Raw genomic sequence first — 55,759 nt, forward strand, 5'->3', positions numbered from 1 at the left:
GAAAATATCCGGCTGAACGGCCATGCGCTGCAGTGCCGCATCACGACCGAAGATCCCGAGCAGAACTTTATTCCCGACTACGGTCGTATCACCGCCTATCGCGGCGCCACCGGCTTTGGCATCCGTCTCGACGGCGGCACGGCCTATTCCGGCGCTGTGATCACCCGCTACTACGATCCGCTCTTGGAAAAGGTGACGGCCTGGGCGCCGAACCCGGATGAGGCGATCAAGCGGATGATCCGCGCGTTGAGAGAATTCCGCATCCGCGGTGTCGCGACCAACCTCACCTTCCTGGAAGCGATCATCAGCCATCCGAAATTCCAGGACAACAGCTACACGACACGCTTCATCGACACGACGCCGGAACTGTTCCAGCAGGTCAAGCGCCAGGACCGCGCCACCAAGTTGCTCACCTATCTCGCCGACGTCACCGTCAACGGCCATCCGGAAGCCAAGGGCCGGCCGCGGCCGTCCGACGACATTGCCGCGCCCGTGGTGCCGTTCATCGGCGGCGAGGTGCAGCCCGGGACCAAACAGCGTCTCGACGCGCTTGGACCGACGAAGTTCGCCGAATGGGTCAAGGCGCAGCCTCAGGCGCTGATCACCGACACGACGATGCGCGACGGCCATCAGTCGCTGCTTGCGACGCGCATGCGCACCTATGACATTGCGCGCATCGCCGGCACCTACGCGCGGGCGCTGCCGAATTTGTTTTCGCTCGAATGCTGGGGTGGCGCGACCTTCGACGTGTCGATGCGCTTCCTGACGGAAGACCCGTGGGAGCGGCTGGCAATGGTGCGCGAGGGCGCGCCGAACCTGCTTCTCCAGATGCTTCTGCGCGGCGCCAACGGCGTCGGCTACAAGAACTATCCCGACAACGTCGTCAAATACTTCGTCCGCCAGGCGGCAAAGGGCGGCATCGACGTCTTCCGCGTCTTCGATTGCCTGAACTGGGTGGAGAACATGCGCGTATCGATGGACGCGGTCGCCGAAGAGAACAGGATCTGCGAGGCGGCGATCTGCTATACCGGCGATATTCTCAAGTCCGCCCGGCCGAAATACGACCTGAAATACTATACCGCCTTGGCGGCGGAACTTCAGAAAGCCGGCGCTCACATCATCGCCGTCAAGGACATGGCGGGCCTTCTGAAGCCGGCGGCGGCGCGCGTGCTGTTCAAGGCGCTGAGCGAGGCAACCGACCTGCCGATCCATTTCCACACGCATGACACTTCGGGTATTGCTGCGGCGACCGTGCTTGCCGCCGTCGAATCCGGCGTCGACATCGTCGATGCGGCGATGGATGCGCTCTCCGGCAACACGTCGCAGCCCTGCCTCGGCTCGATCGTCGAGGCGCTTTCCGGCTCGGACCGCGATCCCGGCCTCGATCCGGAATGGATCCGCCGCATCTCCTTCTACTGGGAGGCGGTGCGCCACCAATACGCGGCCTTCGAAAGCGACCTCAAGGGGCCGGCCTCGGAAGTCTATCTGCACGAAATGCCGGGTGGACAGTTCACCAACCTCAAGGAGCAGGCCCGTTCGCTCGGGCTCGAAACCCGCTGGCACGAGGTCGCGCAGGCCTATGCAGACGCGAACCAGATGTTCGGCGACATCGTCAAGGTGACGCCGTCGTCCAAGGTGGTCGGCGACATGGCGCTGATGATGGTCTCCCAGGACCTGACGGTGGCGGACGTCGAAAACCCGGCAAAGGACATTGCCTTCCCGGAATCGGTCGTCTCGATGCTGAAGGGCGATCTCGGCCAGCCGCCGGGTGGCTGGCCGGAGGCGCTGCAGAAAAAGGCGCTGAAGGGCGACAAGCCCTATACCACCCGCCCCGGCTCGTTGCTTGCGGACGCCGATCTCGATCAGGAGCGTAAGGACATCGAAGAGAAGCTCGGCCGCGAACTCACAGACTTCGAGTTCGCCTCCTATCTCATGTACCCGAAGGTCTTCACCGATTACGCAATGGCTGCCGAGACCTATGGACCGGTCAGCGTGCTGCCGACGCCCGCCTATTTCTACGGCATGGCACCGGGCGAGGAACTCTTCGCCGACATCGAGAAGGGCAAGACGCTCGTCATCCTGAACCAGGCGCAGAGCGAGATCGACGAGAAGGGCATGGTCAAGATGTTCTTCGAAATGAACGGCCAGCCGCGTTCGATCAAGGTGCCGGACCGCAACCGCGGCGCCTCGAGCGCCATCCGGCGCAAGGCCGAGGCCGGCAACGCCGCCCATCTCGGCGCGCCGATGCCGGGCGTGGTCTCCACCGTCGCGGTTCACGCCGGCCAACCGGTCAAGGCCGGAGACGTGCTGCTCTCGATCGAGGCGATGAAGATGGAGACGGCGCTGCATGCCGAAAAGGACGGCGTGATCGCCGAGGTGTTGGTGCGCGCCGGCGATCAGATCGACGCCAAGGATTTGTTGATCGTGTTTGGTGCTTGAAGGCACCAGGCACTTGTCTCCAAGGCGGCCGGAGCGTTCCGGCCGTATTTTGGGAATTGAAGCTGTGGCAGACCAGAGATAGTAGCTAGGCCGGTCTCTTCTCCGCCGTCATCCTCGGGCTTTAGCGGAGAGAGAAGTGCTCGCCGCCTATTCGCAGCGTCGTGACAACTCGGCTCGTCCGACCGATCGCTTAGATATCGTAGCTCATCGGTGCACTCAGCGAGGCGATGAACTTCTTGGTGCGTTCCCGTTCCGGCGTCGAGAAGATCTTTCGCGGCGGCCCGCTTTCCACAACGACGCCGCCGTCGAGGAAGATCACGTGATCGGCGACGCGTGAGGCGAGGCGGAGGTCGTGGGTCGCCATGATCATCGTCGTGCCTTCGCGCGCTAAGCGGCTCAGGACTTCCACCACTTCCTCGGCGAGTTCCGGGTCGAGCGCGGAGGTCGGCTCGTCACAGAGGAGAACACGCGGCGAGGGAGCGAGCGCCCTCGCGATCGCCACGCGCTGCTGCTGGCCGCCGGAAAGGGTCGACGGCCAGGCATCCGCCTTATGCGCCATGCCGACCTTCTCCAGAAGTTCGAGCGCGCGGGCCCGGGCACGGTCCGCCGGCCATTTGAGGACAGTCACAAGACCCTCCATCACGTTGCCGAGCGCGGTCTGATGGGGAAAGAGCTGGAAATTCTGAAAGACCATGCCGGTTTGCCGGCGCAGCTTTTGGATCGCCCGCCAGCCGACCGTGCGGTGAGGCGCGAACTCCAGCCGTTCGTCGCCAAGCCGGATCGCGCCATGTGTCGGGATCTCCAGCAGGTTCACGCATCTGAGCAGCGTGCTCTTGCCGCCGCCGGATGGGCCGACGAGCGCCGTTACCGTGCCTTCGGCCATCGTCACACTGATTCCCTTGAGCACCAGGTTGGTGCCGAAGCGCTTTTCGATGTCGGTGAGTTCGATCATGCGCGTGCCTCCAGGAAGCCGCCGTAGCGGGCGAAGCGGCGCTCCAGCCTCACCTGCAGGGCCGACAATACGGAGCTCATGGCAAGATAGATCAGCGCCGCCTCGATATAAAGGATCAGCGGTTCATAGGTGGTCGCGACGATGCGCTGTGCCGTCTGGAAGAGTTCGGGTACCGTAATGGCCGCGGCGAGCGAGGTGTCCTTCACCAGCGAAATGAAAGTGTTCGAGAGGGGCGGGATTGCGACCCGGGTTGCCTGCGGCAGGATCGTCCGGCGCATCACCTGACTCCAGCTCATGCCGATCGAATAGGCTGCTTCCCACTGACCGCGCGGCACGGAGGAGATCGTGGCGCGGATGATTTCGGACGTATAGGCACCGATGTTGAGCGTGAAGCCGATCAGGGCAGCGGGGAAGGCATCGAGCAATATGTTCATGCTCGGCAGGCCGTAGAAAATGACGAAGAGCTGGACCAGGAGCGGCGTTCCGCGGATCACCCAGACATAGAACCGCGCCACGGCGACGAAAGGCGCTGGTGCAAAGAGCCGGACGAGCGCGGTGACGAGGCCCAACACCAGGCCGAGGGCGAAGGAAAGCAGGGTCAGCGGGATCGTGAAGATCAACCCGGCCCAAAGCAGGGTCGGCAACGATTCCGCCATCAGGGGAAGCCAATGAAGCCAGTTGGGCAAGGGAAAGCCTTTCAAAAAAGCGCGATCCGCTCCGGGGTCGGAACGGACCACGATTCATAAAGCAGGATGGGGAAGGGTGTGAAGCCCGCATTCCATGCAACTACCCGGTCGGACCCCTCCCGGCCCTGCGGGCTGCCCCTCACCCTAGCCCTCTCCCCCGCAGGCGGGGAGAGGGGACTAAGGCGACGCGGCATACACCTTCGCCCCGCTTACGGGGAGAAGGTGCCGGCAGGCGGACGAGGGGCCGATCCGGCGGCCTTCCACACGTTACTTCGAGACGTCGGCGCCGAAATATTTCTGCGAGATCTTGTCGTAGGTGCCGTCGGTCTTGATCTCGGCAAGCGCCTTGTTGATCGCCGCAAGCAGATCCGGCTCGTTCTTGCGGATGATGATGCCGGAATAGTCGGCGTCGGCCTGCTCGGCGGCGATCTTCACATTCGCGTCCGGCTTCTGTTTCTTGAAGTCGAGGAAGGACAGGCTGTCGTTGATGGTCGCATCGGCGCGGCCTGTCAGCACGAGCTGGATCGACTGATCGAAGCCGTCTGTTCCGACGAGCTCGGCGCCGGAGGCCTCGGCGAGCTTGCCGAAGTTGCTGGTCAGCGACTGCGCGGATTTCTTGCCTTTCAGATCGGCGAAGTCCTTGATCTCCTCATTGTCGCCTTTGACGATGAGGACCGCCTTGGAGGCGATATAGGGTTCCGAGAAATCGTATTTCTTCTTGCGCTCTTCGGTGATGCCGACCTGGTTGATGACCGCATCGTAGCGGTTGGCGTCGAGGCCGGCGATCAGGCCATCCCACTTGCCTTCGAGGAATTCGGCCTTGACGCCAAGACGCTTGGCGACCTCCTGGCCGATCTCGACATCAAAGCCCACCAGCGCGCCGCTGGCATCGTGATAGGTGAAGGGAGCGTAGGTGCCCTCGGTGCCGATTTTCAGAACGCCGGCAGACTTGATCTGCTCGAGGTTCGATTGCGCATGGGCCGGCACGAAGGCGGCTATTTGCAGAAGGGCGGCAGCGAAAAGCGTCGGAAAGAGTTTCATTGTCTTGTTTTCCATCTTTCTTGTTCTCCGGCCCGTCGTCCGGATTGTGGCGAGATTCGCATAAAACCCGGCGCATCTGAGCGCATAAAACACCAATTCATCCGGCTTTCGATGAAGATTTTTCCTTGAACCGGTCGAAATCTCACTGAAAACACTCCTGTCCGGAAAATGTGCTCGGCCAATCGAAGTTCCGCCGGCCCAAGGCAATTGAATTTTCTGCGAAAGGCTGGTACTCACGTTTCAACCGATTCATGCACGTTTATGCACGATGTGAGATATGGCGACGGACCTGCTGCTGCGCGAGAGAAAATGCCTGATCCAGGAACGGCTGAAAACAGATGGCCGTGTCCTTGCGGCCGATCTTGCGCGCGAGTTCGGGGTGTCGGAAGACACGATCCGTCGCGATCTGCGCGAGATGGCTGCGGCTGGCCTTTGCGAGCGCGTCTATGGGGGAGCTTTGCCGCTCGCTCCGATGACGGGGTCGCTTCGCCAGCGTGCCTCTTTCGCGCCGGAACGAAAGGCGGCGCTTGCCCGGGCTGCGGTCGGATTCATCCGGCCCCGCATGACGGTGTTCCTCGATGCAGGTTCGGCCAATCTGGCGATCGCCGAGGCGATCGAGCCGGATCTCTCGGTGACGATCGTCACCAATACGCCTCTCATTGCCGCCGCCTTGATGGAGAAGCCGGGCGTGGAACTTATTCTTGTCGGCGGGCCGCTCGACCGCGCCGTCGGTGCGGCGGTTGGCGCGCGGGCGCAACGGGATGCCGAGCTTCTCCGTCCGGACCTTTGCATTCTCGGTGCTTGCGGCGCCGACGCGGAGGCGGGACTGACAGCCTTCCATTTCGAGGACGCGGCATTCAAGCGTCTCATCGCGTCGAGGAGCCGATCGGTCCTCGCTGCCATAACGAGCGACAAGCTCGGAACCGCCGCGCCACACGCCGTCATCGGCATCGAGGCAGTGACGACGCTGGTTCTCGAGGCCGATGCGCCCGAGGCTCAAATCACGGCCCTCCGCGCGCGCGGAGCCGATATCGTCCTGGCGAAGGGGCCGGGCCGATGAATGTCGCGCATATCGCTCTCTGGACGACGGATATCGACCGGCTCGCGGACTTTTGGGCCGAACTCTTCGGCGCCGAGGCCGGCGAAATCTATGAAAGCCGCCGCCGTCCCGGTTTCCGCTCTCGTTTCCTGACGCTTCGGAGCGGGCCTTCGATCGAAGTGATGGAGGGGCCATGGCTTGCTCCCCATGACGCGGCGACGGTAGAGCGTGCAGGCTATGCGCATGTCGCTCTTTCGCTGGGCAGCGGCGAGGCAGTGGACGACATGGCGGAGCGAGCAGACGGGAAGGGCATGCTCGTCTCGAAAGCCCGATGGACGGGTGACGGCTTCTATGAGGCCGTGATTCGCGATCCCGACGGCAATCTCATCGAAATCACCATTTGAGCCGGACGGATCCGGCTGCGGGAAGGTTACTTATGGATCAGCGCACGCAAACTGCCTCTCAAGGCCTCGTCCGACAAGGTTACATGTCGAAAACCCGGCTCGCCGTGTCGCTCCTGTTCCTGATGAACGGCTTCGTCACCGGCAGCTGGGCCCCCAAGATTCCGGAATTCAAGGACCGGCTCGGGATTGGCGAGAGCGTGCTTGGCCTTCTGATCCTGGTGTTCGGCATCGGCTCGCTGGTGCTGATGCCGATTGCCGGCGGGTTCATTGCCCGCGTCGGTTCGCAGAAGGTGGTGAAGGTCACCGCAATCATTCTGTCGCCGCTGCTCCTGCTCTTGACGCTGGCCCCGAATGTCTGGACGGCGGCGATCGGCATGTTCCTGCTTGGCGGCTTCGTCGGCGCCATGGATGTGGCGATGAACGCCAATGCGGTCGAAGTCGAAAAGTCGATGCGCCGCGCGATCATGTCCTCCTGCCACGCCTATTGGAGTCTCGGCGGGTTGATCGGCGCCGGCATCGGCGGCTTCCTGATGGCGCGCTTCGGCATTCTGCCGCACGTGCTTGTCGTCACGGTCCTTAGCATTCTTGTTCTGGCTATCGCCTGGCCGATGATCCTTGCCGACCAGCCTCATCCGGCGGCGGCGAAGGAGAAGCTGCGCCTGCCGCTCACGCCCCTGCCCTGGCTGATCGGCATCATGGCCTTGTTCTCGATGGTGCCGGAAGGCACGGTGCTCGACTGGGGCGCGCTCTATTTGCGCAACGAACTCGGCGCCTCGGTCGAACTCTCCGGCTTCGGCTTTGCCGCCTTCTCCGCAACGATGGCCGCGATGCGGTTTGCCGGGGACCATGTCCGCGATCTGCTCGGCGCGAAGCGGACCTTGCGTATCTGCACGGTCACGGCGCTTGTCGGCATTGTGCTTGCGGGCCTCGCGCCAAATGCGTTGGTCGCAATTCTCGGCTTCGCGATCGCCGGCATCGGCATTTCCAACATGGTGCCCATCGCCTTTTCGGCCGCCGGCAACATGCCGGGGCTGCAGCCCGGCATCGGTCTCTCGGTCGCGACGTTCATGGGCTATTCCGGCATGCTCTTCGCCCCCTCGGTGATCGGCTTCGTGGCCGAGCATACCGGCTTCGCGATCATCTTCATGTCCGTTCCGGCTCTCTTCATCGTCGTGCTGCTTCTCTCGCACCACGCCGTCCATGCGGATCACGGGAAAGGACATTAGATCACGCGGGATGCCCGGAAAGCCGAGTGCGCTTTCCGGATGCTGAGGTGGCGGCCGTGCCATCAATTCGCCGTCAGCGCATGATGTTGCCGTTGACAAGCAAGCATTCCTTCGCCACCTGAAAGGCGAAAGCGGTGGAGCGGTTCTCCTCCGCATTCCGCCGCGACAAACGGACCCAAGAAGAGGCCTCCATGTCTTCTGCCTTCGATTTCGAGCCACAGCCGCGCCGCGCTTCCGTCGCCGTCGATGTCGGCGGCGTGATCGTCGGCGGCGGCGCGCCGGTCGTCGTCCAGTCGATGACGAACACGGATACGGCCGACGTCGATCAGACGGTGGCGCAGGTGGCAGCACTTCACAAGGCCGGTTCCGAACTGGTGCGCATCACGGTCGATCGTGACGAAAGTGCCGCGGCGGTGCCGAAGATCCGCGAGCGGCTGCTGCGCCTCGGCATCGATGTGCCGCTCGTCGGCGACTTCCATTACATCGGCCACAAGCTCTTGGCCGATCATCCGGCCTGCGCCGAGGCTCTCGCGAAATACCGCATCAATCCGGGCAATGTCGGTTTCAAGGACAAGAAAGACAAGCAGTTCGCCGAGATCATCGAGATGGCGATGCGCTACGACAAGCCGGTGCGCATCGGCGTCAACTGGGGGTCGCTCGATCAGGAGCTGCTGACGCGGCTGATGAACGAGAACCAGGCAAGGGGCTTTCCGCTGACGGCGCAGCAGGTGACGCGCGAGACGATCGTGCAGTCGGCACTGCTCTCGGCGGAGCTGGCCGAAGAGCTCGGCCTGCCGCGCAACCGCATCATCCTTTCCGCCAAGGTTTCGGGTGTTCAGGACCTGATTGCCGTCTATGCGATGCTCGCCGCCCGTTCGGACCACGCGCTCCATCTCGGACTTACCGAAGCCGGCATGGGAACGAAGGGCATCGTCGCTTCCTCCGCCTCGCTCGGCATCCTGATGCAGCAGGGCATCGGCGACACGATCCGAATTTCGCTGACCCCGGAACCGGGCGGCGACCGCACCCGCGAAGTACAAGTGGCTCAGGAACTCTTGCAGGTCATGGGCTTCCGCCAGTTCATTCCCGTGGTCGCCGCCTGTCCCGGATGCGGCCGCACCACCTCGACGGTATTCCAGGAGCTTGCCCAGAAGATCCAGGAGGATATCCGCGCAAGCATGCCAGTCTGGCGCGAGAAATATCCGGGCGTTGAGGCGCTGAAGGTCGCCGTCATGGGCTGTATCGTCAATGGCCCTGGCGAAAGCAAGCATGCCGATATCGGCATTTCGCTTCCGGGAACCGGCGAGACACCGGCGGCACCCGTCTTCATCGACGGCCAGAAGGCGATGACGCTGCGCGGACCGAAGATCGCCGAGGAATTCCAGCTTCTCGTCGCTGACTATATCGAAAAGCGCTACGGCCGCGGCCAGGCGGCCGCCGAATAATCCCGAACGATCAAAGCCGCGCCGTTAGCAGCTTAAGGCCGGCAAAGGCGAAGAAGCCTGCCATCAGGCTCTCGATCACGCGCCGCGATTTGAGATAGGCGCGGTGGACCGGCGAGAGCGAGAAGACGATCGCGAAGCCGCAGAAGGTCACGAGCCCGATCAGCATGCAGCCGCCGATGAAAGCGGCGGTAACGCCGACCGGCGCCCCTTCCGGCATGCCGAGCGAGACCAGCATGATCCAGGCAAAGATCGCCTTGGGATTGGTCAGGTGGATGCCGAGCCCCTTGAGATAGAGCTTCTTCAACGACATCCGCAGCGGAACGCGAAGCGCTGCCTGTGACTCGCCGCGCATCGCCGCCCTGAGGGCGTTGTAGGCGAGCCAGAAGAGGTAGCAGGCGCCGGCGATCTTCAGGACGATGATCGCCTGTCCATAGGTCCGGATAAGCGCCGAGAGGCCCGATGCTGTCAGCATCGCCCAGGTATAGCTGCCGCTCAGCACGCCGAAGGCAAGCGCGAGACCCGCCTTTCGCCCCTGGCTTACGGATGTCGCGATGATCGCGAGAACCGCTGGCCCCGGCGACGCGACCGCGATGATATAGGCGGTCCAGGCGACGAGAAGCTGCGGCAGATAGGGCGTGAGGTCGAGCATGGCGCGGCGTCCGTCTGTGGTTCGGGCGAACAGTACCCGAGGCTTCCGTGGATGCCAACTGGAGCGGGTCTCAAACCGCTTCGCCCTTGCCGCTCGGGCTGCGGGCGGGAAAAGGCGCGCTGTGCCATCCCCCTCATCCGGCCTGCCGGCCACCTTCTCCCCGCAAGCGGGGCGAAGGGGACTCGCGGCACCCGATCACCCGCTCTCGCCAACAGGCCCGTAAACGGGGGGTATGCCGCGCGACCAAGTCCCTTCCCGCGTGCAGGGGAGAGGGTCAGGCAAAACGAGCCGTTCGCCTGTTGGCGCTGTCCCGTCCGATCCAGTCTCAGTCTCAGTCTCAGTCTCAGAGAATCTCGTCGAGCGCCGCGACCAGCCTTGTGCATTCCGCGTCGGTGCCGATGGTGATGCGCAGGAAGTCCGCAATTCGCGGCTTGGCGAAATGGCGCACGATGACCGCTCGTTCGCGCAGCTTCGCGGCCAAGGTTCCCCCCGCTTGTTTCGGATGCCGGGCGAAAATGAAATTCGCCTGGGAGGGAAGGACCTCAAAGCCGCGCGCTTCGAGCTCGCCTGTCAGCTTCGCCCGCGACGCTACGATCTTGCGGCACGTCGCCTCGAACCATGCCTCGTCCCTGATCGCGGCGGTGGCGCCAGCCTGGGCCGCCCGACCGAGGGGGTAGGAATTGAAACTGTCCTTGACGCGTTCCAGCCCCTCGATCAGCGGCCGCTGGCCGATCGCGAAGCCGACCCGCAAGCCGGCAAGCGCCCTGGATTTGGAAAAGGTCTGTACGACGAGCAGGTTGTCGTATTTTGGCACGAGCGCGGCCGCGGATCCGCCGCCGAAATCGATATAGGCCTCGTCGATCACCACCGGCTGGTCAGGGTGGTCGGCGACCAAAGCTTCGATCTCGGCGAGTGGCAGGCCGATTCCCGTCGGTGCGTTCGGATTGGGAAGGATGATCGCCCCCGCGGGGCGGCGGTAGTCGGCGATGTCGATGCGGAAGGCGGCGTCGAGCGGCACCTCGATGGCGTCGATGCCGAAGAGGCCCGCATAGGTCGGATAGAAGCTGTAGGATATGTCCGGATAGAGAAGCGGTTTGTCGTGCTTCAGGAGTGCCGCGAAGGCGTGGGCCAGTACCTCGTCCGAGCCGTTGCCGACGAACACTTGCTCGGCTGCTATGCTATATCGTGCGGCAATCGCTTGCCTGAGGTCGAGCGCGAGCGGGTCCGGATACAGTCTGAGATCGGCGCTGGCGGCCCCCCGGATCGCTTCGATCACCTTTTCTGAAGGCGCATAAGGGTTTTCGTTGGTGTTAAGCTTGACGAGGTTCGCCATGCGCGGCTGTTCGCCCGGAACGTAGGGTTTCAGCGTGGAGACGATCGGCGACCAGTATTTGCTCACGGGGCTCAGCTCCTGCGGTTGGCGATGAAACGCGCGGTTTCGGCCAATATGGCAGAGCGCGCGCCATAGGGGGCAAGCAGATTTTCCGCCTGTGCCACCAGTTCCTCGAGTTCACGCTCGGCCCAGGCCTGGCCATGAAGGGCAACGAGCGTACCCTTGCCGCGCGCGGCGTCCTTGCCGGTAGCCTTCCCCATCGCCTCCGCATCCGCCGTCAGATCGAGCAGGTCGTCGGCGAGCTGGAAGGCGAGGCCGATCTTGTCGCCGAAGGCGCGCAGCCGCCGCCGATCCTCGTCTGACGCATCGGCGATGATCGCACCCGCCTCGCAGGCGAAACGGATGAGCGCCCCGGTCTTCATCGCCTGCAGCGTGACAATGCCGGCCTCGTCCGGCGCCTTCTTCTCGGCTGCGAGGTCAAGCGCCTGTCCGCCGGCCATGCCGCCGTGCCCGGAGGCACGCGCTAGCGCCAATATCAGCGCCGTCTTCTGCCGGTCGGAAAGCGGCGTTTCCGGCGCGGCGATGATGTCGAAGGCGAACGTCAGCAAGCTGTCGCCGGCCAGAATGGCGGTCGCCTCGTCGAAGGCGATGTGCACCGTCGGCTGCCCGCGTCTCAAGTCGTCATCATCCATCGCCGGCAGGTCGTCGTGGACGAGCGAGTAGCAATGCACGCATTCGAGTGCGGCGCCGATCCTGAGCGCCGCGTCGGCGTCGCCGCCGAGAAGCGCGGTGCATTCGCTCACGAGAAAAGGCCGCAGCCGTTTGCCGCCGTTGAGCACGCCGTGGCGCATGGCGGCAAGCAGGTTCGCGGGGCGCGCAATTTCATCGGCGCCGACGACCGGCCCCAGAAGCTTGGAAAGCAGCTCTTCCACCGCAAGCGCATTGGCCTTCAGGTGAGCGGAAAAGGATGATGTCTCTTTCATGCAGCGCTCTTTGGCATGCGCAAGAGCGGCTTTCAACGGGCATTCGCGTCGCAGGCTACTGCATGATTCCTTGAATCGGAATCGATTTAAGGACAAATCACCCAGCACTTCAAAGTGCTACTGCGACGTTAGCGTGTCCGATTGGACGCAGCGCTGTAGTGCTTTGCCTGGGATGAGTGTGCCAGCGACTTGCCTTTTGCCAGAAAGACCATTCAACTTTGCTTGCCCATGAAATAAGAGAGGCGGATGGACAAAGAGGTGGACAGTCAGGGCATGGACGTTGTTCCGGAAGCGTTGGAGGAGAGCGGGATGTCCACCAGTCGCTGGTCCGCCACATGGCGGACGAGGAGCCGCCGTCTCGTTCTTGCCGTCCTTTCCCTCTTCGTGTTGCCCTATGTGCTGATCGTCTTCTACCTGCTTGACTTCGTGCATCCGGTCTCGACGCTGATGCTGCGCGATCTTGTGCTTCTGCGCGGCTATGATCGGCAATGGGTAGAGTTCGACGACATCGCGCCGGTGCTCGTTCAGTCGGTGATGATGTCTGAGGATGGGCAGTTCTGCGCCCATGCCGGGATCGACTGGAACCAGATGCGCGGCGTCGTCGAGGATGCGCTGGACGGTGAGCAGACGCGCGGCGCCAGCACGATTCCGATGCAGACGGTCAAGAACCTGTTTCTCTGGAATGGCCGCTCCTTCGTCCGCAAGGCGATGGAACTGCCGCTCGCGATCGCGGCTGATTTCGTCTGGAGCAAGCGGCGCATGATGGAGATCTACCTGAACGTCGCCGAATGGGGCGACGGCATCTATGGCATCGAGGCCGCCGCGCGGCACCATTTCGGCGTTTCGGCGGCGAAGCTTTCGCGCCGCCAGGCCGCCTTGCTGGCGGTGTCGCTGCCCAACCCGATCGACCGCAATGCGGGAAAACCCGCACGGGGCCTACGGCGGCTTGCATCGGTCATCGAGCGGCGCGCCAGCCGCTCCGGCGGTTACATCACATGCCTTTATGACTGAGATGACAGCAATTCATTGGTCTCGCTGTCGCCGATGTGGCAAGCCTGCCACCTGAAAGCAGGTGGGAGACACGTAGATGGCCAAGCTCGTCCTTTATGTCGGCAACAAGAACTATTCCTCCTGGTCGCTTCGACCGTGGCTGGCGCTGGAAGCCTGCGGGGTTCCGTTCGAGGATGTCGTCATTCCCTTCGATTTTCCTGCCGGAAATCCGCGCTTCCGTGAGATTTCGCCGACCGGCCGTGTGCCGGTGCTCCATCATGGCGATGTCCGCGTGTGGGAATCGCTGTCGATCATCGAATACGTGGCGGAACTTTTCCCCGAAGCCGGTCTCTGGCCCGAGAACAGGGAAGATCGCGCCCGCGCTCGCAGCTATTCGATGGAAATGCTCTCCGGCTTCCGCGCTCTGCGCGGCGCTTGCCCGATGAACATCCGTCGCCCGCGAAAGGCGATTGCGCTGCCGGAGGGGGTCGCGGCCGACGTCGCCCGGATCGAGGAAATCTGGCGGGAAGCAATCGCCCGCTCCGGCGGACCGTTTCTCTTCGGTCGTTTTACCGCGGCGGACGCGATGTTTGCCCCGGTTGTCAACCGTTTCGACGTCTACGAACTGGTGACCGCGCCCGGCACTCTCGCCTATATGGACGCCGTCAAGACGCACCCGGCCTTCCGCAAATGGGAGGAAGCGGCGAGGGCCGAACCCTGGATCGTGCCGGAGGACGAAGCCTGACACTGACGAGGAGCGGGCGGGCGCTCCGTTCCCGTCTCGAATCGAAAATTTGTGTACGGGGACTGGTCAAACTGCGGTCGGCCATGTATAAGCGCGCGAAATTCCGAGATCGACATCTGTTTGACCCGGCCATTTTCGGCTGCTGAACAGTGTTTTGCCCGATAAGTGGAGAATGAAATGGCTGTACCGAAAAGAAAAACGAGCCCGTCCAAGCGTGGCATGCGCCGTTCCGCTGACGCCCTCAAGGCTCCGACCTACATCGAAGACAAGAACTCTGGCGAACTGCGCCGTCCGCACCACATCGACCTGAAGACCGGCATGTATCGCGGTCGCCAGGTTCTGACGCCGAAGGAAAGCGCATAAGCGCTGCCGTTCGCTGATGAAGTTCAAGGGCTGGCTTTGCCGGCCCTTTTCTTTGGCGCGCATCACCGCCCTTGGCGCACGCACGAAATCCGGAGGGAGCCCACCGGCCGCCGCCGTATTCCCGCTTCCCATCTCTTGGAAATCGCCCCGTTCGCGATTTTTGGACCGTTGATCCCGGCTCTTCGCGATCCGGGTGTAACGCTTCGATCGGGTGCCGGGAGGTCAGCCGAGATTGTCGAGCTTCGTCTGAAGGGCGCGCAACTGTTCCTTGAGCTCGTCGATATCCTTCGCCTCGGCCTTTTTCGTTTCCTTGGCCGGCGGGGCGGCCATGAAGGGCGAGAACATCTGCATGGCCTGGTGGAACATTTCGGTGTTCCGCCGCACCTGCTCCTCGACCAATTGCAGCGGCACCTGCAGGTTCTTGCCAAGCGGCGTGTCGCCGAACGCCTTGTTGATCTGCTCGCGCATCTGCGCCTGCTGTTCGGTGAAGGCCTGCATCGAGTGTTCGAGGTAGCTCGGCACCACCATCTGCATCTGGTCGCCGTAGAAGGAAATCAGCTGGCGGAGGAAGGAAATCGGCAGAAGCGTGTTGCCGGTCTTGGATTCCTGCTCGAAGATGATCTGCGTCAGCACGGAGTGGGTGATGTCTTCGCCGGACTTCGCGTCCTGCACCACGAATTCCTCACCCTTCTTCACCATCACGGCCAGGTCGTCGAGGGTTACATAGGTGCTGGTGCCGGTATTGTAGAGGCGCCGGTTCGCATATTTCTTGATAACGATCTGGCCTTCGTTCTTCGCCATCAGGGTCTCCTCTTACCCATCATCCCGTCTTTATTGTATTTTTCAGAGTATCCGCAAAATCGAGGCTCTGACAATCTCTTTGTGCAATGCGGCGACGCACGTGCGAAATATGGTGCTCGCGCGAAGCGTGAAGCTTTTGCGGCAGCGCATCAAGGCGTTTGACTTGCGCTCCAGGCTTTGCCAGTCTGCTTGCATCAGGCAAACGAAATATGAGGAAACGTCCCATGAGCAATCCCTCCGTCGTGATCGCCAGCGCGGCTCGCACCGCCGTCGGGTCCTTTAACGGTGCCTTCGGCAACACAACCGCGCACGAGTTGGGCGCCGGTGTCATCAAGGCGGTGCTCGAGCGGGCGGGCGTCGATGCGGCAGAGGTGGACGAGGTGATCCTCGGTCAGGTTCTTCCCGCCGGCGAAGGGCAGAACCCGGCGCGGCAGGCCGCGATGAAGGCTGGACTCCCGCAGGAAAAGACGGCTTGGGGCATGAACCAGCTTTGCGGTTCGGGCCTGCGGGCCGTCGCGCTCGGCATGCAGCAGATCGTGACCGGCGATGCGGATATCATCGTGGCCGGCGGCATGGAGTCGATGTCGATGGCGCCGCATTGCGCACACCTTCGCGGCGGCGTGAAAATGGGCGACTTCAAGATGATCGACACGATGATCAAGGACGGACTGACGGATGCCTTCTACGGCTACCACATGGGCATCACCGCCGAGAACGTCGCGCGCAAGTGGCAGCTTACCCGTGAAGAGCAGGACGAATTCGCGCTTGCTTCGCAGAACAAGGCCGAAGCCGCGCAGAAGGCCGGTCGTTTCTCCGACGAGATCGTGCCCTTCATCGTGAAGACTCGTAAGGGCGATGTGACGGTCGATCAGGACGAATACATCCGTCACGGCGCGACACTCGATTCGATGGCCAAGCTTCGCCCCGCCTTCGACAAGGAGGGAACGGTGACCGCCGGAAACGCGTCCGGCTTGAACGACGGCGCGGCCGCGACGCTCTTGATGACCGAAGCGCAGGCGGAAAAGCGCGGCATTCAGCCGCTTGCCCGCATCGTCTCCTGGGCAACGGCCGGTGTCGATCCGCAGGTCATGGGTACCGGGCCGATCCCCGCTTCCCGCAAGGCGCTGGAGAAGGCCGGCTGGTCGGTCGGCGACGTGCAACTCGTGGAGGCGAACGAAGCCTTCGCGGCACAGGCCTGTGCGGTCAACAAGGACCTCGGCTGGGATCCGTCGATCGTTAACGTCAATGGCGGTGCTATCGCGATCGGCCATCCGATCGGCGCTTCCGGTGCCCGCGTTCTCAACACGTTGCTCTTCGAGATGAAGCGGCGCGGCGTTTCCAAGGGCCTCGCCACCTTGTGCATCGGTGGCGGCATGGGCGTCGCCATGTGCGTCGAGCGCCTGTAACCGGCCGCAATAATATGCAGCGGGCCGGCCGAACAGTTTTCCGGTGCATTTGCCGGTCTTCCGGCCCGCTGTCCCTATGTGACATCCGCGAAATTGATCGAGCACATGTGGCCCGTCTATGCTGGGCCGCGTGCGGATTACCTATGCAAAATTGAAATCAACCTTGTGGGAGGCGAGCATGAGCAGGGTAGCGTTGGTTACGGGTGGATCCCGCGGCATCGGTGCAGCCATTTCGGTGGCTTTGAAAGCGGCGGGATACAAGGTGGCTGCGAACTATGCCGGCAACGACGAGAAGGCTCAGGCCTTCAAGCAGGAGACCGGCATCCCCGTCTACAAATGGGACGTCTCCAACTATCAGGCCTGCGCCGACGGTATCGCGCAGGTGGAGGCCGATCTCGGGCTGGTCGACGTTCTCGTCAACAATGCCGGCATCACGCGCGATGCGATGTTCCACAAGATGACGCCGGAACAATGGGGCGAAGTGATCAGCACCAATCTGACCGGCCTCTTCAACATGACGCATCCGCTCTGGTCAGGAATGCGCGACCGCGGTTTCGGACGCGTCATCAACATCTCCTCGATCAACGGCCAGAAAGGGCAGATGGGGCAGGCGAATTATTCCGCGGCGAAGGCGGGCGATCTCGGCTTCACCAAGGCGCTGGCGCAGGAAGGGGCGGCAAAGGGAATCACCGTCAACGCAATCTGCCCCGGCTATATCGGCACGGAGATGGTCAGGGCCGTACCGGAAAAGGTGCTCAACGAACGCATCATTCCGCAGATCCCCGTCGGGCGTCTCGGCGAACCGGAAGAAATCGCGCGCTGCGTCGTGTTCCTCGCATCGGACGACGCCGGTTTCATCACCGGCTCGACGATTTCGGCCAATGGTGGCCAGTTCTTCGTCTGACAAGGGCGACACAAAACACATCATCTCTCGCGGCGCCCTTTGGGGCGCCGCATTTGTTTTCTGACCGCAGGCAGGATCGCTCGACCAAATGTTAACAGCCCAGTTGAGCGGTGTTCGGATTCAAAAAATCGAGCCATGATTCTATTGTCCAGAAGGCACGTGAGCCCCTATATGTTGTGGTGAACAAAACGGGAAAGTGGCCGTGTCGGCGATTCGTCGCCGATTCGTTCCGGCTTTGGTCGAAAGGTTAAGGCGACGATTCTCATTCCTTGATTCGCCGAGTCCGCAGACGAATCCGGGTTAAAATTTTCTAAACTTTCCAGAGTCTTGGATTCGGAATCCTTGATGGCGATTAACGATCTGGAAGGAAACATTAACGCTGCCGACGGCGTCGGTTTGCACGATGTTCCAGCAGATTCAGCATGTGGTGCGACTCTTGCTCTGGCGAACTACATGTAGCCGTGAACATACAGTGAATCGGCGTGAGTCAGCGATTCGTCGCTGATTCGTTCCACCGCTGTTCCAAGTGTTAATGTGGAGGCACGAAATATGCCTCCCGGAGGAGGCCGTAAGTGGTTTTAATTGCCCGCGCCCCTTGCGTTTGCCCCGGAGCGTGGGCATGTGTTCCCCGCCGGCACGTGAAGGCGCGCCGGCTCGTTGAGAATGCCCGGGATCGATGAAGTGTCCTTTCAATCCATGATCCTGAGTGGTCGCGGCGTGACCGCGGTGCTCGGGCCAACCAACACCGGCAAGACACACTATGCGATCGAGCGCATGGTTGCGCATGACAGCGGCGTCATCGGTCTGCCGCTGCGTCTGCTCGCGCGCGAGGTCTATACGCGTCTCGTCGAAAAGGTCGGCCACCATAACGTCGCGCTGATCACCGGCGAGGAGAAGATCACGCCGCACCGCGCGCGCTATTCGGTCTGCACAGTCGAAGCCATGCCGCGCGAGACGACGGCGTCGTTCGTCGCAATCGACGAGGTGCAGCTTGCCGCCGACCTGGAGCGTGGCCACATCTTCACCGACCGCCTGCTGCATCTGCGCGGCCGTGGGGAAACGCTGCTGCTCGGTGCCGCGACTATGCGGCCGATTCTCCAGCAGCTGCTGCCGGGGATCACGATCATCGAGCGCCCGCGCCTGTCGCAGCTTCTCTATGCCGGGTCGAAAAAAATCACCCGACTCCCGCATCGTTCCGCAATCGTCGCTTTCTCGGCGGACGAGGTTTATGCGATCGCCGAGCTTATCCGGCGACAGCGCGGCGGCGCCGCCGTCGTGCTTGGGGCGCTGTCACCGCGCACTCGCAACGCCCAGGTCGCGCTCTATCAGGAGGGAGACGTCGAGTACTTGGTGGCGACCGATGCCATCGGCATGGGACTCAATCTCGACGTCGATCATGTCGCCTTCGCGCAGGACCGGAAGTTCGACGGTTATCAGTACCGGAATCTCAACCCGGCAGAACTCGCCCAGGTCGCGGGGCGCGCAGGCCGGCATGTGCGGGATGGAACCTTCGGCGTCACCGGACGCGTCGATCCTTTCGACAACGAACTCGTGCATCGCATGGAGTCGCACGAATTCGATACCGTCAAGGTCTTGCAATGGCGCTCCAAGGCGGTCGATTATTCCTCGCTGAAGGCGCTCAAGAAAAGCCTCGAGGCGGCGCCGGCTGTTGCCGGCCTGACGCGTGCGCTTCCGGCCGTCGATCAGCAGGCGCTGGAGCATCTGATGCGCTATCCCGAGATCGTTGACGTCGCGACCACGGCCGAGCGGGTCGAGACGCTCTGGGAAGCCTGTGCGCTGCCCGACTACCGGCGCATAACGCCGGCGCAGCACGCCGACCTGATTTCGACGATCTACGCCGATCTCATTCGCGAGGGCACGGTAAACGAAGACTTCATGGCCGAGCAGGTCCGCCGCGCGGATCACACCGACGGCGAGATTGACACACTTTCGGCGCGAATTGCGCAGATCAGGACCTGGACCTATGTGTCCAATCGGCCCGGATGGCTTGCCGATCCGACACACTGGCAAGAAAAGACGCGGGAAATTGAAGATCGATTGTCCGACGCGCTACATGAAAGGTTGACGAAACGCTTTGTTGATCGCAGGACATCTGTGCTCATGAAGCGCCTGAGAGAGAATGCGATGCTGGAAGCTGAAATCAGTGTGAATGGTGATGTCTTCGTCGAGGGACACCACGTAGGCCAATTGACCGGGTTCCGGTTCACGTTGGCGGCCGGTGGCGAGGGGTCGGATGCGAAGGCCGTCCAGGGCGCTGCCCAGAAGGCGCTTGCGCTCGAATTCGAGGCGCGGGCCGCCCGCCTGCACGCGGCCGGCAATGGTGATCTGGCGCTTTCGTCGGACGGCCTCGTGCGCTGGCTCGGCGATCCGGTTGCGCGGCTTACCGCCAGCGACCACGTCATGCGTCCCCGCGTCATTCTACTGGCGGACGAGCAGCTCCAGGCCAATGCCCGCGAGCATGTGCTGGCCCGGATCGAACGGTTCGTCAATCACCATATCGGCACGGTGTTGAAGCCGCTTGACGACATTTCCCGGGCTGAGGACCTCGAAGGTCTCGCGAAGGGCCTGGCCTTCCAGCTCGTCGAGAATCTCGGCGTCCTTTTCCGTCGCGACGTCGCCGAGGAGGTGAAGTCGCTGGACCAGGACGGCCGCGCGTCTATCCGCAAATATGGCGTTCGCTTCGGCGCCTATCATATCTTCCTGCCGGCTCTCTTGAAGCCGGCGCCGGCGGAGCTGATCACGCTGCTCTGGGCATTGAAGAATGATGGACTCGACAAGCCCGGCTACGGCGAACTCATTCCGATGCTTGCCGCCGGCCGTACCTCTGTCGTCACAGATCCGTCGTTCGAGCGGACATTCTACAAGCTCGCGGGCTTCCGGTTCCTCGGCAAACGGGCTGTGCGGATCGACATCCTCGAGCGGCTCGCCGATCTCATCCGCCCGTTGCTGCAATGGAAACCCGGCGTCGAGCCGCGTCCGGAAGGCGCCTATGATGGCCGCCGCTTCACGGCGACGACCTCGATGCTGTCCATTCTCGGCGCAACGCCGGACGACATGGAAGAGATCCTCAAGGGACTTGGCTATCGCGCCGACAGCGTGACCGCCGAAGAGGCGGCTGCGTTCCTAGCAAGCCAACGCGGCGAAGTGGCCTCTTCGGAGACTCCGGCCGAAAGCGTTGAGACCGAAAGCGCCGATGCGGACGCAAAGCCGGAGGGCGAACCGGCCGACGCGGAACAGGCGGACGCTCCGGCAGCGGAAGCAACCGGCGACGTACCGGCTGAAGCAAGTCAGGTGGAAGAGCCTGCCGAAGCCAAGCTCGTGCTCCTTTGGCGTCCCGGCACGCGCCAGGACAACCAGCGTCAGGGCGGTCGCCATCAGGGCGATCAACGCCGCGGCGGCCAGCGTCACGGCCAGGGCGAAGGCAGGGAAGGTGGCCGCAAGGGCGGAGCGCCCATGCGCGGCAAGGCACAGGAGAGCAGACCGGCTGGCGGCCAGCGCAAGGATCGGCCCGACCGGCATGATCGGGGCGGCAAGCCGGGCGGCCAGAAATTCGAGGGGCGCCCGCCGCGCAAGGAAAAGCCGCTGGATCCGGATTCGCCCTTTGCCAAGCTTGCCGCTCTCAAGGAGCAACTGAAAAAGTAGGAATGCAATGGAGAAACAGCCACCGTCCGCGCCCGCATCTCGTCAGCGGCTCGACAAGTGGCTGTTCTTTGCGCGGCTGATCAAATCGCGCTCGCTCGCCCAAAAGGCGATAGAGTCCGGTCATGTCGCGGTCAATGGCGCTCGGGTGACGCAATCCTCCGCTCAAATAAAGGCGGGCGATACGCTCGAATTGTCGCTGGAGCGGCGAGATATCGTCGTTCGCGTGCTCTTGCCTGGAACACGGCGGGGGCCTTACGAGGAAGCCCGCTTGCTTTATGAGGACCTGACGCCGCCGGTCTCATCCCCGAGACTCACGGCCTTCGAGCAGGCGACGCGCGAACGAGGCGCGGGGCGCCCGACGAAGCGGGAACGGCGCGAGACGGATCGCCTCAAGCCGGACCTCGGCGAGCAGGACGACTGAGCTCGCCAGCAGGCGGTTTCCGTGCCGTCGCGCCTGCGGAATCGACCGCATCCGCGGTTTTGGATCGAAGCAACCGGAAATCATCCCGCTCTAGAAAAACTCTGCCCGCTTCCCGGCAAATGGCGCATGGATTATTCTTGCAATGGCCATCCAAAGCCTTTACCTGACAAGCCACGTTGAGTGGCATTCGGGTCTCGTCCGGCAGCTATGCGCGCCGAACATTCCTAGCATGCATGGACGACGAGCATCACCATTGATTGCCGTCTGCCATCAAATGTGAGCATTGGCTGGAGTACCTCATGACGTATGTCGTGACCGACAATTGCATTCGCTGCAAGTATACGGACTGCGTGGAAGTCTGCCCGGTGGACTGCTTCTACGAAGGGGAGAATTTCCTCGTCATCCACCCCGATGAGTGCATCGATTGCGGCGTGTGCGAGCCGGAATGTCCCGCCAATGCGATCAAGCCGGACACCGAGCCGGGTCTCGACATGTGGTTGAAATTGAACGCTGATTTTTCCACGAAGTGGCCGAATATCACGGTGAAGCGGGATCCGCTGCCGGAGGCCAAGGAGATGGATGGCGTCGACGGGAAATACGAGAAGTATTTCTCCTCCGAGCCGGGAAAGGGCGACTGACGCTAGTTGCCCGTGCTCGGTTCGCCGACGCTGACGAACGGATATAAAGCGAGGGCCGAAATCTGGGGAAATCCGGCCTCAGCCTCACAAGCGCGAGCACGGCAGCTTGATCGCTGCCATGCAGCAAATTATTGATTTGCGCACTTTTTTGTGATAGCTTCCCTTTACTGATCCACCGAGGGTGTTTTTGCGCGCCCGAAAACCATCACGAAAGCAAACGATCTCCACGGCGCGGCTCTTCCCAAATACGCAACGTACCGTTGCTTGCGACCGCGATACATGAGGCCGTTTGCGTTCCGTTGGACGGACCAGGATTGACCCCACCCGGCGGTATCCCCGTCTATCCCGGGCCTGACCGACCCGGCCCCGGCCTTTGAGGCCGGGTGCGCAATAGGGAGTTTTTGAAACGAATGACGACCCAGCAGAAAAAATCTTCAACGCGCCAAGGCTTCAAGACCGGTGAATCGATCGTTTATCCGGCACACGGTGTTGGCCAGATCGTCGCGATTGAGGAGCAGGAAGTCGCTGGCATGAAGCTCGAGCTTTTTGTCATCGATTTCGAGAAGGACAAGATGCGTCTCAAGGTGCCGGTGGCGAAGGCCGTCACGATCGGCATGCGCAAGCTGTCCGAAACAGATTTCGTCGATCGTGCGCTGAAGGTCGTGCAGGGCAAGGCACGCGTTAAGCGGACCATGTGGTCCCGTCGTGCCCAGGAATACGATGCCAAGATCAATTCCGGCGATCTCATCTCCATCGCGGAAGTGGTGCGCGACCTCTACCGCGCGGAAAACCAGCCGGAACAGTCCTATTCCGAACGCCAGCTTTATGAAGCCGCCCTTGATCGCATGGCGCGCGAAATCGCTGCCGTGAACAAGATGTCGGAAACGGAGGCAGTACGTCTCGTCGAGGCAAACCTGAACAAGGGGCCGAAGCGCGGCAAGGCCATCGACGACGAGGACACCCAGGACGAGGCCGCTTAAGCCACTGTCCCACCACGCTGCATGTCTTAAAATCGGCGACGATTTAAGAAAACTGCGGCAAGACACGACCAAAAGCCCGGCCCTTGCGCCGGGCTTTTTCTTTCCGCTCGGCTCGCGGCGCTATAGCCGGCGATCGGATCTCTGCAGAAACAATCATCCCGAAATCATCGCAAGCGAGGGAACTTTTTGCGCTGGCACGCGTTTAGGAGGGCCGGTGCGAAGGTGTTCACCTTTGCTGCCCGGACGGCCTTGGTTCTGTGATGTTTCACCGTTTCAGGTTCGTATCTTCGATTTAGGGCGCCGCATCGGTTCTTCAAGCACGACCATAGCGCTCGCCGTTCCTGTCGCCGGATGCTCCGACAAGCGTTTGGCCCTTCGAGTTCAATCGTTAACGGCGCCCGGCGCCAGCTACGGAGCGATCGATGAAGACCCTTACAGCAGACAGGCGCATGATCAAGATTGCCATGGACGCGCCCTATCTCGAACGGGAAGAGGAGCATGCGCTGGCGCAGGCCTGGAGGAACGACAACGATCAGGAAGCGCGCAACAAGATCGCCATGTCGCACATGCGCCTGGTGATCGCCATGGCGGCCAAGTTCCGCAGCTTCGGGTTGCCGATGAGCGACCTTGTCCAGGAGGGGCATGTAGGCCTGCTGGAGGCTGCCGCACGTTTCGAGCCAAGTCGGGAGGTTCGCTTCTCGACCTATGCCACGTGGTGGATCCGCGCATCGATGCAGGACTACGTCCTGCGCAACTGGTCGATCGTCCGCGGGGGGACAAGCTCGGCGCAAAAGGCGCTATTCTTCAACCTGCGGAGATTGCGCGCGCGCCTTGCCCAAGGAGACAGGCAGCTGACCTCGCAGGCGGTGCATGAGGAGATTGCCGCAGCGCTTGGCGTCAGCCTTGCCGACGTACAGACGATGGATGCGCGCCTGTCCGGAAGCGATGCGTCGCTGCAGGCCCCCGTCGGTCACGGCGATTCAGACGGCGGCGAGCGGCTCGACTTTCTTGCGAGCGAAGCGCCGCTCCCCGACGAACAGGTCAGCGACATGATCGACGGCGAGCGCGCCCGGCGTTGGCTTCATATCGCGCTCGGCGAACTGAGCGAGCGCGAGATGAAGATCATCCGCGCCCGCCGTCTATCGGAAGACGGCGCGACGCTGGAGGAGCTCGGCGTCCACCTCGGCATCTCGAAGGAGCGCGTCAGGCAGATCGAAACCCGGGCGCTCGAAAAGTTGCGCGCTGCACTCGCTGCCAAGGCGCCGGCATTGACATCCGGCATACACTGACGACCATCGTGGCGCTTGCAGCGCCACGCGTCTTTTCAGACGCATGGCGCTGCTTAAATCGATTCCGATTTAAGGAACCATCCAGTAAGCCAACCAATTCAAAGAATTGCGCACTCGCCAGCCTGTCGGGTGCTACTCCGCAATGATCTTCACCTTGTCACCGGGCTTGACGGTGGAGGTGATCTGCATGGCGTTGATCAAGCGGAAGAGATCGAGTTTGCGATCCGTTCCCATCATCCGGGCGGCGAGCGTCGCCATCGTGTCGCCTGACCTCACAGTAACCACGCGGATCCGCAGCGGCTTCAGCGATTGAACCTCCGCCTGCGTCATCCGGCGGAAGGAGCCGCGCAACTGACTCGCCGTGCCTTCGAGCGCGCTTGATCCCTTGGGTACGGCGGTCAGGAAACGGTAGATTTGGTTGTCGATACGGATCACGGTGACATCGAAGTCCCAGCGATCGGCGGACGCCCGCGCCGTTGCAGCCTCGAGACCATTGACGGAGATCGGGCGAATTGTATCGGGCTGCAGGCCGGTCACCCAGCCGCTGGCGATGTAGTCGGTGAGGCTGCGCCGTGCCGTGTCGGCCACACCGTCAAAGCGGATGGCGATGTCGCCCGGGCCGGTCGCGAGCACCGCCTCGGCCTTGTTGTCGATCTGAAAGCCGACCGGAACGTCGAAGCGGATGCCGAGCTGGCCGTGCAGGAATGTCTGGCCGCGGACATAGCCCTCCTGCGGGCTGTCGCCGTAGAGAAGCCCGTCGATGCCGGCCAGATAGTAATCGCGCCCGCGATCGCCGATCGCGCTTTCGACGCCGAAGGCGCGCGCGTGCCGGCGCGCCAGCTCCACCCGCTGCGGGGCGTTCGGATGGCTCGACAGGAAGTCGAGACTCTGGTCGGATTCCGGATCGACCGCCGTGAAGCGGGCGTAGGCCGCCATCGAATCGAGGAAGCGGCCGGCGGCATAAGGGTCGTATCCCGCCTCTCCGAGCATGCGAACGCCGATCACGTCGGCCTGGAGCTCCTGATTGCGCGAGAAGGCGGCGAGCCGCAGCTTGCCGCGGGCGAGCGCCTGTTTTCCCGCCAGATTCGAGGAAAGCACCTCGGAGACGACCCGGCTCGCGATCACCTCGGCCTCTTCGCGCTGCTGGCGCTCGATGCCGTGGTTGGCGGTGACGTGCGCCATCTCGTGCGAGAGCACGGCAGCGACCTCCGAAGCGTCGTTGGCAAGAGCCAGAAGGCCGCGCGTGACATAAAGATAGCCGCCCGGGAGCGCGAAGGCGTTGATCGCCGGCGAATTGAGAATGGTGATGCGATAGGACTGCTGCGGATTTTCCGAAACCGCCGTCAGAGCGCCGGTGATGCGCGCCACCAGCCGTTCGGTCTTGGCGTCCTTGTATTCGCCGCCATAGCTCGCGACGATCCGCGGGTGCTCGCGCGCACCCAGCTGGGCGCGCGGATCGTTCTTCTGCACTTCCTCGACGATCTGCGGATTTGACGAGGGGGTGACGGTCGGCTCGTAGGCCTGTTCGATCATCGACTGGCAGGCCGACAGGAGCGTGGTCGCCAGGAATACAACCAATACTCGTGCGTTCTTGCCGCCGCGTCGCGTCGGAATCCGGCCGTCGATGACTGTCTGCCTAACCATGCCTCAGCCCGTTCCCCTCCGCCGGCGCGTGCCACAGCCCGGGCGCCGGCGTTGAAAAAATCCTACCTTTTCAGCCGGATACAGCGCTCCAGCCTGGGTGTTCCAGCCATGATCGTGCTGTATCGATTTCAGCGCCGTCTGCCTAGCTGATCCCCGTAGAAATAGTTGCCCCGTGGTATCACAGCAACGGATGCGCGAACATCGCGCTGCCTGCGGATATTCCGCGCGTCGCACAGCGCGGCGGTCAAATTGTGGCGAACGGCGATTTTCGAAAATTCTCTGCAGTGCCGTGCGTCTCCTGGGCGCACAAAGGGCCGCTGTAACACTTCAAATTGCTGCATGTTCTTAAAATCGGCTCCGATTTAAGGGAACATGCATTGGCGAGACCGACCGGCCTCATTCGCGGCCGAGGAACCGATTGATCGCCGTCACGTCGCGCCGTTCGACAAAGCGCTCGACTGGGTCATGTGCGATGATACGCCCCTGATCGAGAAAAAGCACGCTGTCGGCAAGTAGCTTCACGTCATCGGGATGATGCGTGATCATCAGGATCGTGTTGCCCTCCTCTGCATGGAGGTCGCGCAACAATTCGCGCATTTCCGCCCTCATACCCGGGTCGAGAGCGGCAAATGGTTCATCAACCAGGAGCAGCGGACGATGGCGCACGAGCGCGCGTGCAAGCGCCACGCGCTGGCGCTCGCCGCCGGAAAGCGTCGGCGGCAACCTGCCGCCGAAGCCGGCGAGGCCGACGCGCTTCAACGCATCGGCCACCTTCGCACGGTCGACGGCGGACAGGCGCATTGTCGGGCTGATGCCGAGGCCGACATTGGTCGCGGCGTCGAGATGGGCAAAGAGGTTGTGTTCCTGGAAGATAACCGATACCGGGCGTTCCGCCGGCAGATGACCGGCCATCTCTTCTCCAAGAATGTGGACGTCGCCCCGTTCCGGTTCCTCGAATCCGGCGATGACGTTGAACAGTGTGGATTTCCCCGAACCCGATGCGCCTGCGACCGCGACGATCTGCCCGGCCGGAATCACGCAGTCGAACAGGAGTGTCGTCGTTTCGAAACGGACCTCGACGTCCTTGAGCATGACGGCCGGGGAAGGGGAGACTGTCGAGTTCATGCGCTTCTTCCTTCGCGCGCTCCATCCTCTCCCGCCGTGCCAAGCACGGTGAGGACCAGGCAGATGAGGCCGAGCATCAATGCAAGCCCTGCGGCGTCGGCGGTGCGGTAGCTTCCCATGCGGCTGTAGAGCAGCCAAGGCAAGGTCGTCATGTCCTGCGATCCGAACAGGGCCACCGCTCCAAGATCGCCGAGAGACAAGGCCATGGCGAAAGAGAACGCCATCAGGAAGGGTTTGCGCAGCGGCGGCCAGTCGATCCATCGCAGGCGATGAAAGCCCACTATGCCGAGGCTCGCCGCCAGTCGATCCGTGCGTGCCGCATGGGTGGCCATCGCCGGCGCGAGCACGCGGTGAACGAAGGGAAGCGCCATCAGCGCATTGATGGCGACGACGACGGCGGGGGCAAAACGCGCGACGTCGCCGAATGGTCGCAAAAGCAGGAACCAGCCCGCGCCGAGAACGACCGGCGGCACCAGCAGGATGAAGGAACTACTGGCGCTGATTGTGCCGGCAAGTCCGCGAGCAGCGGCCCCGGCGTGCCGTCGCATCAGGGCCACCTGCTGCGCCCGGATCATCACGGCCGTGGCCCCGACGGATACCGCAGCCGAAAGCAGGGCAATCACGGCACTGGTGGCGAGCGCGCGATGAAATGCCGGATCGCGGAGGAGCCTCGCCAAATCCGCCTGCAGGCCGGAATAGGCGATTGCGACGAACGGCAGGCCGACGAAGATGAGCGCAAGAATGAGCCAGAGCGCGTCGGCGAGCCGTGATCGCCCGCGCAAGCCGTCAAACCGCCTCGTTGCCTTGCCGCTCGTTTCGCTCTCCTGCGGTGGCGGCGCAACGAACTTCAGAACGAGAAGCAGCGCGCCTGTCAACGCGATCTGCAGCCCGGAAAGGGCGATCGCCCGCGGAGGGTCGAAGTCGAAACGCAGCGCCTGATAGATCGCCACCTCGATCGTGCTTGCGGCGGGACCGCCGCCGAGCGTCAGTACGAGCGTGAAGCTGGTGGCGCAAAGCATGAAGATCAGACCGGCGATGCCGGGCAGCAGTCCCCGGATCGCCGGCCATTCGATCAAGCGGAAGACTGCGGCCGAGGGCATTCCGAGATTTGCGGCAGTGCGCCAGTATTCCCCCGGTATCCGCTCGATCCCGGCAAGCATCAGCCGCGCCGCGAGCGGCATGTTGAAGAAGACGTGGGCGAGAAGAATGCCGAAGAGACCATAGATGCTGATCGGCTCCTCGAGCCCGAGCGCGACGAGGCCAGTATTCAGAAAACCCTGACGGCCCCAGACCTGAATGAGGCCGAGCGCCGCGACCAGCGCCGGCAGGCCGAGCGGCAGCGCCATCAGCCGAAGCAACCAGATGCGGCCGGGAAAAGATGCCTGGCGGGCGAGCGCGCGTGCCACGGGGATCGCAAAAAGGACGGAGAGGATCGTCGAGAGGCTCGCCTGAAGCAGTGTGAAGCGGGTGACGCGCCAGACATAGGGGTCGAAGAGGGCGCCGGCATCACCGCCGCCGGATTGGGCGAGGAGGACGATGACGGCGAGGCCGACGAACAGCAGAATGCCGCCGAGGCTGAAAACCCCGGCGGCAATTGTCATCCGTTTTTCGGCAGCACCGGACAATCCCGCCTCAGTTCTTGCTCATGGCGGTCAGCCATTCGTCGATCCACGCCTTGCGGTTGGCCGCGACTTCCTCGGAAGACATCAGAAATGTCTTTTCCGGATTGACGAGCTTGCCGAAGGCGTCCGGCAGAGGTTCCCTGGTTGCCGCCACCGGCATCATCCAGTTGGTCGTCGGAATGATCGACTGGAAGTCGGGGCCGGTCATGAAGGCCAGAAACTCCTTGGCGAGTTCCGGCTCCCTCGCGTTCTTCGTCATGCCGGCCACTTCGATCTGGATGTAGTGCCCCTCGGCGAAGGAAGCGGCCTGATAGCGCTCGGTGTTTTCCGTCACCATGTGGTAGGCAGGCGAGGTGGTATAGGAGAGCACCATCGGCGCTTCGCCCTTGGTGAAGAGGCCGTAGGCTTCCGACCAGCCGGGGGTCACGGTCAGCACGCGGTTCTTGAGCTTGACCCAGGCGGCGGCGGCCTCCTCTCCATAGACGGACTTCACCCAGAGCAGCAGTCCCAGGCCCGGGGTCGAGGTGCGGGGATCCTCGATGACGATCTTTTGCGAAGGATCGCCCTCGACCAGTTCCTTCAGGCTCATCGGCGGGTTCTTCAGCGTTTCGGTATCGTAGATCACGGCGAAATGGCCGTAGTCGTAGGGGATGAAAATTTCGTCCGAAAAGTTGCCCGGAACTTTGACGGCGGAAGTGTCGAGGCCGTGCGGCGCGAAAAAGCCTGTCGCCTTGGCTTCCGCGACGAGATTGGTATCGAGGCCAAGCACGATATCGGCCTTCGTTTGGTCGCCTTCGAGCTTCAGTCGGGTCAGAAGCTCGACGCCGTCGGCGACACCGACATAGTCGACGTCGCAGCCGCAGGTCTTCTCGAAGGCCTCGGCGACTTTCGTGCCCGGCCCCCATTCGGTGATGAAACTCTCATAGGTGTAGATCGTCAGCTTCTTTTCGGCGGCGCCGGCGCCGAACGGCAAGGCTGCCGCGATTGCAGTTAGCGCGAGCCGGCTAAGCAAGTTGGTGTAAAGCGGACTGGACATGACGGGCACCTCTCTCCCTCTTGTTGATGTTGCGGGATAAGGGCGCATCGGTCCGATCGCTTCTAATCCCTCCGCCGGTATGAACCGGATCAGGTTCCGCGGGTTGGCTTGAGCCTCTCAGCCTTGGTTCCGCAAGCGGACCGAGGCACCCCGTTAGAGCAGCAAAGATTTAGCTTTCGGCGGCAGGTCTGGCAAGCCGGGTTTCGGCGGAAACATTTGCCGTCCAAGCCATCTGCGCTATTAAACCAAACAACTGTCGGCGGCGTTTGTTCGCCTGCTGCAGCAATTCAACGTACAGCGTCCTTTGCGCGTCCAATCAGACGCGCGGCGATGTAGCCGGGAGATACTTTCATGCCAGACATGCTCGTTCGCCTCTATGCCTTGCCTGAAAGGCGCGCTTCCCGGCTCGGGCCCGGCATCAGCGTTCGCCGGGCGATGGCTCCGGAACGCGGGATAGTGCTTGCCTGGATCGAAGAGCGGTTTGGCGCCGGTTGGGTCGGCGAGGCTGAAGCCGCTTTCTCGTCAATGCCGACCAGAATTCACATCGCCGTCCACGAAGGCCGCGTCGTCGGCTTCGCTTGCCATGACGTGACGGCGCTTGGCTTCTTCGGGCCGACGGGCGTCGAGGAAAGCATGCGTGGTCAGGGGATCGGCGAGGCGTTGCTCATCGAGAGCCTGATGGCGATGCGCGCCGCGGGCTACGGCTATGCCGTCATCGGCGGCGTCGGTCCCGCCGATTTCTATGCCCGTGCAGTCGGTGCCGTGGAGATACCGGATTCGACGCCCGGTATTTATGCGGGCATGCTCTTTCCCGGCGAAGCCCCATCGGAAAGCTGATGCGCAGCCTTTGCTGCCGCAAAATGGCTTTCGGCCTTTAGACCGGGAAAAGTGCGCACGGTTTTTCGCGCGCGTCCCGCTCTAAGCCATTAGAATCGATCACGGTTATGATTTTGGTCGATTCGACCCAAAATCATCGTGATCTGGTCGTGCCTTTGCGCTATGGGCTTCTGCCATGGCCCAATCGACCTTCACTATCCTTCTCGGCGGTACGCTTACCCGCACCGAGCGGCTTGCGAGCCAGCTTTCGGGTAGCCGCTTCATTGCGGCCGACGGCGGCATGCGCCACGCGAGCACGCTTGGCATCGTTCCCGAACTCTGGGTCGGCGATTTCGACTCGACCGACGATGCGTTGCTTGCCGAGTTCACCGATGTTCCGCGCGAGAGCTATCCGGCGGCAAAAAGCGCGACCGACGGGGAGATCGCGGTCGAGGCTGCGGTCGCGCGCGGCGCAACGTCGCTGATCTTCGCCGGCGCCCTCGGCGGCACCAGAAGCGACCACGCCTTCCTGCATCTGCTGCGAGCCGTGGCGATCGCCGAAGAGGGGCTGCCGGCGCTGATGACCTCCGGCGAGGAGGAAGCCTATCCGCTGCTGCCCGGCGCGCGGGAGATCGATCTCCCGAAAGGCAGCCTTTTCTCAATTCTCGGGCTCAGTGCGCTTTCCGGCCTTTCCATCGAAAACGCCCGTTATCCGCTCGAGGGCTTCGCCTTGCCCTTCGGTTCCTCCCGGACCATTTCCAACATTGCGGAGGGACCGGTCCGCTTTTCCTTGAAATCCGGCCGGGCGGTTATTCTCGCCCGTCCCTATGATCTTTCCGGAGCCTGAAGCCTTGGCGCCACCCATTCTGAAGCTCGATGACATCTTCCTGACCTTCGGCGGCGCGCCGCTGCTTGCGGGCGCCAACCTGCAGGTCGAGCCTGGCGACCGCATCTGCCTCGTCGGGCGCAACGGCTCCGGCAAGTCCACACTCATGAAGATGGCCGCCGGCCTCGTCGAACCGCAATCAGGCGAAATCTTCCGTCATCCCTCGGCGACCGTTCGCTATCTGCATCAGGCGCCGGATTTCGAAGGCTTCGACACCGTCCAGGCCTATGCGGAAGCGGGGCTCGGCCCGGGTGACGATCCCTATCGCGTCGCCTATCTGCTGCAGCATCTTGGGCTGACAGGCGAGGAGGATCCGAAGCGGCTCTCGGGGGGCGAGGCGCGGCGTGCGGCACTTGCCCGTGTGCTGGCACCGGAGCCGGACATCCTGCTCCTCGACGAGCCCACCAACCATCTCGATCTCCCGACCATCGAATGGCTGGAGGACGAACTCACCCGCAGCCGCTCGGCACTCGTGCTCATCTCGCACGACCGGCGCTTTCTCGAAAAGGTCTCGACGGCGACCGTCTGGCTCGACCGGGGCCAGTCGCGCCGGCTCGACCGCGGCTTTGGCCATTTCGAGGCGTGGCGTGACGAGGTGCTGGAGGCCGAGGAACTGGAGCAGCACAAGCTCGGCAAGGCGATCGAGCGCGAGGAGCATTGGCTGCGCTACGGCGTCACGGCCCGGCGCAAGCGCAATATGCGTCGTCTTGGCGAACTGCAGGACATGCGGACGCGTTATCGCGGCCACAAGGGGCCGCAGGGCACGGTGCAGGCTGCGGCGGCGGACGCCAAGGAATCCGGCAAGCTCGTCATCGAAGCGGAAAAGATCACCAAGGCTTATAGCGATCGCACGATCGTCGCGCCCTTCTCGATCCGTGTCCACCGCGGCGACCGGATCGGCCTCGTCGGCCCGAATGGCGCCGGCAAGACGACGCTGCTCAAACTTCTGACCGGCCAGATCGAGCCGGACTCCGGAACCGTCAAGCTCGGAACCAACCTCGAGATGGCGACGCTCGACCAGAAGCGCGAGGACCTGAACCTAGACGAGACGCTGGCGCACTACCTGACCGACGGCCGTGGCGACAACCTCCTCGTCAATGGCGAGCAGCGCCACGTCACCGGCTACATGAAGGACTTCCTCTTCCAGCCGGAGCAGGCCCGCACGCCGATCCGCGAACTTTCGGGCGGCGAGCGCGCGCGGCTGATACTGGCGCGCATCCTGGCGCGCGCCACCAACCTTCTGATCCTCGACGAGCCGACCAACGACCTCGACATCGAAACGCTCGACCTCCTGCAGGAGATCGTCGCCGGTTTCGCCGGTACGGTGATCCTCGTCAGCCACGACCGCGATTTTCTCGACCGTACGGTGACCTCGACCATCGCGCCGGCCAATCCGGAGGCGCCGGACGGTCGCTGGATCGAATATGCGGGCGGCTATTCCGACATGATGGCGCAGCGCAAAGGTGCGATCGAAGAGAGGCGGAAGGTCGAAAAGGCGGAAAAGGCAAAGTCGAGCGATGCTCCGGCTGCGCCGTCCGAAGCGCCGAAGGCCAAGGGCAAGCTCTCCTACAAGCAGAAGTTTGCGCTCGAAAACCTGCCGAAGGAGATCGCCAGGACCGAAGCAGAGATCGCCAAGCACGAAGAGAAGATGGCCGACCCCAATCTCTTTTCGAAAGACCCGAATGGCTTTGCGAAAATTGCCGCCGAACTGGAGAAGTTGAGGGAAGGGCTCGCGCGCATGGAAGAGGAATGGCTGGAGCTTGAAATGCTGCGCGAGGAACTCGAGGGCTGACCCCACAGCGCCACGCGTCTTATCAGACACGCAAAGGACGCTGCAGCACTCGCTCGTTGAACGGCTGCGTCCGATATGGTAAGGAAACCTTATTATTTCCGCTCATGAATGATTGTGATGCCGATAAAGATCGAATCCGAAACGATCGGGATGCTGTTGACTGATGTCTCCCGGCTGCTGCGCGGCGCGTTCGACCGGAAGGTGAATGCGATGGATCTCGGGATCACGCCCGGCGAGGCCCGCACGCTGATCCAGGTCGCGCTGACCGAAGGCATCAAACAGGCGGAAATCGCCACCCGGATGGGTATAGAGCCGATGACGCTCTCGGCCTATCTCGACCGGCTCGAGGGGCTGGGGCTGGTCGCGCGTGTGCCGGATCCGGCCGATCGGCGCGCAAAAAACGTCGTCATCACCGACAGCGCCGATCCATTGTTGACGGAGCTTATGGCCGGGCTTCGCGAAATGATAAACGCCTATACCGCAGGTCTCGACGAGGCGGAGCGCGAAATGCTCTGCGGCAATCTCAGGATCCTGCGCGACAATCTCCGGCGGCTCGACCCCTGCCTCGCCGGCAAGGAAACCGGCAAGGAAAAAGGACCAGCCCAATGACGCTCAAGATGAGCGAACGGCGCACGAGCATCATCGGCGCGTTCCTGGTGGCGCTCGGCCCGGTCTCCATGGCGCTCTATACGCCAGCGATGCCGGAGCTCGTCCGCGCCTTTGCCTCGAGCGAAGCGGCGATCAAGATGACGCTATCGCTTTATTTCGGCGGCTTCGCTTTCGCCCAGCTCGTCTCGGGCACGCTCTCCGACGTCATCGGCCGCCGCCCGGCGACATTGATCTTCATGGCCATCTATCTTGCCGGCAGCCTGATGGCCGCCTTTGCACCCTCGGTCGGCGTGTTGCTGGCCGGACGCCTGGTGCAGGGGATTGGTGCCTCCGTCGGCATGACCGTGGCGCGCGCCATCGTGCGCGACCAGTTCACCGGCACCACGGCCGCCCGCATCATGAACATGATCGGGATGATGCTGGCGATCGGTCCTGCGGTTTCGCCGACGCTCGGCGGCCTTGCTCTCGGCCTCTTCGGCTGGCAGTCGATCTTCTTCCTGATGGTCGGTTTCGCGTTGATGGCCTGCTTCACCGTTCAGTTCTTCATGCTGGAAACGGTGACGCCCGACCGCAGCAAGGGGCGTATCGGGCCTATTTTCGCCGCCTATCGCGAGCTCCTGAAGGACAGCCGCTTTCTGTCGTCGACGCTGGTGATCGCCGGGGCCGTCGGCGCGCTCTATGCACAGGCGACGATGCTGCCCTTCGTCCTGATCGGGCAAGTCGGCCTGACGCCGACCGAATTCGGTGTCGGCATGCTCATGCAGTCGGGCTTCTTCTTTTCCGGCACGGTCAGCGTGCGGCTGCTGATGCGGCGCTTCACCCCGCAGGCGCTCGTCCCCGTCGGCCTTTCTTTCATCGGCGCCGCCAGCGTTCTGCTCGCCTTCACCATGCATGCGCTCGCGCCCGGTTTCCTGTCGGTGATGGCGCCGGTCGGCGTCTATGCCTTCGGCATCGCCTTCGTCATGCCTTACATGATGACCGCTGCCATGGTGCCCTTTCCGCATATCGCCGGCACGGCCTCCGCGATGATGGGCTTCATCCAGATGAGCGCGGGACTTCTCGGCGGCGCGCTTGCCGCCCTCGTCGGCGTGCCGGCGCTAGCGCTCGGCACGATCATCCCGGGCTTTGGGCTCGCCTCCATAGTCAGCTATTTCTGGTACCGCAAGACCGTTCGCCTGCGGCCATTGTCCGCGCCGGCGGCCGCCGATGACGGGCTGCGCGAAGCGGCGGAATAGACTTCCATCCGAAACAGAAAGACCGCGGCAGATTGCTCTGCCGCGGTCTTTGATTTCAAACGATTCTGCGGCCGCCTCAGCGGTTGCGCGCGGCGAGCGTGCGCAGGCGCAGCGCATTGAGCTTGATGAAGCCGGCGGCATCCTTCTGGTCGTAGGCGCCCTGGTCGTCCTCGAAGGTGACCAGCTTGTCGGAATAGAGCGACTTCGGACTTTCGCGGCCGGTGACCATGACGTTGCCCTTGTAGAGCTTCAGCGTCACTTCGCCTTCGACATGCTCCTGGCTCTTGTCGATCGCCGCCTGCAGCATTTCGCGTTCCGGCGAGAACCAGAAGCCGTAGTAGATGAGCTCGGCATAGCGCGGCATCAGCTCGTCCTTCAAGTGCGCGGCGCCGCGGTCGAGCGTGATGCTCTCGATTGCGCGATGCGCCGCCAGCAGGATGGTGCCGCCGGGCGTTTCGTAGACGCCACGCGACTTCATGCCGACGAAACGGTTCTCGACGAGATCGAGGCGGCCGATGCCGTTGTCGCGGCCGTATTCGTTGAGCTTGGCGAGAAGCGTCGCCGGCGACATGCGCACGCCGTCGATCGAAACCGCGTCGCCGCGCTCGAAGCCGACCTTGATGATGGTGGCCTTGTCGGGTGCGGCTTCCGGCGAAATCGTGCGCATATGCACGTATTCAGGGGCCTCCTGCGCCGGGTCTTCCAGCACCTTGCCCTCGGAGGAGGAGTGCAACAGGTTGGCGTCGACGGAGAAGGGGGCCTCGCCCTTCTTGTCCTTGGCGACCGGAATCTGGTGCTTCTCGGCGAATTCCAGCAGGTCCGTGCGACTCTTGAACGACCAGTCGCGCCAGGGCGCAATGATCTTGATGTCCGGGTTCAACGCATAGGCCGAGAGCTCGAAGCGGACCTGGTCGTTGCCCTTGCCGGTCGCGCCATGGGCGATCGCGTCGGCGCCGGTCTTCCTGGCGATGTCGATCAGGTGCTTGGAGATCAGCGGACGGGCGATCGAGGTGCCGAGCAGGTAGACGCCCTCATAGACGGCATTGGCGCGGAACATCGGGAACACGAAGTCCCTGACGAACTCTTCGCGCACGTCCTCGATGTAGATTTCCTTGATGCCGAGCATTTCGGCCTTCTTGCGCGCCGGTTCCAGTTCTTCGCCCTGACCGAGGTCGGCGGTGAAGGTCACCACTTCGGCGCCCAGTTCCGTCTGCAGCCACTTGAGGATGATCGAGGTGTCGAGACCGCCGGAATAGGCGAGAACGACCTTCTTCACGTCTTTGTGCGATGCCATGATGTCTGTCCGTCTGCTCTGGGAAGCGGCAATGCCGCGTGCAAAATCTGCGGCACTTTAGCCAGAACTTGAAGGGATACAAGCATTACAGCGGCGCCCGGCGAAAATTGACACGCAAGGAGACATCGCGACAGCAGTATCATGAGCGGACAGAGGAATCCGCTGGCAAAAAAGCGTGTCCGGCGGTATCACCGGCAATCATCTCATTGAGGAATTCGCCATGGACTTCGTGCCCAGCCTGCCGACGCTGCTCGCTTTTGCCGCCGCTAGCCTGCTGCTGGCGGCAACGCCCGGACCGGACATGACGCTTTCGATCAGCCGATCCCTGGCTCAAGGGAGGAAGGCCGCGCTCTTCGTCGTGCTCGGCACCGGCCTCGGCATCGTCGTTCACACGATGCTCGTCGCCTTCGGCATTTCGGCGCTCATCACCGCGTCGCCGACCGCTTTCATGGTGCTGAAGACGGGCGGGGCCGCCTATCTCTTCTGGCTCGCCCTTCAGGCAATCCGCCACGGCTCGACGCTTTCGGTGAAGAAGATCGACGGGGCGAAGGGAACGGCCGTCTCGAACGTCGCGACCGGCTTCTGGGTGAACATCCTCAACCCGAAGGTCGTGATCTTCTTCATGACCTTCCTGCCGCAGTTCGTCAGCGCGAACGATCCGTCGGTCACCGGCAAGCTCCTGTTCCTCGGCTTCTTCTTCATCGTCATCGGCATGCCGGTGAATGCGATGGTCGTACTTGCCGCCGATTGGCTCGCCGCCTGGCTGCAGAACAACAAGCGTTTCATGCGCGCCCTCGACTTCAGCTTCGCCGGCGTATTCTCGGTCTTTGCGGTCAAGATCTTTCTGACGCAGGCGCGGTGAAGACCATCCTGACACCTTTTGCCCCTCATCCGCCTGCCGGCACCTTCTCCCCGCAAGCGGGGCGAAGGGACGAGCGGCACGCTCCCCCGTTTCCTCTCTATGCATGCAGTAGCTTGAGGCGCTGACGTCGCGGCATGCGTTCTTCTCCCCGTGATGACGGGGAGAAGATGCCGGCAGGCAGATGAGGGGCGATGGCGGCGGAAGGCCCGATGTGGCGGCTCAGCCGATCAGCAGTGCGTCGTCGTCGAGCGTCTGGCCGCGGATGCGGCGGAACATGGCGATGAGGTCCTCGACCTCAAGTGTCTTGCGGCTGTCGCCGGCGACGTCGAGCACAATTTCGCCGCCGTGAAGCATGATCGTGCGATGGCCGTAGTCGAGCGCCTGCCGCATCGAGTGGGTGACCATCATCGTCGTCAGCTTGCGTTCGGTGACGATCTTCTGCGTGAGGTTCATGACGAATTCCGCCATGCCCGGATCGAGCGCCGCGGTGTGCTCGTCGAGAAGCAGCACCTCCGACCCGGCGAGCGTCGCCATCACCAGCGAGACGGCCTGCCTCTGGCCGCCGGACAGGAGGTCCATGCGGTCGCCCAGGCGGTTTTCGAGCCCGAGATTGAGTTCGGCAATCCGTTCGCGGAAGTGTTCGCGACGTTTCGCGCCGAGCGCCGGCGTCAGGCCGCGGCTTTCGCCGCGCCTCGCAGCAAGCGCCAGGTTCTCCTCGATCGAAAGCGCGCCGCAACTGCCGGCGAGCGGATCCTGGAAAACGCGCGCAACGAGGCCGGCGCGCGCCGCCGTGCCTTTGCGTGTGACGTCCGTGTGCCCGATCGTTACCTCACCTTCGCTCGGCAGCACATCTCCGGCGAGCACGCCGAGCAGCGTCGATTTGCCGGCCCCGTTCGAGCCGATCACCGTGACGAAGGAACCCTCCTCGATGGTCAGGGTGACGCCGTTCAGCGCCTGCTTCTGCAACGGCGTGCCCTTGCCGAAAACAACCTTGATGTTCTTGACGCTGATCATGCGGCACCTCCGCGACGCAGACGAGGAAGGACGAGCGCCACGGTGACGAGAGCCGCGGTGACGAAATTGAGGTCGGAGGCCTGCAGGCCGAGCATGTCGGTCGACAGCGCGAGCTGGATGGCGATGCGGTAGAGGATCGAGCCGAGCACGCAGCCGGCGAGCGCGATCAGGATGCCGCGGGCGCCGAACAGCGTTTCGCCGATGATGACCGCCGCAAGGCCGACGACGATCGTGCCGACGCCGGAGGTCACGTCGGCAAAGCCGTTCGTCTGGGCAAAGAGTGCCCCGCCAAAAGCAACGAGGGCGTTGGAGATCGCCATGCCGAGATAGATCTGGCGGCTGGTATCGACCCCTTGGGCGCGGGCCATACGGGCATTGGCACCGGTCGCCCGCATGGCGAGGCCGGCGTCGCTCTCAAGAAAGCGCCAGACGATGAGGACGGCCGCGAGCACAAGAATGCCGACGAAAAGCGGGCGAACGTAGAAGTCCCGGAGGCCCAGCCCATAGAATGGCGAAAGCATGGTGTCGGCATTGATCAGCGCGACGTTCGGCTTGCCCATGACGCGCAGGTTCACCGAGAAGAGCGCGATCATCGTCAGGATCGAGGCGAGCAGATTGAGGATGCGGAAGCGCACGTTAAGCAGCGCCGTGACGATGCCGGCCGCGGCACCGGCGACCATCGCGACGGCTGCGGCGAGCCACGGATTGACACCCGCAATGATCAGGACTGCGGTGACCGCCGCCCCAAGCGGAAACGAGCCGTCGACCGTCAGATCGGGAAAGTCGAGCACGCGGAAGGCAAGGAAGACGCCGACGGCGACAAAGGCATAGACGAGCCCCAGTTCCACGGCTCCCCAGAAAGCGATTTGACTCAACGCTCGGCCCTTTTCAGTCATGTTTCGCGCAAAACCTGCCGGATGCGCGAAACGTGTTTGGTTTCTACAGCGCCGCGCGTCTTATCAGACGCGCAAAGGTCGCTGTAGCACTTTTGAGTTGCTGCATGCTTTTGTCCTTAAAAACGGCTCCGATTTACGGAACATGCAGTCGTGAAGCGCCCCCGTATGGAACGGGGGCGGCAAAAAGGCAACCAACTTGCGTCGGTAAAGGAACGCAGTCGTTATTCGATGACGCGGGTCGCGCGCTTGATGAGGCTTTCCGGCAGGGTCACGCCCATCTTCGTCGCGGCGGCCTTGTTGAGGACGAGGTCGGTGCCGGCAGCAACCTTGACAGCGATATCGCCCGGGTTTTCACCTTTGAGAATACGGACGACCACGTCGCCGGTCTGCTTGCCGACGTCGTAGTAGTTGAAGCCGAGGGCCGCGACCGAGCCGCGCGAAACGGAATCGGTGTCGGCGGTGAAGAGCGGCAGCTTGCTTTCCTCGGCCACCGCGACGGCACCTTCAAGCGCGGAGATGATCGTGTTGTCGGTCGGAACGTAGATCGCGTCAGCGCGGCCGACGAGCGCGCGGGCAGCGCCCTGGACTTCCGCCGATTTCGTTGCGGCGGACTCGACTACGGTAAGGCCAGCCTTTTCGGCTTCGGCCTTCAGGGCGGCGAGCAGCGAGACGGAGTTCGCCTCACCGGAATTGTAGAGATAGCCGATCGACTTGGCGTTCGGCAGGATCTCCTTGATCAGCGCCACGTGCTCGGCAACCGGCGACATGTCGGAGAGGCCAGTTACGTTGCCGCCGGGCTTTTCCATATCCCGGACGAGCTGCGCGCCGAGCGGATCGGAAACGGCGGTGAAGACCACCGGGATGTCGCGCGTCGAGGAAACCACGGCCTGTGCGGAAGGCGTCGAGATCGGAACGATGACGCTCGGCGCTTCGCCGGCGAACTGACGGGCGATCTGCGCCGCAGTCGCCGGATTGCCCTGCGCCGACTCGTAGATGAACTTGAGGTTCTCGCCTTCCTTGTAGCCGGCAGCGGCGAGCGCATCCTTGACCCCGTCGCGGGCAGCATCGAGCGCGGGATGCTCGACGATTGCGGTTACGGCAACCGTGACCTCGTCGGCGCGTGCCGGCAGCGAAAGCGCCACGGTGGCGGCAAGGGCGATGAGAAGTGAGCGCATGGATGTCCTCCGTTTGGCGAGCGGGATGTCGGCGGATAGGCCGCTTCGCATGTTCCTCATCCCGCTCCAGATGATTTCGCAGCTTTCTTAGGAAAGCGAAGCAATGAAATCAATCGATGGGAACAGCTTCATCCATCAAACTTCTTCATCGATCGCGACGACTTTGGATAAGCCGCGGGCGAGATTGCCCCTCACGCAACTCCTCTTCCCGCCTGCGGGGAGAGGGTGCCGGCAGACGGATAAGAGGCCAATCAGCCGCGTCAATCCTCGCCGTGATTGGCAATCATCATCGCCTCGAAGGCAAGGCGGTCGACCTTGCGCATGCGTTCGGATTCGGACTTGAGCTGGCCGCAGGCGGCCAGGATGTCGCGACCGCGCGGCGTGCGGATCGGCGATGCATAGCCGGCCTGATTGATGAAGTCGGCGAATTTCTCGATCTGTTCCCAGTCCGAACACTGATAGTTGGTGCCGGGCCAGGGGTTGAAGGGGATGAGATTGATCTTCGCCGGAATGCCCTTCAAGAGCTTCACCAGTTCCTTGGCGTCCTCGAGACTGTCGTTGACGTCCTTCAGCATCACATATTCGAAGGTGATGCGACGCGCGTTCGACAGGCCCGGATAGGCGCGGCAGGCGTCCATCAGCTCCTTGAGCGGATACTTCTTGTTGATCGGCACCAGCATGTCGCGCAAGTCGTCGCGCACCGCATGCAGCGAGATCGCCAGCATCACGCCGATCTCCTCGCCGGTGCGGTAGATCTCGGGCACGATGCCGGAGGTCGAGAGCGTGATGCGGCGCTTCGAGAGCGAAAGGCCGTCGCCGTCGGACGCGATCAGGAGCGCGGTCTTGACCGCCTCGAAATTGTAGAGCGGCTCGCCCATGCCCATCATCACAATATTGGTGATCTTGCGGCCTTCCGCGGGCACGATGGCGCCTTGCGGCGTATCGCGCTCGGGAAAATCGCCGAGCCGGTCGCGAGCAAGCAGCAACTGAGCGAGAATTTCTTCCGCCGTCAGGTTGCGCACCAGCTTCTGAGTGCCGGTGTGGCAGAAGGAACAGGTGAGCGTGCAGCCGACCTGGCTCGAGATGCAGAGCGTGCCGCGGCCTTCCTCGGGGATGTAGACGGTCTCGATTTCGACTGGCCGGCCGGCGCCGCGCGGCGGAAAGCGCAAGAGCCACTTGCGCGTGCCGTCGTTGGAAATCTGCTCCTCGACGATCTCCGGCCGGGCGATGGTAAAATGCTCCTTGAGCATTTCGCGCATGTCCTTGGAGACGTTCGACATCTGGTCGAATTCGGAAACACCGCGGACATAGAGCCAGTGCCAGAGCTGGCTGACACGCATCTTGACCTGACGCTCCGGCACGCCTCTTTCAACGAGCAGCTTGGCCATGTCCTCGCGCACAAGGCCGATCAGCGATGGCTTCTCGGTCTGCGGCATCGGGCGCACCTGCGGCGCCTTGACGATGTCCACCCTGTTCAAGATCTCAGTGGCTGCCATGCTTGATGTCCTGTCATACAGCGAAGGCCCGTCCGGAGAAGAATCCCGGATCATGTTCCGATGCTCGAATTGAAAACTGGCGAGCCTTCGAGCGCGGCAATGAGGCGCGGGGCTCTGAATTTGGCGGCGCTTTAGCATTCTTTTCGCCGCGAGTCACCATGACGCCGCGGTTCGAATGCAAAAAGGCCGGCGCCAATGGCCCGGCCCTCGCATCGGAATGTGCCGTGTTACTGCATGTTTCCTCAAAATCGGCGCCGATTCGAGGACAAAACACGCGACAATTCAAGGGTGCTATGTCGACCTTTGTGCTTCTAAAGGACGTAAAGCGCCGCAGGCGTTACTTGCAGGCTTCGATCTGCTTCAGCGCAGCCGAAATGCCGGAGAGGGAATAGGAATAGGACGTCGCGGTTCCCTTGCGGGATTTTGCGCTGACCGACATGTCCTTGCCCGATCTCATCGCCGCCACCAGCGCCGGTTCTTCCGCGGCGTTTTCGACCCAAGCGGAATTGCCCTTGGTGAACATGGTGAAGGTCCGGCCGTCGATGATCACGTTGACCTTGGAATTGTCCTGCAGCGGATAGCCCATCATCGCCTGCGGTTCGTAGCTGATGTTCTGCCCCGGGCGCTGCGAGACGAGGAAGAAGATATCGCCATGATCTACACCGGCAGGGCTCCTCTCCTTCGGAACCGACAGGACGTAGCAAACCTTACCGGCGCCGGCCTGATAGGAATAGGCGCCCCAGGCGTTGAACTGCTGGATCCGTGTGGGGGATTGAGCGGCAGCAACGCCGGCCGCTGCCAGTACGAGTGCGATTGCAGTTGCGATCTTTCTTACAAACATGAGGTCCTGCCGCTTGTCTTGCTTGCGATCGCCCGAAACAGGTGAGACGGCCGATGCATAGTCACGATTTGATTTATTTTGACTTAATTCAGGTTACTAAACCGTCAACGATCACTGAAATCCGCTCTTTTCCGCCCCGAAACAGGCCAGCGGCACACCCACTGCAGTAGACGCTGAGCGCCTGTCGGCGTGCCGTTCTTCATGCCTGCGGATTGCCGGTTCGGTCGATCGTCAATTCTGGAGGGCCGTGGCCGGTAGGAGTTCCCTGTCTCAAATCTCGCCGCAACGCACTGTCCTGCAGCCGTTTTCGCCCACAGCCGTCACGTTTGCGGAATCTATGTCACAAGGAATCGGGCAAGAGTTTGTCTTTCAGGCAGAAATGCGGCGGTCGCGCATTGTGAGGATCATTCGTCATCCGACCTGTCGCGCAGGGCCTCGTCGGCCTTGTGGTAATGCGCATCCTTGATCTGGCCGCTGATCGCGGCAAAAGCAGCCGTCAGCACGGCGATGTCGTCGGAAAAGCCTACGACGGCGAGCATGTCCGGCACGAAGTCGAGGGGCAGGACGAAATAGGCTAGGGCCGCGAGCAGGATGCCGCGTGTACGCGTCGGAGTCTTCGGATCCACCGCACAATAAAAGGCGGCGACGAGATCACGGCTGAAGGGAATCTGACGGGCTGCGCGGCGAAAGGTCGGCCAGAACCGGCGGCGCACCCTGCGTTCCCGGCGTTCCTGTTCGGATTCCTCGCCGGGGAGGAGAATTTCACCGATCTTGATATCGTCCATCGCGTCTGTTCCGGTAGTTCAAAGTGCTGGCGATCTTTGTGCGTCAAACAAGACGCGCGGCGCTGTGAGCCGCAGTCTGATATGGGGAAGGCATGCGCTATTTCAAATGGTCGGGCATCCGCCCGGTCGCCGCGCGATCCATTTTCGCCGCCAGCTTGAAATCGAGCTCCGTCAGCCCGTTCGCGTCGTGCGTCGAAAGCGTGACATCGACCCTGTTGTAGACATTGAACCATTCGGGGTGGTGATCGAGTTTCTCGGCGGCGAGGGCGCATTGCGTCATGAAGCTGAACGCTTCCGCAAAATTCTTGAAGCGAAACGCTTTCCAGATCGATGCGCCATCCTCGGCGAGAACCCAGCCCTCCATCTTATGCAAATGATCGGCGACAGCCTCGGCATCCAGTTTTTCCGGCCTCATGCTGTTTCTCCCTGTCTTCGTGCCTGACACGGACCACATCAGGTTATCCTCAAATCGGAACCGATTTAAGGATAAAAGCTGTTGCAATTCGAAGTGCTACAGCGACCTTTGTGCGTCCGAAGAGATGCACGGCGCTGTGGTCCTCGAATAGACTCCGCGCGGGCCATGCCGCACAACTCTCAATGCCAACTGGATAACATGAAACCGGTCAGAATTCTCTTTGTTTGTCTTGGCAATATTTGTCGTTCACCCCTCGCCGAGGGCATCCTGCGGGACCTTGCGGAAAGGGCGGGCCATGGCGGCGCGGTCTCCATCGATTCCGCCGGCATCGGCGGATGGCATATCGGCGCTCCGCCGGATCAACGGTCGATTTCGGTGGCGAAGGCGCACGGGATCGATATAGCGGCCTTGCGCGGGCGCAAAATCACGACGGCGGATTTCGCGGCGTTCGACCTGATCCTCGTCATGGACATGAGCAACGTCCGCGACCTCAGCGTGCTCGCGCCTTCGGCAATGGCAGGCAAGGTGCATCTTTTCATGCACTATGCCACCGGCCGGGACGGAGATGTTCCGGATCCATATTACGAAGAAGCGGCGGACGCCTTCGAAGCGGTCTACCAGATGCTGGAAGCTGGATGCTTGTCGCTGTTGGCGAGACTCGGGGAACGCGCCTCGTGAAGCGGAAAAACCTCTTCGGTCAGGTAAGGGCCGCCGCCGACGGAATCGCGCGACGACAGGAGAACGAAGCGGGAGACCGTGAAGGGTGAGGTGAGAAAATTGCCGCGCCCCGAGAGATAGTTCACGACGTCCTCGACGCGTGAGGAACGCAATCTCGCGAGAGTGACGTGTGGCGTGAACTTGCGCGGGTCCGGCGGCAGGCCGATGCGCTGGCAGATGCGTTCGATTTCCGCCTGAAGCGCGAACATTTCGGGTTCGTTGCTGACGCCGGCCCAGACCGAATGCGGTTTTTTGGAGCCGAAGGCACCCGTGCCTGTCAATTGCAGCTGGAACTCGGGGCGCTCGATCCGGTCGAGCCTTTCGACGATCTCGTCGGCGGTGCGTCCGTCGACATCGCCGATGAAACGCAGAGTGATGTGATAGTTTTCCACATCAATCCATCGAGCTCCGGGAAGACCTCCGCGCAGCAAGGAAAGGCTCATCGCTGCATTGCGCGGAATTTCGAGGGCGGTGAACAGTCTCGGCATGGCGAGCTCCCCGAATCTCTTGCAGATATCTCAGCGAATCACGCATCGAGTCTGCACGCAACTGTTATTTAGCGCGACAGAGCGTTAACGTTCTCTTAACTGTGGACCGAAACATCACTCCGCTTTGTCCAGCGAGGCGATGAACCGCTCCGCAACAGGCAGAAAACGCTCCACCATCTTGCCGATGCCCTGGCTGTTTGGGTGCATTCCGTCTTCGAGCTTCAGCGCCGCATCGATCGCCACGCCGTCGAGGAAAAACGGATAGAATTCGAGATCATATTTCGCCGCGAGCTCCGGGTAGATGGGATTGAAGCGGGCGGCATAGTCGGTGCCCATGTTGGGAGGGGCCATCATGCCGGCAAGCAATACCGCGATACCGCGCTCCTTGAGCCGGGTGATCATCGCCTCGAGATTTTTTCGCGACTCCTCCGGCGGAATGCCGCGCAACGCGTCGTTCGCGCCAAGCTCGAGGATTACGCCTTTCGTTCCATCCGGCACCGACCAATCGATGCGGGCAAGGCCGCCGGAGGTGGTGTCGCCGGAAACGCCGGCATTGACGATCGCGACGTCCAAACCCTTGTCTTTCAAAGCCTTTTCGAGGCGGGCAGGGAAGGCGTCCTCGGGCGGGAGCTGGTAGCCGGCCATCAGGCTGTCGCCGAAGCCGACGAGACTCACACTCTCGGCGCGCACCGCTGACGATAACGCGATTGTCATTGCCAGGCTCAAGAAAAAGCGCAGAAAATCTTTTAATGCCATAGGCTCGTTCCTAAATGCCCGAGGGGCAACCATTTTCGTCATCCAGTCTCGTTTTCATATAGGACTGTTTCGCGTGGCAAAAACCATCATCGAGCTGAAAAACGCCGACTTGACGCTGGGCGAGGCCGCGGCGGCGGTCCACGTGCTGAAAGGCGTGAGCCTGACAGTCGACGCCGGCGAATCCGTGGGGATAGTCGGCCCCTCCGGATCCGGGAAATCGACATTGCTGATGGTGCTTGCCGGCCTGGAGCGGCTCGACAGCGGCGAGATCGTCATCGACGGCACGCCCCTGCACGGGTTAAGCGAGGATCGGCTCGCGGATTTCCGGGGCCGCAACATCGGCATCGTCTTCCAATCCTTTCATCTCATTCCCAACATGACCGCGCTTGAAAATGTCGCGGTGCCGCTTGAGCTTGCGAATGTCCGCGATGCCTTCGACATCGCGCGCCAGGAACTCGTTGCGGTGGGTCTGGGCGAGCGCCTGACGCATTATCCGGGGCAGCTTTCGGGAGGCGAGCAGCAGCGCGTGGCGATCGCCCGGGCGCTGGCGCCCTCACCGAAGCTGCTGATCGCCGACGAACCGACCGGCAACCTCGACGCCGAGACCGGCCGGCAGATCGCCGATCTTCTCTTCGCGGAACAGCGCGAGCGCGGCATGACGCTGGTTCTCGTCACGCATGATGCCGCGCTTGCCGGGCGCTGCGTGCGACAGGTACAGGTGCGCTCCGGCGAGATCGTCTCGGGCGAGCATGCCGAACCGAGGGCGACTGCGGCTCGCCAGGAGGCGGCGTCGGCATGAGCGAGGCAAGCGCCATCAACCGCTTTCGCCCACTGCTCGCCCTCCGGCTGGCGCTGCGGGAAATGCGCGGCGGCCTCAAGGGCTTCTACATCTTCCTGGCCTGTATCGCACTCGGCACGGCGGCGATCGCCGGTGTCAATTCGCTCTCGCAGTCGATCAGCGCAACAATCGCTTCACGAGGGCAGGAACTCCTTGCCGGCGATATCCGCTTCGAACTCAACAATCGCGTGGCGACAGCCGAAGAACGAGCCTTTCTCGACGGTCTCGGCAGTGTCTCCGTTTCCTCGGGCCTGCGCTCCATGGCGCGGCTTGCCGATGGTTCCAACCAGGCCCTGGTCGAGCTGAAGGCCGTTGACGGTGCCTACCCGCTCTACGGCGCGTTTGAAAGCGAACCGGGAAGGCCACTCGCGGAACTCCTGTCCAAACGGGCGGAAGCGTTCGGTGCGGTGGCCGCGCCGCTGCTGCTGGAGCGTCTGGGTATAGGGCTTGGAGAGGAAATCCTGCTCGGCAATGCGCGGGTTCGGATCAACGCCACAATCGTCCGGGAGCCGGACGCGCTTTCCGATGGCTTCGGCTTTGCGCCGCGGCTGATGGTCTCGGCGGAGGCACTCGCCGCCTCGGGGCTGGTGCAGACCGGCAGCCTCGTCGAGCATGGCTACAAGGTCAAGCTTACCGATCCGGAGCGCGTCGCATCCGCTCGCACTGAGGCGGAGAAGCGATTCCCGTCGGCCGGCTGGTCGATCCGGACGAGCGGCAATGCCGCGCCGTCGCTCAACGCCAATATCACGCGGTTCTCGCAGTTCCTGACGCTCGTCGGCCTGACGGCGCTGATCGTCGGCGGCGTGGGCGTCGCCAATGCGGTGCGTGCCTACCTCGATGGCAAGCGCAGCGTCATCGCGACCTTCAAGTGTCTCGGCGCCCCGGCGTCACTCGTCGCGATGGTCTACCTCGCGCAGATCCTGATGATCGCTCTGATCGGCATCGGCGTCGGCCTGATTTTCGGCGCGCTGATCCCCTTCGTCGCAGCCCAGTTCCTCGCCGATGTGCTCCCCGTACCGACGTCGTTCCAGCTATATCCTTCGGCGCTCGGCCTTGCGGCGCTTTTCGGCCTTTTGACGGCGCTTGCTTTCGCCATCCTTCCGCTCGGCCGCGCGCGCCGGGTGCCGGCGACCGCGCTTTTCCGGCAGCAGGGATTCGAGCCGACCGGCTTTCCGGCCTGGCCCTATCTCCTGGGTGCTCTCGCCTGCCTTATGGCGCTCGCCGGGCTTGCCGTCTGGACGGCCTATGATCGTAGCATTTCGCTGATCTTTCTCGGCGCGATCGCCTTTGCCTTCATCGTCCTGCGCGGCGTGTCGCTGCTGATCTCCTGGCTGGCACGGCGCAGCCCGCGCGTGAATTCGCCCGCGCTAAGGCTGGCGATCGGCAATATCCACCGCCCGGGCGCCCTGACACCATCGGTGGTGCTGTCGCTCGGTCTCGGCCTCGCCCTGCTCGTGACACTGGCGCTCATCGACGGCAATCTTCGGCGCGAACTCACCGGCGACATGGCCGAGCGCGCGCCCAACTTCTTCTTCGTCGATATCCAGGGCAGCGAGATCGAGGGGTTCCGGTCGCTGCTTTCCCAGGCGATGCCGAAGGGCAAGGTCGTCGAAGTGCCGATGCTGCGCGGGCGTATCGTGGCGTTCAACGGCGAGGACGTGAACAGCCGCAATGTACCACCCGGCGGGCAATGGGTGCTGCGCGGCGACCGTGGCATCACCTATGCCAAGAACCGGCCGGAGAATTCGACGCTCACCGAAGGTACCTGGTGGCCCGAAGACTATGCCGGTGAACCGCTGGTCTCGTTCTCGGCGGAGGAAGCCGGCGAACTCGGCCTGAAACTCGGCGACACGGTTACGGTCAACGTGCTCGGCCGCAACATCACGGCGAAGATCGCCAATTTCCGCAATGTCGAATGGGAATCGCTGTCGATCAATTTCGTCATGGTCTTCTCGCCGAACACCTTTGCCGGCGCGCCGCATGCCTGGCTCGCAACCGTCATCGATCCCGATGCCACCGCCAAGGAGGAAGCGGCGGTCTTGAAGTCGGTCACCAATACTTATCCGACGATTACCAGCGTGCGTGTCAAGGATGCGCTCGATATCGTCAACACGCTTCTCGCGCAGCTTGCGACGGCCATTCGCGCCGCCGCGGCCGTTGCCCTCATCGCGTCGGTTCTCGTCCTTGCCGGAGCGCTCGCCGCCGGTAACCGCGCGCGCATTCACGATGCGGTGGTGCTGAAGACGCTGGGTGCCACGCGCGGCACGCTGATCCGCGCCTTCAGTTACGAGTACGTCATTCTCGGCTTCGCGACGGCCGTCTTCGCGCTGTTTGCTGGGGGCGTCTCCGCCTGGTTCGTCGTCAGCCGCGTGATGACGCTACCGTCCGATTTCCTGCCCGACGTTGCCGTCGCCACCATCGTCGTCGCGCTTGTCATGACTGTCGGCATCGGTCTTGCCGGGACCTGGCGCATTCTCGGCCAGAAAGCCGCGCCGGTGCTGCGTGAATTGTGAGGGCGGAAATTAACCGTAAATCACCCTTGTTTGATGAGCGAGTGCCCGGCTTTGCGCGATTCCGGGGGGTCCGGGTCTTGTGCCTGATCGTTTTCGACATCATATTTGTCCACAGGCATGCTGGAGCCCCGCAGCGGCGCCTGGGCGCTTGAAGGACAAACACTTCACTTGTCGCCCGACACCGTCAATTCAACCGGGGCTTAAATGAGGAAACAATGGCTGATCTGAGAAACTACCAAACCCGAATGTCGCCCGCCGGCGCTCAGGCGGGTGCCGTGATCGACGAAGGCCTTCGCGCTTACATGCTGAAGGTCTACAACCTGATGGCTCTCGGGCTGGCGATCACAGGTGTAGCAGCTTACGGCACCTATGCGCTTGCCGTCTCCAATCCGGCATTCGCCCAGCTCATCTACGCTTCGCCCTTGAAGTGGGTCGTAATGCTGGCGCCGCTGGCGCTGGTATTCTTCATGAGCTTCCGCATCAATTCGATGAGCGTCTCCGCAGCGCAGACGACGTTCTGGATCTACGCCGCCTTGATGGGGCTTTCGCTCTCCTCGATCTTCCTGGTCTTCACCGGCCAGAGCATCGTGCAGACGTTCTTCGTCACGGCCGCCTCCTTCGGCGCCCTGTCGCTCTACGGCTACACGACGAAGAAGGATCTGTCGGGCTTCGGCACGTTCCTGATCATGGGCCTCTTTGGCCTGATCATCGCGTCGATCGTCAACATCTTCCTGGCGTCTTCGGCGCTCGGCTTCGCGATCTCGGTGATCGGCGTGCTGATCTTCGCAGGCCTGACCGCCTATGACACGCAGAAGATCAAGGAAATGTACTTCGAGGCCGATGACGTCGCGGTTGCTGGCCGCAAGGCCATCATGGGCGCGCTGACGCTCTATCTCGACTTCATCAACCTGTTCATGTTCCTGCTGCAGTTCCTTGGCAACAAGAACGAGTAGTGCATGCGCATTCACGGAAAAGGCGGCTTCGGCCGCCTTTTTTGTTTGCTGTAGCGCTCAGCCTCTTTTCTGACGAGGACAGATCGCTGCGAGGCTTTGAACCGTAAACCGATCTAATAAGCTGCAGCCGAACAGCCTTGATCGCCTCGCCCGATCCATGCGATTGGTCGCATAGTCCTAACACCACGAAGTCCCATGCCTGTCACTCTCCGCGACGCCGTCGCTGCCGATCTTCCAGCAATTACCGAGATCTATCGCGAGTCCGTTTTGAACGGCGTCGCGACCTACGAGATAACGCCGCCCTCCGAGGCGGAGATGGCACTGCGCTTTTCGACGATTACCGGCAATGGCTATCCCTACATCGTGGCACAGGAAGACCACGGAAGAGAGATCATCGGCTACGCCTATGCTTCCGCATTCCGCACGCGGACGGCCTATCGGTTCCTGGTGGAGGACTCCATCTATCTTGCGCCGGAGGCCCGCGGCAAAGGCGTCGGCAGGGCCCTGCTCGCGGAACTGGTCAGACGATGCACCGCGCTTGGTTTCCGCCAGATGGTGGCGGTGATCGGCGGCGCGCATCCGTCATCGATCGCGCTGCATCAGGCTCTCGGCTTCGAGCACCAGGGATTGATGAAGGCGACCGGCTTCAAGCACGGCCGGTGGCTCGACACGGCCATCATGCAGCTCGCGCTCGGCGAAGGGACGGACACCGATCCGGTTGAAGGCGTCTATCCGGATACGCTCTACCGTTCTTAGACATGAGCGAAGAGGGCGGCGGAAAACTGCGCACACTTTTCCTCATCCCGCGCTTGAGTTGCGGACAAACGTAGGCTTTTCCGTCATTGTACCGCGCTGGCTTCGGAGAAGCGTCTCAGGTTTCGACGAGCTTCAGCACCTTGTCGAACACCTTGAGCACCTGGGCAAGCTCATGGCCACGCTTCAATATCGTGCCATAGGCATTGAGCACACTATAGGCACCCTGTTTTGCCGCAAGCTTCGGATTTTTCTCGATCCGGTAAAGCGGCGTTTCCCCCGAACGCTTGAACACTGAGAAAACAGCTCGATCCCTCGTGTGGTCGATCGCATAATCGCGCCATTCGCCTTCGCCGACCATGCGGCCATAGAGTCGCAAAATCTGGTCCAGCTCGCGGCGATGAAATGTAACGGGAGGGGGATTTCTGGCGTTCTTGTACTCGTGGAAGTCGACCACTTCCGACGTGGTCTGGCCCTGGCGACGCGTTTCGCCTTGCGGCAAATCCGGTTCATCGGTCATCGGCATTCCGGCCTTCTGATGTGACAGAACCACGACAGTGTGCCTGACACGATCTGAAAAGCAAGACGGAAGCTGTTGAACAATACCGGCAATTCTTGTCCTTGCCGCAATTCAGTCAAATCGCCGCCCCAATTCACGGCAAAACTCCGACCGCTGCCGGACAGAGTCGTTGCCACCGTATGTCCGGACAGGTCGTCATGCTGCGGGAGATTACGAACGCAGACATGACCGGTTCGGTCCGGTAACTTCGAACCCTCAGCCCCAGCCCCTCGATGCTGCCGGGCCGAACCACCCCCCCGTCTCAGAAATTTCCGTGTTCAAAGCTTACCCTGCGGGGGTCAAAGCTTGCCCTGCGGGCCGGCAAGAACGGCGGCTGCTCCGATGATGGCTCCCGGGGTCTCCGCATCCTTCATCGATTGCAGCAGAATGGCGCAGCCGCTATTGCCACGTCCCTCGATCAGGACGGAAGCGGGCAATGTGAATTCGGCGGGATTGCCGTCCCACATGCCGATCGTCTGTATGTCGCGCACGGCATGCCAGTAGGCGATCTGCTTGCCACTGTTTTCGCCCTTCTCGACATCGACCACCTTGGCTCGGTCGAAATAGACGACGACGACATTTGCCTTGCCTTCGCCGGCACCGATCTTGATCGAGATTTCATCGGCATCGATCGCGGCGTCGACCGGAACGGCCAGGCCCCGGCCATCGGTGTTCATCACGTCGAGCCGGCTCCTGATCGCCTGTAGATTGGCGCCGTTGAGATGATCGCGCCCGTTCAGGACGGCCTGGGGCGTATAGACGCCGTTGCTGCCGAGCATGCGGGCATAGGCATATTGCCGTTCGGTATTTTCCTTGGAAGCGAGCGTGTCGGCCCAGCCCAGATAGTTCCAGTAATCGACGTGATAGGCGAGCGCGACGACGTCACCCTCGTCAACGAGCTTCTTCAGCGCGGCATCCGCGGGCGGGCAGGACGAGCAGCCCTGGCTGGTGAAGAGTTCGACGACACCCTTGATTGTCTTTCCATCATCCGCAGCCACCGCCCCGCAGCCTGCCCCCAGAAACGCTATCGTCAGGGCGAGACGCCGGATGGTCGTTTTGCAGGCGGATGTCATGGCGTCACTTCTTGGTCGGCAGGCTCGAATGCGGGAAATCATACATACGACGGCCGTTCTTCAACGGAAAGTCACGTTGGAGTGAGTATTTCGCCGCTTACCGGTACGGGGACGTGAAAAAGCCGGAGCATCATTCGATGCCCCGGCTTTCAAGCCGTAAGACGGTCAGCAGACTCAGGCCGCGAGGTCGCGCAGAACCGTCTGCAGGATGCCGCCGTTGTTGACGTAGGTGACCTCGTCAAGCGTGTCGATGCGGCAGATCAGCGGAACTTCCTTGACCGAGCCGTCACCATAGGTGATCCGAGCCACGCGCTTTTCGCGCGGCTGAACATTGGCGAGGTTGTCGATCGTCACGATTTCATCGCCCTTCAAGCCCAGCGACTCCCAGGTCATGCCTTCTTCGAAGACGAAGGGGATGACGCCCATGCCGACGAGGTTCGAGCGGTGAATGCGCTCGAAGGACTGGGCGATCACGGCCTTGACGCCGAGCAGGTTGGTGCCCTTGGCCGCCCAGTCGCGCGACGAACCGTTGCCGTATTCGACCCCGGCGAAGATGACAAGCGGAACGCCCTCTTCCTTGTACATCATGGCCGCATCGTAGATCGACATCTCTTCCTTCGACGGATAGTGGATGGTGTAGCCACCTTCCTTGCCGTTCGGGCCGAGCATGTGGTTGCGGATGCGGATGTTGGCGAAGGTGCCGCGCATCATCACTTCATGATTGCCGCGGCGGGTGCCGTACTGGTTGAAGTCGGCAACGGTCACGCCATGGCCGAGCAGGTAGGAGCCCGCCGGAGACGCGGCCTTGATCGAGCCGGCCGGAGAAATGTGGTCGGTGGTGATCTTGTCGCCGAAGAGGCCGAGGACGCGAGCGCCCTTGATGTCGGAAATGCCGGCGCCCGTCTTGCCCATGCCGACGAAGTAAGGCGGGTTCTGGACATAGGTGGAAGCTTCGTCCCAGGCATAGGTCTGCCCGGCCGGAACCTGAACCGCCTGCCAGTTGGCGTCGCCCTTGAACACGTCCGCATATTTCGTCGCGTAGAGTTCGCGGGTGACGTATTTGAAGATGAAGTCCTGGATCTCCTGCGAGGTCGGCCAGATGTCCTTGAGATAGACCGGCTTGCCGTCCTTGTCTTCGCCGATCGGCTCGCTGGTCAGGTCCTTCTGGACCGTGCCTGCGAGAGCATAGGCGACGACGAGCGGCGGCGAGGCGAGATAGTTCGCCTGGACGTCCGGCGAGATGCGGCCTTCGAAGTTGCGGTTGCCGGAGAGAACGCCGGCGGCGATCAGGCCCTTGTCGTTGATCGTCTTGGAGATCGGCCCCGGCAGCGGACCGGAGTTGCCGATGCAAGTGGTGCAGCCGAAGCCGACGAGATTGAAGCCGAGCTTGTCGAGGTCAGCCTGCAGGCCGGACTTCGCCAGATATTCACCGACGACCTGCGATCCCGGTGCGAGCGACGTCTTGACCCAGGGCTTCGTCTTCAGGCCCTTGGCGACGGCGTTGCGGGCGAGCAGGCCGGCCGCGATCAGCACCGAAGGGTTCGAGGTGTTGGTGCAGGAGGTGATCGCCGCGATTGCGACGTCGCCATGGCCAAGATCGAAATCCGTGCCTTCGACAGCGTAACGGTTCGAAAGCTGGCCGGGCTTCTTGTAATCGCCTTCGAGCGCGGTTGCGAAGCCGGATGCGATGTTTTCCAGCGCAATGCGGCCTTCGGGACGCTTGGGGCCAGCCATCGACGGCACGACGTCGCCAAGGTCGAGTTCCAAGGTGTCGGTGAATACGAGCTCGGAGCCGTCGCCTTCGCGCCACATGCCCTGGGCCTTGGAATAGGCTTCGACCAGCGCGATGCGCTGCTCTTCACGGCCGGACATGGTGAGATAGTTGATCGTTTCGGCATCGACCGGGAAGAAGCCGCAGGTCGCACCGTATTCCGGACCCATGTTGCCGATCGTCGCGCGGTCGGCAAGCGTCATGTTGTCGAGGCCGGGGCCGAAGAATTCGACGAATTTCGAGACCACGCCTTTTCTGCGCAGCATCTGCACGACAGTCAGCACCAGGTCGGTCGCGGTGACGCCTTCCTTGAGCTTGCCCGTCAGCTTGAAGCCGATGACTTCCGGCAGCAGCATCGAGACCGGCTGGCCGAGCATTGCGGCTTCGGCTTCGATGCCTCCGACGCCCCAGCCGAGCACGCCGAGGCCGTTGATCATCGTGGTGTGGCTGTCGGTGCCGACGCAGGTGTCCGGATAGGCGGTGATTTCGCCGTCCTCTTCGCGGGTCCAGACGGTCTGACCGAGATATTCGAGGTTCACCTGGTGACAGATGCCGGTGCCGGGGGGCACGACGCGGAAGTTCTTGAAGGCCTGCTGGCCCCATTTCAGGAAGCGGTAGCGCTCGCCGTTGCGCTGGTATTCCAGTTCGACGTTGCGGGCAAAGGCCTGCGGCGTGCCGAATTCGTCGACGATGACCGAGTGGTCGATGACGAGGTCGACGGGAACCAGCGGGTTGATCTTCTCCGCGTCGCCGCCGAGCGAGACCATGGCATCGCGCATTGCCGCGAGATCGACAACGGCCGGGACGCCGGTGAAGTCCTGCATCAGCACGCGTGCGGGACGATAGGCGATTTCGTTTTCCGCGGTGCCTTTGTCGCTCAGCCAGGCGGCGACGTTCTCGATGTCCTTCTTGGTGACCGAGCGGCCATCCTCGTTGCGCAGCAGGTTTTCCAGCAGCACCTTCATCGAATAGGGAAGCTTCGAAACGCCGGCAAGGCCGTTCGCTTCCGCCTTCGGCAGGCTGTAGTAAACATAATCCACACCGTTGACGGTGAGCGTGGAGCGACATTTGAAGCTGTCGAGGGATTTGGACACTGGATAATACCCCGTTCCGTCTGATCGCCAAAAACTGACGTACGAACGCCCGAGCGCAGGAAGCGCGAATTGGGATGCGGGTGCGGCCATTTCCGCTGTCCGTACGTGGAATGTCATTCCATGTTCGGCGCTTGGATGAAATTCACGCCGACCGCTGGCGTGTTGGCCGCGTTATAGATAATTTCTCCAAATGGTGCCAGACCAACCAAGGTCCAATCGGAACTTTTTTTGCTGTGCGGCAAAGAGCGTCAAGGAAGCTGAAAATACATGCGCCTGCTGGCTGAAGGTTTGAGTGCAAGGCGCG

At 62.4% G+C, this 55,759-nt stretch carries 52 protein-coding genes and 1 riboswitch (2 of these 53 cut by a window edge); of the genes, 27 read left to right on the forward strand and 25 right to left on the reverse strand.

Annotation, left to right across the window (positions count from 1 at the left end; genetic code table 11):
* A protein-coding gene (gene pyc / locus ILFOPFJJ_RS00670; protein WP_173508670.1) for a pyruvate carboxylase crosses the window boundary here: on the forward strand, positions 1–2,439 show its 3' portion. The gene continues 1,020 nt to the left of window position 1, outside the view; only the last 2,439 of its 3,459 coding nucleotides appear in the window; the start codon falls outside the window, past its left edge; its stop codon occupies positions 2,437–2,439.
* A gap of 190 nt (positions 2,440–2,629) precedes the next feature.
* Here the strand turns inward: pyc and ILFOPFJJ_RS00675 are convergent, their stop codons facing one another.
* From ILFOPFJJ_RS00675 to ILFOPFJJ_RS00685, 3 genes are all read right to left on the reverse strand, one after another.
* Positions 2,630–3,391 carry an amino acid ABC transporter ATP-binding protein gene (locus ILFOPFJJ_RS00675; protein WP_173508671.1) on the reverse strand — a complete coding sequence of 254 codons (762 nt, stop codon included), beginning with the start codon at positions 3,389–3,391 and terminating at the stop codon, positions 2,630–2,632.
* On the reverse strand, positions 3,388–4,047 hold the full coding sequence (locus ILFOPFJJ_RS00680; RefSeq protein WP_173508672.1) for an amino acid ABC transporter permease: 660 nt from the start codon (positions 4,045–4,047) through the stop codon (positions 3,388–3,390). The genes ILFOPFJJ_RS00675 and ILFOPFJJ_RS00680 overlap by 4 nt, the downstream gene beginning before the upstream one ends.
* A 297-nt stretch (positions 4,048–4,344) precedes the next feature.
* Positions 4,345–5,118, reverse strand: a complete 774-nt coding sequence (locus tag ILFOPFJJ_RS00685; protein WP_173510111.1) for an amino acid ABC transporter substrate-binding protein — start codon at positions 5,116–5,118, stop codon at positions 4,345–4,347.
* A gap of 277 nt (positions 5,119–5,395) precedes the next feature.
* On the opposite strand from ILFOPFJJ_RS00685, the gene ILFOPFJJ_RS00690 reads away from it, so the two are divergent.
* From ILFOPFJJ_RS00690 to ispG, 4 genes are all read left to right on the forward strand, one after another.
* A complete protein-coding gene (locus ILFOPFJJ_RS00690) occupies positions 5,396–6,178 on the forward strand; it encodes a DeoR/GlpR family DNA-binding transcription regulator (protein ID WP_173508673.1) in 783 nt (260 codons plus the stop codon).
* Positions 6,175–6,561, forward strand: coding sequence for a VOC family protein (locus tag ILFOPFJJ_RS00695; protein ID WP_173508674.1), 387 nt, complete (start codon positions 6,175–6,177; stop codon positions 6,559–6,561). The genes ILFOPFJJ_RS00690 and ILFOPFJJ_RS00695 overlap by 4 nt, the downstream gene beginning before the upstream one ends.
* Positions 6,562–6,593: 32 nt before the next feature.
* Positions 6,594–7,787: an MFS transporter gene (locus ILFOPFJJ_RS00700; RefSeq protein WP_173508675.1), complete on the forward strand. Its 1,194-nt coding sequence runs from the start codon at positions 6,594–6,596 to the stop codon at positions 7,785–7,787.
* 191 nt (positions 7,788–7,978) lie between these two features.
* Positions 7,979–9,232 (forward strand): flavodoxin-dependent (E)-4-hydroxy-3-methylbut-2-enyl-diphosphate synthase, encoded by a 1,254-nt coding sequence (gene ispG / locus ILFOPFJJ_RS00705; RefSeq protein ID WP_173508676.1) that lies wholly within the window; start codon positions 7,979–7,981, stop codon positions 9,230–9,232.
* Between the two features lie 10 nt (positions 9,233–9,242).
* On the opposite strand, the gene ILFOPFJJ_RS00710 is transcribed toward ispG, so the two are convergent.
* The 3 genes from ILFOPFJJ_RS00710 to ILFOPFJJ_RS00720 form a co-directional block, all read right to left on the reverse strand.
* Positions 9,243–9,881 (reverse strand): LysE family translocator, encoded by a 639-nt coding sequence (locus tag ILFOPFJJ_RS00710; protein WP_173508677.1) that lies wholly within the window; start codon positions 9,879–9,881, stop codon positions 9,243–9,245.
* Positions 9,882–10,224: 343 nt separating this feature from the next.
* The gene (gene hisC, locus ILFOPFJJ_RS00715) at positions 10,225–11,280 is read right to left on the reverse strand and encodes a histidinol-phosphate transaminase (protein WP_173508678.1); all 1,056 of its coding nucleotides are present in this window, start codon (positions 11,278–11,280) and stop codon (positions 10,225–10,227) included.
* A 5-nt stretch (positions 11,281–11,285) separates the two neighbouring features.
* Complete coding sequence (locus tag ILFOPFJJ_RS00720) at positions 11,286–12,197, reverse strand: polyprenyl synthetase family protein (RefSeq protein WP_173508679.1); 912 nt, start codon at positions 12,195–12,197, stop codon at positions 11,286–11,288.
* A 309-nt stretch (positions 12,198–12,506) separates the two neighbouring features.
* Here ILFOPFJJ_RS00720 and mtgA point away from each other — a divergent pair, with 309 nt between their 5' ends.
* The 3 genes from mtgA to rpmF all read left to right on the forward strand — a co-directional run bounded on the left by mtgA (position 12,507) and on the right by rpmF (position 14,295).
* On the forward strand, positions 12,507–13,208 hold the full coding sequence (gene mtgA / locus ILFOPFJJ_RS00725; protein ID WP_246299515.1) for a monofunctional biosynthetic peptidoglycan transglycosylase: 702 nt from the start codon (positions 12,507–12,509) through the stop codon (positions 13,206–13,208).
* Positions 13,209–13,284: 76 nt separating this feature from the next.
* Entirely contained in the window at positions 13,285–13,932 is a 648-nt protein-coding gene (locus ILFOPFJJ_RS00730; protein ID WP_173508680.1) for a glutathione S-transferase family protein, read from the forward strand.
* A gap of 177 nt (positions 13,933–14,109) precedes the next feature.
* Complete coding sequence (gene rpmF / locus ILFOPFJJ_RS00735) at positions 14,110–14,295, forward strand: 50S ribosomal protein L32 (RefSeq protein ID WP_012067326.1); 186 nt, start codon at positions 14,110–14,112, stop codon at positions 14,293–14,295.
* Between the two features lie 222 nt (positions 14,296–14,517).
* On the opposite strand, the gene phaR is transcribed toward rpmF, so the two are convergent.
* Entirely contained in the window at positions 14,518–15,096 is a 579-nt protein-coding gene (phaR, locus tag ILFOPFJJ_RS00740) for a polyhydroxyalkanoate synthesis repressor PhaR (RefSeq protein WP_136505331.1), read from the reverse strand.
* A gap of 19 nt (positions 15,097–15,115) precedes the next feature.
* Positions 15,116–15,322 (reverse strand): hypothetical protein, encoded by a 207-nt coding sequence (locus tag ILFOPFJJ_RS00745; RefSeq protein ID WP_173508681.1) that lies wholly within the window; start codon positions 15,320–15,322, stop codon positions 15,116–15,118.
* Here ILFOPFJJ_RS00745 and ILFOPFJJ_RS00750 point away from each other — a divergent pair.
* From ILFOPFJJ_RS00750 to ILFOPFJJ_RS00780, 7 genes are all read left to right on the forward strand, one after another.
* On the forward strand, positions 15,321–16,502 hold the full coding sequence (locus tag ILFOPFJJ_RS00750) for an acetyl-CoA C-acetyltransferase (RefSeq protein ID WP_173508682.1): 1,182 nt from the start codon (positions 15,321–15,323) through the stop codon (positions 16,500–16,502). The two genes, ILFOPFJJ_RS00745 and ILFOPFJJ_RS00750, sit on opposite strands and share 2 nt — an antisense overlap.
* A gap of 178 nt (positions 16,503–16,680) precedes the next feature.
* Positions 16,681–17,406 carry a beta-ketoacyl-ACP reductase gene (locus tag ILFOPFJJ_RS00755; RefSeq protein WP_173508683.1) on the forward strand — a complete coding sequence of 242 codons (726 nt, stop codon included), beginning with the start codon at positions 16,681–16,683 and terminating at the stop codon, positions 17,404–17,406.
* Positions 17,407–18,102: 696 nt separating this feature from the next.
* A complete protein-coding gene (locus tag ILFOPFJJ_RS00760) occupies positions 18,103–21,069 on the forward strand; it encodes a helicase-related protein (protein ID WP_173510113.1) in 2,967 nt (988 codons plus the stop codon).
* Positions 21,070–21,076: 7 nt separating this feature from the next.
* Complete coding sequence (locus ILFOPFJJ_RS00765) at positions 21,077–21,490, forward strand: Hsp15 family ribosome-associated heat shock protein (RefSeq protein WP_173508684.1); 414 nt, start codon at positions 21,077–21,079, stop codon at positions 21,488–21,490.
* Between the two features lie 299 nt (positions 21,491–21,789).
* Positions 21,790–22,128, forward strand: coding sequence for a ferredoxin FdxA (gene fdxA / locus ILFOPFJJ_RS00770; protein WP_173508685.1), 339 nt, complete (start codon positions 21,790–21,792; stop codon positions 22,126–22,128).
* A 410-nt stretch (positions 22,129–22,538) separates the two neighbouring features.
* Positions 22,539–23,108 (forward strand): CarD family transcriptional regulator, encoded by a 570-nt coding sequence (locus ILFOPFJJ_RS00775; protein WP_173508686.1) that lies wholly within the window; start codon positions 22,539–22,541, stop codon positions 23,106–23,108.
* Between the two features lie 422 nt (positions 23,109–23,530).
* Positions 23,531–24,397: an RNA polymerase factor sigma-32 gene (locus ILFOPFJJ_RS00780; RefSeq protein WP_173508687.1), complete on the forward strand. Its 867-nt coding sequence runs from the start codon at positions 23,531–23,533 to the stop codon at positions 24,395–24,397.
* 132 nt (positions 24,398–24,529) lie between these two features.
* On the opposite strand, the gene ILFOPFJJ_RS00785 is transcribed toward ILFOPFJJ_RS00780, so the two are convergent.
* The 4 genes from ILFOPFJJ_RS00785 to thiB form a co-directional block, all read right to left on the reverse strand.
* A complete protein-coding gene (locus ILFOPFJJ_RS00785) occupies positions 24,530–26,041 on the reverse strand; it encodes a M48 family metalloprotease (protein WP_173508688.1) in 1,512 nt (503 codons plus the stop codon).
* A 396-nt stretch (positions 26,042–26,437) separates the two neighbouring features.
* The gene (locus ILFOPFJJ_RS00790) at positions 26,438–27,166 is read right to left on the reverse strand and encodes a thiamine ABC transporter ATP-binding protein (protein ID WP_173508689.1); all 729 of its coding nucleotides are present in this window, start codon (positions 27,164–27,166) and stop codon (positions 26,438–26,440) included.
* Complete coding sequence (gene thiP, locus ILFOPFJJ_RS00795) at positions 27,163–28,767, reverse strand: thiamine/thiamine pyrophosphate ABC transporter permease ThiP (RefSeq protein WP_173508690.1); 1,605 nt, start codon at positions 28,765–28,767, stop codon at positions 27,163–27,165. The genes ILFOPFJJ_RS00790 and thiP overlap by 4 nt, the downstream gene beginning before the upstream one ends.
* A gap of 31 nt (positions 28,768–28,798) precedes the next feature.
* Complete coding sequence (gene thiB / locus ILFOPFJJ_RS00800) at positions 28,799–29,824, reverse strand: thiamine ABC transporter substrate binding subunit (RefSeq protein WP_173508691.1); 1,026 nt, start codon at positions 29,822–29,824, stop codon at positions 28,799–28,801.
* A 49-nt stretch (positions 29,825–29,873) separates the two neighbouring features.
* Positions 29,874–29,987: riboswitch (TPP riboswitch) on the reverse strand.
* Positions 29,988–30,175: 188 nt separating this feature from the next.
* Between thiB and ILFOPFJJ_RS00805 the strand changes: the two genes are divergently transcribed.
* From ILFOPFJJ_RS00805 to ILFOPFJJ_RS00825, 5 genes are all read left to right on the forward strand, one after another.
* Complete coding sequence (locus ILFOPFJJ_RS00805; protein WP_173508692.1) at positions 30,176–30,661, forward strand: GNAT family N-acetyltransferase; 486 nt, start codon at positions 30,176–30,178, stop codon at positions 30,659–30,661.
* Positions 30,662–30,836: 175 nt separating this feature from the next.
* Positions 30,837–31,487 (forward strand): thiamine diphosphokinase, encoded by a 651-nt coding sequence (locus tag ILFOPFJJ_RS00810; protein ID WP_173508693.1) that lies wholly within the window; start codon positions 30,837–30,839, stop codon positions 31,485–31,487.
* 4 nt (positions 31,488–31,491) lie between these two features.
* Positions 31,492–33,318, forward strand: a complete 1,827-nt coding sequence (locus tag ILFOPFJJ_RS00815) for an ABC-F family ATP-binding cassette domain-containing protein (RefSeq protein WP_173508694.1) — start codon at positions 31,492–31,494, stop codon at positions 33,316–33,318.
* A 117-nt stretch (positions 33,319–33,435) separates the two neighbouring features.
* Positions 33,436–33,927, forward strand: coding sequence for a MarR family winged helix-turn-helix transcriptional regulator (locus ILFOPFJJ_RS00820; protein ID WP_173508695.1), 492 nt, complete (start codon positions 33,436–33,438; stop codon positions 33,925–33,927).
* Positions 33,924–35,162, forward strand: coding sequence for a multidrug effflux MFS transporter (locus ILFOPFJJ_RS00825; RefSeq protein WP_173508696.1), 1,239 nt, complete (start codon positions 33,924–33,926; stop codon positions 35,160–35,162). Before ILFOPFJJ_RS00820 ends, ILFOPFJJ_RS00825 begins: the two co-directional genes overlap by 4 nt.
* A 76-nt stretch (positions 35,163–35,238) precedes the next feature.
* On the opposite strand, the gene ILFOPFJJ_RS00830 is transcribed toward ILFOPFJJ_RS00825, so the two are convergent.
* Positions 35,239–36,456: an argininosuccinate synthase gene (locus ILFOPFJJ_RS00830; RefSeq protein ID WP_173508697.1), complete on the reverse strand. Its 1,218-nt coding sequence runs from the start codon at positions 36,454–36,456 to the stop codon at positions 35,239–35,241.
* Between the two features lie 220 nt (positions 36,457–36,676).
* On the opposite strand from ILFOPFJJ_RS00830, the gene ILFOPFJJ_RS00835 reads away from it, so the two are divergent.
* Positions 36,677–37,318, forward strand: coding sequence for a LysE family translocator (locus ILFOPFJJ_RS00835; protein ID WP_173510114.1), 642 nt, complete (start codon positions 36,677–36,679; stop codon positions 37,316–37,318).
* Between the two features lie 219 nt (positions 37,319–37,537).
* Here ILFOPFJJ_RS00835 and ILFOPFJJ_RS00840 read toward each other — a convergent pair whose 3' ends face one another.
* The 7 genes from ILFOPFJJ_RS00840 to ILFOPFJJ_RS00870 form a co-directional block, all read right to left on the reverse strand.
* Entirely contained in the window at positions 37,538–38,332 is a 795-nt protein-coding gene (locus ILFOPFJJ_RS00840; RefSeq protein WP_173508698.1) for an ABC transporter ATP-binding protein, read from the reverse strand.
* Complete coding sequence (locus tag ILFOPFJJ_RS00845) at positions 38,329–39,207, reverse strand: ABC transporter permease (protein WP_173508699.1); 879 nt, start codon at positions 39,205–39,207, stop codon at positions 38,329–38,331. The genes ILFOPFJJ_RS00840 and ILFOPFJJ_RS00845 overlap by 4 nt, the downstream gene beginning before the upstream one ends.
* Positions 39,208–39,449: 242 nt before the next feature.
* Positions 39,450–40,403 carry an ABC transporter substrate-binding protein gene (locus ILFOPFJJ_RS00850; protein WP_173508700.1) on the reverse strand — a complete coding sequence of 318 codons (954 nt, stop codon included), beginning with the start codon at positions 40,401–40,403 and terminating at the stop codon, positions 39,450–39,452.
* A 260-nt stretch (positions 40,404–40,663) separates the two neighbouring features.
* Positions 40,664–41,839 (reverse strand): dual-specificity RNA methyltransferase RlmN, encoded by a 1,176-nt coding sequence (rlmN, locus tag ILFOPFJJ_RS00855; protein WP_376741390.1) that lies wholly within the window; start codon positions 41,837–41,839, stop codon positions 40,664–40,666.
* Between the two features lie 397 nt (positions 41,840–42,236).
* Positions 42,237–42,740, reverse strand: a complete 504-nt coding sequence (locus ILFOPFJJ_RS00860; protein WP_173508702.1) for an invasion associated locus B family protein — start codon at positions 42,738–42,740, stop codon at positions 42,237–42,239.
* A 404-nt stretch (positions 42,741–43,144) separates the two neighbouring features.
* A complete protein-coding gene (locus tag ILFOPFJJ_RS00865; protein ID WP_173508703.1) occupies positions 43,145–43,525 on the reverse strand; it encodes a YkvA family protein in 381 nt (126 codons plus the stop codon).
* 97 nt (positions 43,526–43,622) lie between these two features.
* Positions 43,623–43,940: a 4a-hydroxytetrahydrobiopterin dehydratase gene (locus ILFOPFJJ_RS00870; RefSeq protein WP_173508704.1), complete on the reverse strand. Its 318-nt coding sequence runs from the start codon at positions 43,938–43,940 to the stop codon at positions 43,623–43,625.
* 198 nt (positions 43,941–44,138) lie between these two features.
* Here ILFOPFJJ_RS00870 and ILFOPFJJ_RS00875 point away from each other — a divergent pair, with 198 nt between their 5' ends.
* Entirely contained in the window at positions 44,139–44,618 is a 480-nt protein-coding gene (locus ILFOPFJJ_RS00875) for a low molecular weight protein-tyrosine-phosphatase (protein ID WP_173508705.1), read from the forward strand.
* Here the strand turns inward: ILFOPFJJ_RS00875 and thpR are convergent.
* On the reverse strand, positions 44,555–45,145 hold the full coding sequence (gene thpR / locus ILFOPFJJ_RS00880; protein ID WP_173508706.1) for an RNA 2',3'-cyclic phosphodiesterase: 591 nt from the start codon (positions 45,143–45,145) through the stop codon (positions 44,555–44,557). The genes ILFOPFJJ_RS00875 and thpR overlap by 64 nt on opposite strands.
* Before the next feature lie 114 nt (positions 45,146–45,259).
* A complete protein-coding gene (locus ILFOPFJJ_RS00885; protein ID WP_173508707.1) occupies positions 45,260–45,901 on the reverse strand; it encodes an arylesterase in 642 nt (213 codons plus the stop codon).
* 73 nt (positions 45,902–45,974) lie between these two features.
* Here ILFOPFJJ_RS00885 and ILFOPFJJ_RS00890 point away from each other — a divergent pair, with 73 nt between their 5' ends.
* The 4 genes from ILFOPFJJ_RS00890 to ILFOPFJJ_RS00905 all read left to right on the forward strand — a co-directional run bounded on the left by ILFOPFJJ_RS00890 (position 45,975) and on the right by ILFOPFJJ_RS00905 (position 50,961).
* Entirely contained in the window at positions 45,975–46,700 is a 726-nt protein-coding gene (locus ILFOPFJJ_RS00890; RefSeq protein ID WP_173508708.1) for an ABC transporter ATP-binding protein, read from the forward strand.
* Positions 46,697–49,252: an ABC transporter permease gene (locus tag ILFOPFJJ_RS00895; RefSeq protein ID WP_173508709.1), complete on the forward strand. Its 2,556-nt coding sequence runs from the start codon at positions 46,697–46,699 to the stop codon at positions 49,250–49,252. The genes ILFOPFJJ_RS00890 and ILFOPFJJ_RS00895 overlap by 4 nt, the downstream gene beginning before the upstream one ends.
* A gap of 215 nt (positions 49,253–49,467) precedes the next feature.
* Complete coding sequence (locus ILFOPFJJ_RS00900; protein WP_173508710.1) at positions 49,468–50,205, forward strand: Bax inhibitor-1/YccA family protein; 738 nt, start codon at positions 49,468–49,470, stop codon at positions 50,203–50,205.
* Positions 50,206–50,400: 195 nt separating this feature from the next.
* The gene (locus tag ILFOPFJJ_RS00905; protein WP_173508711.1) at positions 50,401–50,961 is read left to right on the forward strand and encodes a GNAT family N-acetyltransferase; all 561 of its coding nucleotides are present in this window, start codon (positions 50,401–50,403) and stop codon (positions 50,959–50,961) included.
* A 115-nt stretch (positions 50,962–51,076) separates the two neighbouring features.
* On the opposite strand, the gene ILFOPFJJ_RS00910 is transcribed toward ILFOPFJJ_RS00905, so the two are convergent.
* The 3 genes from ILFOPFJJ_RS00910 to acnA all read right to left on the reverse strand — a co-directional run bounded on the left by ILFOPFJJ_RS00910 (position 51,077) and on the right by acnA (position 55,455).
* Positions 51,077–51,484, reverse strand: coding sequence for a DUF2794 domain-containing protein (locus ILFOPFJJ_RS00910; RefSeq protein WP_173508712.1), 408 nt, complete (start codon positions 51,482–51,484; stop codon positions 51,077–51,079).
* 332 nt (positions 51,485–51,816) lie between these two features.
* A complete protein-coding gene (locus tag ILFOPFJJ_RS00915) occupies positions 51,817–52,590 on the reverse strand; it encodes a DUF1223 domain-containing protein (RefSeq protein ID WP_173508713.1) in 774 nt (257 codons plus the stop codon).
* A gap of 174 nt (positions 52,591–52,764) precedes the next feature.
* Complete coding sequence (gene acnA, locus ILFOPFJJ_RS00920) at positions 52,765–55,455, reverse strand: aconitate hydratase AcnA (RefSeq protein ID WP_173508714.1); 2,691 nt, start codon at positions 55,453–55,455, stop codon at positions 52,765–52,767.
* Positions 55,456–55,722: 267 nt separating this feature from the next.
* Between acnA and ccmA the strand changes: the two genes are divergently transcribed.
* On the forward strand, positions 55,723–55,759 hold the beginning of the coding sequence (ccmA, locus tag ILFOPFJJ_RS00925; protein ID WP_173508715.1) for a heme ABC exporter ATP-binding protein CcmA. Its footprint extends 587 nt past the window's final position; 37 of the gene's 624 nt are visible here — the first part of the coding sequence; it begins with the start codon at positions 55,723–55,725; its stop codon lies off the right edge, out of view.

Source organism: Sinorhizobium psoraleae, from assembly GCF_013283645.1.
GTDB classification, from domain to species: Bacteria; Pseudomonadota; Alphaproteobacteria; order Rhizobiales; family Rhizobiaceae; genus Sinorhizobium; species Sinorhizobium psoraleae.

Excerpts from the sequence above, each read along its gene's own strand:
- ILFOPFJJ_RS00675 (WP_173508671.1), bottom strand. The coding sequence starts at position 3,391 with ATGATCGAACTCACCGACATCGAAAAGCGCTTCGGCACCAACCTGGTG.
- ILFOPFJJ_RS00680 (WP_173508672.1), bottom strand. The coding sequence starts at position 4,047 with ATGGCGGAATCGTTGCCGACCCTGCTTTGGGCCGGGTTGATCTTCACG.
- ILFOPFJJ_RS00685 (WP_173510111.1), bottom strand. The coding sequence starts at position 5,118 with ATGAAACTCTTTCCGACGCTTTTCGCTGCCGCCCTTCTGCAAATAGCC.
- ILFOPFJJ_RS00690 (WP_173508673.1), top strand. The coding sequence starts at position 5,396 with ATGGCGACGGACCTGCTGCTGCGCGAGAGAAAATGCCTGATCCAGGAA.
- ILFOPFJJ_RS00695 (WP_173508674.1), top strand. The coding sequence starts at position 6,175 with ATGAATGTCGCGCATATCGCTCTCTGGACGACGGATATCGACCGGCTC.
- ILFOPFJJ_RS00700 (WP_173508675.1), top strand. The coding sequence starts at position 6,594 with ATGGATCAGCGCACGCAAACTGCCTCTCAAGGCCTCGTCCGACAAGGT.
- ispG (WP_173508676.1), top strand. The coding sequence starts at position 7,979 with ATGTCTTCTGCCTTCGATTTCGAGCCACAGCCGCGCCGCGCTTCCGTC.
- ILFOPFJJ_RS00710 (WP_173508677.1), bottom strand. The coding sequence starts at position 9,881 with ATGCTCGACCTCACGCCCTATCTGCCGCAGCTTCTCGTCGCCTGGACC.
- ILFOPFJJ_RS00720 (WP_173508679.1), bottom strand. The coding sequence starts at position 12,197 with ATGAAAGAGACATCATCCTTTTCCGCTCACCTGAAGGCCAATGCGCTT.
- mtgA (WP_246299515.1), top strand. The coding sequence starts at position 12,507 with ATGTCCACCAGTCGCTGGTCCGCCACATGGCGGACGAGGAGCCGCCGT.
- ILFOPFJJ_RS00730 (WP_173508680.1), top strand. The coding sequence starts at position 13,285 with ATGGCCAAGCTCGTCCTTTATGTCGGCAACAAGAACTATTCCTCCTGG.
- rpmF (WP_012067326.1), top strand. The coding sequence starts at position 14,110 with ATGGCTGTACCGAAAAGAAAAACGAGCCCGTCCAAGCGTGGCATGCGC.
- phaR (WP_136505331.1), bottom strand. The coding sequence starts at position 15,096 with ATGGCGAAGAACGAAGGCCAGATCGTTATCAAGAAATATGCGAACCGG.
- ILFOPFJJ_RS00750 (WP_173508682.1), top strand. The coding sequence starts at position 15,321 with ATGAGCAATCCCTCCGTCGTGATCGCCAGCGCGGCTCGCACCGCCGTC.
- ILFOPFJJ_RS00745 (WP_173508681.1), bottom strand. The coding sequence starts at position 15,322 with ATGGGACGTTTCCTCATATTTCGTTTGCCTGATGCAAGCAGACTGGCA.
- ILFOPFJJ_RS00755 (WP_173508683.1), top strand. The coding sequence starts at position 16,681 with ATGAGCAGGGTAGCGTTGGTTACGGGTGGATCCCGCGGCATCGGTGCA.
- ILFOPFJJ_RS00760 (WP_173510113.1), top strand. The coding sequence starts at position 18,103 with ATGATCCTGAGTGGTCGCGGCGTGACCGCGGTGCTCGGGCCAACCAAC.
- ILFOPFJJ_RS00765 (WP_173508684.1), top strand. The coding sequence starts at position 21,077 with ATGGAGAAACAGCCACCGTCCGCGCCCGCATCTCGTCAGCGGCTCGAC.
- fdxA (WP_173508685.1), top strand. The coding sequence starts at position 21,790 with ATGACGTATGTCGTGACCGACAATTGCATTCGCTGCAAGTATACGGAC.
- ILFOPFJJ_RS00775 (WP_173508686.1), top strand. The coding sequence starts at position 22,539 with ATGACGACCCAGCAGAAAAAATCTTCAACGCGCCAAGGCTTCAAGACC.
- ILFOPFJJ_RS00780 (WP_173508687.1), top strand. The coding sequence starts at position 23,531 with ATGAAGACCCTTACAGCAGACAGGCGCATGATCAAGATTGCCATGGAC.
- ILFOPFJJ_RS00785 (WP_173508688.1), bottom strand. The coding sequence starts at position 26,041 with ATGGTTAGGCAGACAGTCATCGACGGCCGGATTCCGACGCGACGCGGC.
- ILFOPFJJ_RS00790 (WP_173508689.1), bottom strand. The coding sequence starts at position 27,166 with ATGAACTCGACAGTCTCCCCTTCCCCGGCCGTCATGCTCAAGGACGTC.
- thiP (WP_173508690.1), bottom strand. The coding sequence starts at position 28,767 with ATGACAATTGCCGCCGGGGTTTTCAGCCTCGGCGGCATTCTGCTGTTC.
- thiB (WP_173508691.1), bottom strand. The coding sequence starts at position 29,824 with ATGTCCAGTCCGCTTTACACCAACTTGCTTAGCCGGCTCGCGCTAACT.
- ILFOPFJJ_RS00805 (WP_173508692.1), top strand. The coding sequence starts at position 30,176 with ATGCCAGACATGCTCGTTCGCCTCTATGCCTTGCCTGAAAGGCGCGCT.
- ILFOPFJJ_RS00810 (WP_173508693.1), top strand. The coding sequence starts at position 30,837 with ATGGCCCAATCGACCTTCACTATCCTTCTCGGCGGTACGCTTACCCGC.
- ILFOPFJJ_RS00820 (WP_173508695.1), top strand. The coding sequence starts at position 33,436 with ATGCCGATAAAGATCGAATCCGAAACGATCGGGATGCTGTTGACTGAT.
- ILFOPFJJ_RS00825 (WP_173508696.1), top strand. The coding sequence starts at position 33,924 with ATGACGCTCAAGATGAGCGAACGGCGCACGAGCATCATCGGCGCGTTC.
- ILFOPFJJ_RS00830 (WP_173508697.1), bottom strand. The coding sequence starts at position 36,456 with ATGGCATCGCACAAAGACGTGAAGAAGGTCGTTCTCGCCTATTCCGGC.
- ILFOPFJJ_RS00835 (WP_173510114.1), top strand. The coding sequence starts at position 36,677 with ATGGACTTCGTGCCCAGCCTGCCGACGCTGCTCGCTTTTGCCGCCGCT.
- ILFOPFJJ_RS00840 (WP_173508698.1), bottom strand. The coding sequence starts at position 38,332 with ATGATCAGCGTCAAGAACATCAAGGTTGTTTTCGGCAAGGGCACGCCG.
- ILFOPFJJ_RS00850 (WP_173508700.1), bottom strand. The coding sequence starts at position 40,403 with ATGCGCTCACTTCTCATCGCCCTTGCCGCCACCGTGGCGCTTTCGCTG.
- rlmN (WP_376741390.1), bottom strand. The coding sequence starts at position 41,839 with ATGCCGCAGACCGAGAAGCCATCGCTGATCGGCCTTGTGCGCGAGGAC.
- ILFOPFJJ_RS00860 (WP_173508702.1), bottom strand. The coding sequence starts at position 42,740 with ATGTTTGTAAGAAAGATCGCAACTGCAATCGCACTCGTACTGGCAGCG.
- ILFOPFJJ_RS00865 (WP_173508703.1), bottom strand. The coding sequence starts at position 43,525 with ATGGACGATATCAAGATCGGTGAAATTCTCCTCCCCGGCGAGGAATCC.
- ILFOPFJJ_RS00870 (WP_173508704.1), bottom strand. The coding sequence starts at position 43,940 with ATGAGGCCGGAAAAACTGGATGCCGAGGCTGTCGCCGATCATTTGCAT.
- ILFOPFJJ_RS00875 (WP_173508705.1), top strand. The coding sequence starts at position 44,139 with ATGAAACCGGTCAGAATTCTCTTTGTTTGTCTTGGCAATATTTGTCGT.
- thpR (WP_173508706.1), bottom strand. The coding sequence starts at position 45,145 with ATGCCGAGACTGTTCACCGCCCTCGAAATTCCGCGCAATGCAGCGATG.
- ILFOPFJJ_RS00885 (WP_173508707.1), bottom strand. The coding sequence starts at position 45,901 with ATGGCATTAAAAGATTTTCTGCGCTTTTTCTTGAGCCTGGCAATGACA.
- ILFOPFJJ_RS00895 (WP_173508709.1), top strand. The coding sequence starts at position 46,697 with ATGAGCGAGGCAAGCGCCATCAACCGCTTTCGCCCACTGCTCGCCCTC.
- ILFOPFJJ_RS00900 (WP_173508710.1), top strand. The coding sequence starts at position 49,468 with ATGGCTGATCTGAGAAACTACCAAACCCGAATGTCGCCCGCCGGCGCT.
- ILFOPFJJ_RS00905 (WP_173508711.1), top strand. The coding sequence starts at position 50,401 with ATGCCTGTCACTCTCCGCGACGCCGTCGCTGCCGATCTTCCAGCAATT.
- ILFOPFJJ_RS00910 (WP_173508712.1), bottom strand. The coding sequence starts at position 51,484 with ATGCCGATGACCGATGAACCGGATTTGCCGCAAGGCGAAACGCGTCGC.
- ILFOPFJJ_RS00915 (WP_173508713.1), bottom strand. The coding sequence starts at position 52,590 with ATGACATCCGCCTGCAAAACGACCATCCGGCGTCTCGCCCTGACGATA.